The organism is Arthrobacter sp. DualSoilB13 (genome assembly GCF_055389195.1).
In genome coordinates this window covers 4219655-4274921 of sequence record NZ_AP035865.1, presented here as the reverse complement: position 1 = coordinate 4274921, position 55267 = coordinate 4219655, and the positions used below count along the sequence as shown (strand labels likewise).

The 55267-nt window shown below is 61.1% G+C and carries 57 protein-coding genes and 1 tRNA gene (2 of these 58 cut by a window edge); 32 read left to right on the top strand and 26 right to left on the bottom strand.

All coding sequences use genetic code 11. The annotated features are described in order from the left end of the window. From ACZ5J0_RS19775 to ACZ5J0_RS19745, 7 genes are all read left to right on the top strand, one after another. Positions 1–779 carry the 3' portion of an ABC transporter ATP-binding protein gene (locus tag ACZ5J0_RS19775; protein ID WP_142937331.1) on the top strand. It extends 166 nt beyond the left edge of the window, so the window shows 779 of its 945 coding nt (coding positions 167–945); the start codon falls outside the window, past its left edge; the stop codon is at positions 777–779. Positions 780–781: 2 nt separating this feature from the next. Continuing rightward, positions 782–1633, top strand: coding sequence for an ABC transporter permease (locus tag ACZ5J0_RS19770; RefSeq protein ID WP_142937332.1), 852 nt, complete (start codon positions 782–784; stop codon positions 1631–1633). A 26-nt stretch (positions 1634–1659) separates the two neighbouring features. Beyond that, positions 1660–2949, top strand: a complete 1290-nt coding sequence (locus tag ACZ5J0_RS19765) for a histidine kinase (RefSeq protein WP_464093868.1) — start codon at positions 1660–1662, stop codon at positions 2947–2949. Beyond that, a complete protein-coding gene (locus ACZ5J0_RS19760) occupies positions 2946–3638 on the top strand; it encodes a response regulator (RefSeq protein ID WP_142937334.1) in 693 nt (230 codons plus the stop codon). The genes ACZ5J0_RS19765 and ACZ5J0_RS19760 overlap by 4 nt, the downstream gene beginning before the upstream one ends. Before the next feature lie 180 nt (positions 3639–3818). Beyond that, entirely contained in the window at positions 3819–4706 is an 888-nt protein-coding gene (locus ACZ5J0_RS19755) for an intradiol ring-cleavage dioxygenase (protein WP_464093867.1), read from the top strand. A 38-nt stretch (positions 4707–4744) separates the two neighbouring features. After that, a complete protein-coding gene (locus ACZ5J0_RS19750) occupies positions 4745–6052 on the top strand; it encodes a M18 family aminopeptidase (protein ID WP_464093866.1) in 1308 nt (435 codons plus the stop codon). 222 nt (positions 6053–6274) lie between these two features. Next, a complete protein-coding gene (locus ACZ5J0_RS19745) occupies positions 6275–7681 on the top strand; it encodes an amino acid permease (protein WP_142937337.1) in 1407 nt (468 codons plus the stop codon). 86 nt (positions 7682–7767) lie between these two features. Here ACZ5J0_RS19745 and ACZ5J0_RS19740 read toward each other — a convergent pair whose 3' ends face one another. Both ACZ5J0_RS19740 and ACZ5J0_RS19735 read right to left on the bottom strand, forming a co-directional pair. Further along, on the bottom strand, positions 7768–8427 hold the full coding sequence (locus ACZ5J0_RS19740; protein ID WP_464093865.1) for a DUF1345 domain-containing protein: 660 nt from the start codon (positions 8425–8427) through the stop codon (positions 7768–7770). Positions 8428–8453: 26 nt separating this feature from the next. Further along, positions 8454–8624, bottom strand: a complete 171-nt coding sequence (locus tag ACZ5J0_RS19735) for a hypothetical protein (RefSeq protein ID WP_464093864.1) — start codon at positions 8622–8624, stop codon at positions 8454–8456. 130 nt (positions 8625–8754) lie between these two features. Between ACZ5J0_RS19735 and ACZ5J0_RS19730 the strand changes: the two genes are divergently transcribed. After that, positions 8755–8837, top strand: a tRNA-Leu gene (locus tag ACZ5J0_RS19730). 91 nt (positions 8838–8928) lie between these two features. Here ACZ5J0_RS19730 and ACZ5J0_RS19725 read toward each other — a convergent pair. Further along, on the bottom strand, positions 8929–9267 hold the full coding sequence (locus ACZ5J0_RS19725) for a YnfA family protein (protein ID WP_142937338.1): 339 nt from the start codon (positions 9265–9267) through the stop codon (positions 8929–8931). 232 nt (positions 9268–9499) lie between these two features. On the opposite strand from ACZ5J0_RS19725, the gene rpsF reads away from it, so the two are divergent. From rpsF to rplI, 4 genes are all read left to right on the top strand, one after another. Beyond that, a complete protein-coding gene (gene rpsF / locus ACZ5J0_RS19720) occupies positions 9500–9805 on the top strand; it encodes a 30S ribosomal protein S6 (RefSeq protein ID WP_011776755.1) in 306 nt (101 codons plus the stop codon). A gap of 49 nt (positions 9806–9854) precedes the next feature. Then, a complete protein-coding gene (locus tag ACZ5J0_RS19715) occupies positions 9855–10436 on the top strand; it encodes a single-stranded DNA-binding protein (protein WP_011776754.1) in 582 nt (193 codons plus the stop codon). 128 nt (positions 10437–10564) lie between these two features. Then, positions 10565–10804, top strand: a complete 240-nt coding sequence (gene rpsR, locus ACZ5J0_RS19710; protein ID WP_003800144.1) for a 30S ribosomal protein S18 — start codon at positions 10565–10567, stop codon at positions 10802–10804. Positions 10805–10821: 17 nt separating this feature from the next. Beyond that, positions 10822–11274 carry a 50S ribosomal protein L9 gene (gene rplI, locus ACZ5J0_RS19705; protein ID WP_142937339.1) on the top strand — a complete coding sequence of 151 codons (453 nt, stop codon included), beginning with the start codon at positions 10822–10824 and terminating at the stop codon, positions 11272–11274. A gap of 77 nt (positions 11275–11351) precedes the next feature. On the opposite strand, the gene ACZ5J0_RS19700 is transcribed toward rplI, so the two are convergent. Next, on the bottom strand, positions 11352–11774 hold the full coding sequence (locus ACZ5J0_RS19700; protein WP_464093863.1) for a DUF1801 domain-containing protein: 423 nt from the start codon (positions 11772–11774) through the stop codon (positions 11352–11354). A gap of 72 nt (positions 11775–11846) precedes the next feature. Between ACZ5J0_RS19700 and ACZ5J0_RS19695 the strand changes: the two genes are divergently transcribed. Beyond that, positions 11847–12698, top strand: coding sequence for a PhzF family phenazine biosynthesis protein (locus ACZ5J0_RS19695; RefSeq protein ID WP_464093862.1), 852 nt, complete (start codon positions 11847–11849; stop codon positions 12696–12698). 6 nt (positions 12699–12704) lie between these two features. Here ACZ5J0_RS19695 and ACZ5J0_RS19690 read toward each other — a convergent pair whose 3' ends face one another. The 3 genes from ACZ5J0_RS19690 to ACZ5J0_RS19680 form a co-directional block, all read right to left on the bottom strand. Beyond that, positions 12705–14237 (bottom strand): DUF6297 family protein, encoded by a 1533-nt coding sequence (locus ACZ5J0_RS19690; RefSeq protein WP_464093861.1) that lies wholly within the window; start codon positions 14235–14237, stop codon positions 12705–12707. Between the two features lies 1 nt (position 14238). Further along, a complete protein-coding gene (locus tag ACZ5J0_RS19685; RefSeq protein ID WP_464093860.1) occupies positions 14239–14916 on the bottom strand; it encodes an ABC transporter ATP-binding protein in 678 nt (225 codons plus the stop codon). 85 nt (positions 14917–15001) lie between these two features. Beyond that, positions 15002–15997 (bottom strand): acyltransferase family protein, encoded by a 996-nt coding sequence (locus ACZ5J0_RS19680; protein WP_464097210.1) that lies wholly within the window; start codon positions 15995–15997, stop codon positions 15002–15004. A gap of 412 nt (positions 15998–16409) precedes the next feature. On the opposite strand from ACZ5J0_RS19680, the gene ACZ5J0_RS19675 reads away from it, so the two are divergent. Continuing rightward, on the top strand, positions 16410–17309 hold the full coding sequence (locus ACZ5J0_RS19675) for a diacylglycerol/lipid kinase family protein (RefSeq protein WP_223941300.1): 900 nt from the start codon (positions 16410–16412) through the stop codon (positions 17307–17309). Between the two features lie 6 nt (positions 17310–17315). Here the strand turns inward: ACZ5J0_RS19675 and ACZ5J0_RS19670 are convergent, their stop codons facing one another. Next, the gene (locus ACZ5J0_RS19670) at positions 17316–18203 is read right to left on the bottom strand and encodes a hypothetical protein (protein ID WP_464093859.1); all 888 of its coding nucleotides are present in this window, start codon (positions 18201–18203) and stop codon (positions 17316–17318) included. 616 nt (positions 18204–18819) lie between these two features. On the opposite strand from ACZ5J0_RS19670, the gene ACZ5J0_RS19665 reads away from it, so the two are divergent. Beyond that, positions 18820–19113, top strand: coding sequence for a DUF4287 domain-containing protein (locus ACZ5J0_RS19665; protein ID WP_142937349.1), 294 nt, complete (start codon positions 18820–18822; stop codon positions 19111–19113). A gap of 76 nt (positions 19114–19189) precedes the next feature. Next, positions 19190–19633 (top strand): SRPBCC family protein, encoded by a 444-nt coding sequence (locus tag ACZ5J0_RS19660; RefSeq protein WP_142937350.1) that lies wholly within the window; start codon positions 19190–19192, stop codon positions 19631–19633. Between the two features lie 2 nt (positions 19634–19635). Here the strand turns inward: ACZ5J0_RS19660 and ACZ5J0_RS19655 are convergent, their stop codons facing one another. Together ACZ5J0_RS19655 and ACZ5J0_RS19650 are read right to left on the bottom strand one after the other, a co-directional pair. Further along, the gene (locus ACZ5J0_RS19655; RefSeq protein WP_166841969.1) at positions 19636–20598 is read right to left on the bottom strand and encodes a beta/alpha barrel domain-containing protein; all 963 of its coding nucleotides are present in this window, start codon (positions 20596–20598) and stop codon (positions 19636–19638) included. Further along, the gene (locus ACZ5J0_RS19650) at positions 20595–21842 is read right to left on the bottom strand and encodes a CaiB/BaiF CoA transferase family protein (protein WP_464093858.1); all 1248 of its coding nucleotides are present in this window, start codon (positions 21840–21842) and stop codon (positions 20595–20597) included. The genes ACZ5J0_RS19655 and ACZ5J0_RS19650 overlap by 4 nt, the downstream gene beginning before the upstream one ends. Before the next feature lie 243 nt (positions 21843–22085). On the opposite strand from ACZ5J0_RS19650, the gene ACZ5J0_RS19645 reads away from it, so the two are divergent. The 4 genes from ACZ5J0_RS19645 (at position 22086) to ACZ5J0_RS19630 (ending at position 25305) form a co-directional block, all read left to right on the top strand. Next, positions 22086–23162 carry an alpha/beta hydrolase gene (locus tag ACZ5J0_RS19645; RefSeq protein ID WP_223941296.1) on the top strand — a complete coding sequence of 359 codons (1077 nt, stop codon included), beginning with the start codon at positions 22086–22088 and terminating at the stop codon, positions 23160–23162. Between the two features lie 58 nt (positions 23163–23220). After that, on the top strand, positions 23221–24177 hold the full coding sequence (locus tag ACZ5J0_RS19640; protein ID WP_223941295.1) for an alpha/beta hydrolase: 957 nt from the start codon (positions 23221–23223) through the stop codon (positions 24175–24177). A gap of 95 nt (positions 24178–24272) precedes the next feature. Next, positions 24273–24899, top strand: a complete 627-nt coding sequence (locus ACZ5J0_RS19635; RefSeq protein ID WP_166842003.1) for an FMN reductase — start codon at positions 24273–24275, stop codon at positions 24897–24899. A gap of 49 nt (positions 24900–24948) precedes the next feature. Beyond that, the gene (locus ACZ5J0_RS19630; protein ID WP_250820893.1) at positions 24949–25305 is read left to right on the top strand and encodes a TFIIB-type zinc ribbon-containing protein; all 357 of its coding nucleotides are present in this window, start codon (positions 24949–24951) and stop codon (positions 25303–25305) included. Between the two features lie 3 nt (positions 25306–25308). On the opposite strand, the gene ACZ5J0_RS19625 is transcribed toward ACZ5J0_RS19630, so the two are convergent. Both ACZ5J0_RS19625 and ACZ5J0_RS19620 read right to left on the bottom strand, forming a co-directional pair. After that, positions 25309–25884 carry a hypothetical protein gene (locus ACZ5J0_RS19625; RefSeq protein WP_166841964.1) on the bottom strand — a complete coding sequence of 192 codons (576 nt, stop codon included), beginning with the start codon at positions 25882–25884 and terminating at the stop codon, positions 25309–25311. A gap of 7 nt (positions 25885–25891) precedes the next feature. Continuing rightward, positions 25892–26365 carry a hypothetical protein gene (locus ACZ5J0_RS19620; RefSeq protein WP_142937382.1) on the bottom strand — a complete coding sequence of 158 codons (474 nt, stop codon included), beginning with the start codon at positions 26363–26365 and terminating at the stop codon, positions 25892–25894. 591 nt (positions 26366–26956) lie between these two features. Here ACZ5J0_RS19620 and dnaB point away from each other — a divergent pair. After that, positions 26957–28345: a replicative DNA helicase gene (gene dnaB, locus ACZ5J0_RS19615; protein WP_017197290.1), complete on the top strand. Its 1389-nt coding sequence runs from the start codon at positions 26957–26959 to the stop codon at positions 28343–28345. Positions 28346–28374: 29 nt separating this feature from the next. Here the strand turns inward: dnaB and ACZ5J0_RS19610 are convergent, their stop codons facing one another. From ACZ5J0_RS19610 to ACZ5J0_RS19595, 4 genes are read right to left on the bottom strand one after another with little or no spacing between them, the layout of a single operon-like run. Continuing rightward, positions 28375–28833 (bottom strand): ribose-5-phosphate isomerase, encoded by a 459-nt coding sequence (locus ACZ5J0_RS19610; RefSeq protein WP_166841963.1) that lies wholly within the window; start codon positions 28831–28833, stop codon positions 28375–28377. A gap of 9 nt (positions 28834–28842) precedes the next feature. Then, on the bottom strand, positions 28843–30579 hold the full coding sequence (locus tag ACZ5J0_RS19605) for a dihydroxyacetone kinase family protein (protein WP_464093857.1): 1737 nt from the start codon (positions 30577–30579) through the stop codon (positions 28843–28845). Positions 30580–30618: 39 nt separating this feature from the next. After that, entirely contained in the window at positions 30619–31392 is a 774-nt protein-coding gene (locus tag ACZ5J0_RS19600; protein ID WP_250820891.1) for an SDR family NAD(P)-dependent oxidoreductase, read from the bottom strand. A 22-nt stretch (positions 31393–31414) separates the two neighbouring features. Further along, the gene (locus tag ACZ5J0_RS19595; protein WP_166842002.1) at positions 31415–32257 is read right to left on the bottom strand and encodes a sugar phosphate isomerase/epimerase family protein; all 843 of its coding nucleotides are present in this window, start codon (positions 32255–32257) and stop codon (positions 31415–31417) included. Between the two features lie 206 nt (positions 32258–32463). On the opposite strand from ACZ5J0_RS19595, the gene ACZ5J0_RS19590 reads away from it, so the two are divergent. From ACZ5J0_RS19590 to ACZ5J0_RS19565, 6 genes are all read left to right on the top strand, one after another. Continuing rightward, positions 32464–33801 carry an MFS transporter gene (locus tag ACZ5J0_RS19590; protein ID WP_166841960.1) on the top strand — a complete coding sequence of 446 codons (1338 nt, stop codon included), beginning with the start codon at positions 32464–32466 and terminating at the stop codon, positions 33799–33801. A 62-nt stretch (positions 33802–33863) separates the two neighbouring features. Beyond that, positions 33864–34757 (top strand): transketolase, encoded by an 894-nt coding sequence (locus tag ACZ5J0_RS19585; protein ID WP_464093856.1) that lies wholly within the window; start codon positions 33864–33866, stop codon positions 34755–34757. After that, positions 34754–35773: a transketolase family protein gene (locus tag ACZ5J0_RS19580; RefSeq protein ID WP_464093855.1), complete on the top strand. Its 1020-nt coding sequence runs from the start codon at positions 34754–34756 to the stop codon at positions 35771–35773. Before ACZ5J0_RS19585 ends, ACZ5J0_RS19580 begins: the two co-directional genes overlap by 4 nt. 125 nt (positions 35774–35898) lie before the next feature. Continuing rightward, positions 35899–36555: a GntR family transcriptional regulator gene (locus ACZ5J0_RS19575; protein ID WP_223941290.1), complete on the top strand. Its 657-nt coding sequence runs from the start codon at positions 35899–35901 to the stop codon at positions 36553–36555. 646 nt (positions 36556–37201) lie between these two features. Beyond that, entirely contained in the window at positions 37202–38155 is a 954-nt protein-coding gene (locus tag ACZ5J0_RS19570) for a hypothetical protein (protein ID WP_223941289.1), read from the top strand. A gap of 149 nt (positions 38156–38304) precedes the next feature. After that, positions 38305–38856: a transcriptional initiation protein Tat gene (locus tag ACZ5J0_RS19565; protein WP_142937358.1), complete on the top strand. Its 552-nt coding sequence runs from the start codon at positions 38305–38307 to the stop codon at positions 38854–38856. A gap of 370 nt (positions 38857–39226) precedes the next feature. Here ACZ5J0_RS19565 and ACZ5J0_RS19560 read toward each other — a convergent pair whose 3' ends face one another. Then, on the bottom strand, positions 39227–39817 hold the full coding sequence (locus tag ACZ5J0_RS19560; protein WP_464093854.1) for a helix-turn-helix transcriptional regulator: 591 nt from the start codon (positions 39815–39817) through the stop codon (positions 39227–39229). Between the two features lie 496 nt (positions 39818–40313). Between ACZ5J0_RS19560 and ACZ5J0_RS19555 the strand changes: the two genes are divergently transcribed. Next, complete coding sequence (locus ACZ5J0_RS19555) at positions 40314–41771, top strand: sugar transferase (protein WP_464093853.1); 1458 nt, start codon at positions 40314–40316, stop codon at positions 41769–41771. A 425-nt stretch (positions 41772–42196) separates the two neighbouring features. Here the strand turns inward: ACZ5J0_RS19555 and ACZ5J0_RS19550 are convergent, their stop codons facing one another. The 9 genes from ACZ5J0_RS19550 to ACZ5J0_RS19510 form a co-directional block, all read right to left on the bottom strand. Beyond that, positions 42197–43771 carry a tyrosine-protein kinase domain-containing protein gene (locus ACZ5J0_RS19550; protein ID WP_464093852.1) on the bottom strand — a complete coding sequence of 525 codons (1575 nt, stop codon included), beginning with the start codon at positions 43769–43771 and terminating at the stop codon, positions 42197–42199. 131 nt (positions 43772–43902) lie between these two features. After that, the gene (locus ACZ5J0_RS19545) at positions 43903–44901 is read right to left on the bottom strand and encodes a PqqD family peptide modification chaperone (protein WP_142937361.1); all 999 of its coding nucleotides are present in this window, start codon (positions 44899–44901) and stop codon (positions 43903–43905) included. After that, positions 44901–45479, bottom strand: coding sequence for a glycosyltransferase (locus tag ACZ5J0_RS19540; protein WP_166841954.1), 579 nt, complete (start codon positions 45477–45479; stop codon positions 44901–44903). Before ACZ5J0_RS19540 ends, ACZ5J0_RS19545 begins: the two co-directional genes overlap by 1 nt. Beyond that, complete coding sequence (locus ACZ5J0_RS19535; RefSeq protein WP_464093851.1) at positions 45476–46567, bottom strand: glycosyltransferase family 4 protein; 1092 nt, start codon at positions 46565–46567, stop codon at positions 45476–45478. The genes ACZ5J0_RS19540 and ACZ5J0_RS19535 overlap by 4 nt, the downstream gene beginning before the upstream one ends. Continuing rightward, a complete protein-coding gene (locus ACZ5J0_RS19530; RefSeq protein WP_464093850.1) occupies positions 46557–47840 on the bottom strand; it encodes a glycosyltransferase family 4 protein in 1284 nt (427 codons plus the stop codon). Before ACZ5J0_RS19530 ends, ACZ5J0_RS19535 begins: the two co-directional genes overlap by 11 nt. Then, complete coding sequence (locus ACZ5J0_RS19525) at positions 47837–48736, bottom strand: hypothetical protein (RefSeq protein WP_464093849.1); 900 nt, start codon at positions 48734–48736, stop codon at positions 47837–47839. The genes ACZ5J0_RS19530 and ACZ5J0_RS19525 overlap by 4 nt, the downstream gene beginning before the upstream one ends. After that, a complete protein-coding gene (locus tag ACZ5J0_RS19520; protein ID WP_166841952.1) occupies positions 48720–49979 on the bottom strand; it encodes a lipopolysaccharide biosynthesis protein in 1260 nt (419 codons plus the stop codon). The genes ACZ5J0_RS19525 and ACZ5J0_RS19520 overlap by 17 nt, the downstream gene beginning before the upstream one ends. 104 nt (positions 49980–50083) lie before the next feature. Continuing rightward, a complete protein-coding gene (locus tag ACZ5J0_RS19515) occupies positions 50084–51409 on the bottom strand; it encodes a hypothetical protein (RefSeq protein ID WP_464093848.1) in 1326 nt (441 codons plus the stop codon). Continuing rightward, the gene (locus ACZ5J0_RS19510) at positions 51406–51963 is read right to left on the bottom strand and encodes a DapH/DapD/GlmU-related protein (protein ID WP_464093847.1); all 558 of its coding nucleotides are present in this window, start codon (positions 51961–51963) and stop codon (positions 51406–51408) included. The genes ACZ5J0_RS19515 and ACZ5J0_RS19510 overlap by 4 nt, the downstream gene beginning before the upstream one ends. Positions 51964–52592: 629 nt before the next feature. On the opposite strand from ACZ5J0_RS19510, the gene ACZ5J0_RS19505 reads away from it, so the two are divergent. The 4 genes from ACZ5J0_RS19505 to ACZ5J0_RS19490 form a co-directional block, all read left to right on the top strand. Further along, on the top strand, positions 52593–52763 hold the full coding sequence (locus tag ACZ5J0_RS19505; protein ID WP_160147622.1) for a hypothetical protein: 171 nt from the start codon (positions 52593–52595) through the stop codon (positions 52761–52763). A gap of 67 nt (positions 52764–52830) precedes the next feature. After that, positions 52831–54057: a glycosyltransferase family 4 protein gene (locus ACZ5J0_RS19500; protein WP_464093846.1), complete on the top strand. Its 1227-nt coding sequence runs from the start codon at positions 52831–52833 to the stop codon at positions 54055–54057. Positions 54058–54101: 44 nt separating this feature from the next. Further along, positions 54102–55139, top strand: coding sequence for a GDP-mannose 4,6-dehydratase (gene gmd, locus ACZ5J0_RS19495; protein WP_142937370.1), 1038 nt, complete (start codon positions 54102–54104; stop codon positions 55137–55139). Further along, a protein-coding gene (locus ACZ5J0_RS19490) for a GDP-L-fucose synthase family protein (RefSeq protein ID WP_464093845.1) crosses the window boundary here: on the top strand, positions 55136–55267 show its 5' portion. Its footprint extends 834 nt past the window's final position; 132 of the gene's 966 nt are visible here — the first part of the coding sequence; its start codon is at positions 55136–55138; its stop codon lies off the right edge, out of view. Before gmd ends, ACZ5J0_RS19490 begins: the two co-directional genes overlap by 4 nt.

Below are 55267 nucleotides of genomic sequence, written 5' to 3'. Positions count from 1 at the left end.
GCTCTGTAACCGTCAACGGTGAGCCCTTCGCGCAACACAAGGCGCCGCTGCGGGAGATCGGTGCCCTGTTGGACGCCAAGGCTGTTCACACGAGCCGCACCGCATACAACCACCTGCTTGCCATGGCAGCAACGCACAGCATCCCCAAGAGCCGTGTCCGGGAAGTCATCGAGATGACCGGACTGGGAGACGTCGCCAAGAAGAAGGTCAAGGGATTCTCACTCGGAATGGGTCAGCGCCTTGGCATCGCCGCAGCGCTGCTGGGTGACCCGCAGACCATCATCCTCGATGAGCCGGTGAACGGTCTTGATCCTGAAGGCGTGGTGTGGGTTCGCAACCTCGTCAAGTACCTGGCTTCTGAAGGCCGCACGGTGTTCTTGTCCAGCCACCTCATGAGCGAAATGGCGCTGACTGCAGACCACCTGATCGTGATCGGCCGCGGCAGGATCATCGCCGACGCACCCATCGCCGAAATTATCACCGGCAAGGGCCATGCACGGACCCGCGTCCGCACGGACCAGCCTGAACGCCTCATGCAGCTCCTGGCCGGCACCGGCGTATCCGTGGAGGTCCACGAACGCGAACTGCTGGAAGTTTCAGGGCTTGATCCCCGCGGCATCGCCCGTACGGCCTTGGACAACCAAGTGATGGTCTACGAGCTCACACCGCTCCAGGCAAGCCTGGAAGAGGCTTACATGGAACTGACCAAGGACGAGGTCGAATACCACTCACACATCACCACCGGGGCCTCGGTTCCCGCCCAGGCCGGAGGGAAATAGACATGAGCACCACCACTGTGGACCGCAAGTCCATCCGTAACTCCGTCGGTCCCGGACCGGCATTCCACCGCGTACTCAACTCCGAGTTCATTAAGTTCCGCACGCTAATGTCCACGCTGATCCTCCTGGCTTCCACTGCCTTGGTGATGGTGGGTTTCGCCGCCCTCTCAGCATGGGGAACAGGACAGTTTGCAGAGCAGGTGGCCAACGACCCTGAGGCCGCTGCCGCCATGGCAGCGCAGGGTGGGGACCTCGCGGTGAGCATACCCACCTCGGGAATCTCGTTTGCCCAGCTCATCCTCGGGTCCTTGGGCGTCCTGCTCATGAGCTCCGAGTTCACCACCGGAATGGCACGCTCCACCTTTGCCGCCGTTCCCAAAAGGCTTTCGCCCTTCCTGGCAAAGCTGATTGTGGTGATGGTCAGCTCCTTCCTCCTGACCGCCGTGTCCATCTACATCGCCGGGCTGGTGTCGCTCCCTATCGTGGATAACTACGACCTCAAGCTGGATCTGGGCAGCTCACAGTCGGTCAAGCTCCTGGTGGTCAACAGCATCTACGTGGCAGCTGTAGCGGCCATTGGCATGGCCCTTGGAACGATCGTGCGGAACTCTGCCGGCGGCATCATGAGCTTGGTTGGACTGCTGTTTGTGGCACCCATCGCTTTCCAGCTCATCCCCGGTGATTTCTTCAAGGAAGCCAACAAGTACCTGCCCACCAGCACCATTAGTCCGTTGACCGCCGTCGAGCATGTTCCTGAAACGCTGGAAGCCTGGCAGGCAGGCTTGGTCCTGGGAGCTTGGGTAATTGTCCCGGTTGCGCTGGCCATGATTTTGCTCAAGAAGCGGGACGTCTAGGACGGAGTGCCGTCTAGGCTCGATTCATGACTGAAGCTCCACAGATGAAGGACGTATCGGCCACCACGGCCGATGCGTCCTTCGCTGAAATTGCCCAGCGACGCAGGGGCCGTATCCGGCGCTACTTCTTCAAGCGTCCCCGCGCCATGGATGCCGTGGTGATCCTCTGCTATGTTCTCCTGGCGCTGCCCACCATCATTCCGTCGGCCGTCGACGGTAAATGGCTCGTGGTGGTAATTCTGCTGTTGATCGCCTCGGCGTTGTTCTTCAGGCGACGGTTCCCGCTGCAGGTGGTTCTGGCAGTCGCGCTTCTTGAAATAGCGGCCACCATCCTGAACCCATGGGGCTCGAACGTTTCCGCTGGCCTGTGGTTCGCACTGTACGCGGTGGCGGCGCTCCGGAGGCGTGCGCTGACCCTGGTGGTGTTCGCCGCGGCCAGCCTCCCGTTGAGCCTTTTGTACTTGTTCATGTGGACCAGCCCCAGCCAGATGGACAATTTGCAGGACGTCCCGGAGAACTTCCACCTCATCAACAACATCGCCACCGCCGTGACCATCATGCTCTCCAACCTCCTCGCCACGGGCATCGGCATCTCGGTACGCCAGCGCAGGGAGCATGAGGCGGAGATCGCGGCCTGGGCTGCGCGGACAACGCAGCTGGGCAAGGTCACCGAACGGAACAGGATCGCCCGCGAAATGCACGACGTCGTTGCGCACTCGCTGACGGTAATGATCAGTCTCTCGGACGGTGCCGCCGTGGTGGTCAAGAAGGATCCGCAGCGGGCCGGCGACGTCCTCGGCGAACTGTCGCGCACGGGAAGGGCCGCCTTGGCAGATATGCGCCGGGTGCTCGGTGTCCTGCGCGACGATTCCGGGCGGCCAGCACCGCTGACACCCCTTGAATCCGGGCAGAACCTGGCGAAGCTCTTGGACGGTTTCCGAACTGCCGGACTGCCGCTGCACTATGCCCATACGGGACCTGGCCTCCCGGCTGACCCAGCTTTCGAACTGACGGTCTACAGGATTGTGCAGGAGTCGCTGACCAACGTTTTGAGGTACGGGCGCTCGCTCAGCCGGGTTGATGTCCAAGTGGCTCGCGACGGCGATTTGGTCACCATTGACGTGCTCGACGACGGCCGGGGAACCCGCGAAGGTGGCAGCGAGTCCGTGGGCAGCCTGGGGACGGGACAAGGCATTGCCGGAATGAATGAACGCGCCGGAATCTATGCTGGAATCGTTACTGCCGGTCCGGGAAAAAGGGGAGGCTGGACGGTCCACGCCGAGCTCCGCTGGAACGGCGAAAAGGGGGAATCATGACCGAAGACATCATCAACGTGCTGCTGGTGGACGATCAGCCACTGCTGCGGATGGGCTTCCGGCTCATTCTTGAGGGCGAAGAGGACTTCCACGTTGTGGGCGAGGCGTCGGATGGGATTGAGGCCGTACGCCAGGTAGAGGCCCTGCAGCCGGACGTGGTCCTGATGGACGTGCGTATGCCAGGCATGGACGGCATCGAAGCAACACGACGGATCTCGGATTCAGGCTCCGATGCGCGGGTCATCATCCTGACCACTTTCGACCTTGATGAGTACGCTTTCAGCGGCTTGCAGGCCGGTGCTTCCGCGTTCCTACTAAAGGACGTTGCGCCATCTGAACTGGTTCATGCTGTGCGCCTGGTAGCCAGTGGCGATGCGGTGGTGGCGCCGCGAGTCACTCAACGCCTGCTGGAAACCTATGTTCGAGGCGGCGTGGTGCCCGGACATTCTCCGAGCCCGCACCGCGATCCCCTTTTGGACGAACTCACCCCGCGGGAAACCGAAATCCTCACCACTATCGCCGAGGGCCTTTCCAATGCTGAGATCGCCCATAAGTTCTTCCTCTCCGAGGCCACTGTAAAGACTCACGTGCGCCGGATCTTGAGCAAGCTCCAGTTGCGGGACAGGGTGCAGGTTGTGGTGTATGCCTATGAAACCGGACTCGTGGTGCCCAGCAACCCGGATTACTAGTCTTGTCTGTGGCTTCCTGACCTCCTTTAATGAGAAAAAGTCGAAATGACAACCTGTCTGGGTTGCTGTTGACGTACTTGTGCCTCAAAGGGGGTCAGGAAGCAACTCGACGATCGGGTGCACAGTCGCGGCACAGCTCTCCCATATACAACCCCTAGGCGCGGCGCGTTTCATGGATGCATGACTACTCCTCACCCCGACCACGACCGCGGCCTCGAGTTCGACCTCTCCACACTCCTGAGCCGGCGACGCGGCCTAGGGATGCTCTTCGGCGCAGGCGCGGCAGCAGCCCTGGCGGCCTGCACGCCAAGTGCGGGCGGTGGCAGCGCATCGCCGTCGAGCACTGCCAGCGCTACTGCCGCCCCCACGGCAAGCACGACGGCGGCCGCGTCGCCTTCCGCATCGGCCACGAGCACGGTGACCCGTGCCTTCGCTGAATGTGGAGTGGAGATCCCGGAGGAGACGTTGGGGCCCTATCCGGGCGACGGTTCCAACGGCCCCAACGCGCTGGAGGCCTCCGGGGTGGTTCGTCGCGACATCAGGTCCAGTTTTGGCGGATCCACCACCAAAGCCGAAGGCGTACCCTTGACAGTTACACTCACGCTTTTGGACAATTCCAACGGTTGCGCCCCCTTGGCCGGAGCCGCCGTCTACGCCTGGCATTGCGATCAGGATGGCAAATACTCGCTCTACGACTCAGGCCTTGAGAACGAGAACTACCTCCGCGGCGTTCAGGAAGCCGACGCCAATGGGCAACTTACTTTCAGCACCATCTACCCGGGTGCGTACAGCGGTCGCTGGCCTCATATTCACTTTGAGGTATTTGAATCCATGAGCAACGCGACGGCGGCCGGGCAGGTCCTCGCGGTCTCCCAAATCGCGCTTACCGAGTCTGCCTGCAAGGAGGTTTATGCGACCTCCGGCTATGAAGCCAGTGCCCGGAACTTCCCGAATACCACTTTGACCTCGGACAACGTCTTTGGGGACGATGGAGGAATATACCAACTGGCGACTATGTCCGGCTCGGTCTCCGGCGGATACACAGCCGCGCTGAACGTCACTGTATAGCCCGGTAAGCACGAGGAGCGGGGGCTAGACTCGGTGGCATGCCTTCGAATGCCTCCGCCGCAATTGACCACATCAAGGACCTCGGTGCGTACGTGTCGGCGTCCCCGTCCAGTTTCCACGCGGTGCACGAAGCCGCACGTCGACTGGATGCTGCAGGCTTCACCGGATTGGATGAACTGAAGCCGTGGAATGGTGGAGCGGGTAAGTTCTACGTAATCCGCGACGGTGCACTCATCGCTTGGGTCACACCCGAAAGCGCCGGACCAACCACTGGTTTCAATATCCTTGGTGCACACACGGATTCGCCGTCGTTCAAGCTGAAGCCGAAGCCCACCACCGGCAAATTCGGATGGCTGCAGGCGGGCGTCGAGGTCTACGGTGGACCGTTGCTCAATTCCTGGCTGGACCGGGAATTGCAGTTGGCCGGCCGATTGGTACTGCGTGACGGTACTGAGCACCTGACGGCGACAGGTCCGCTTCTTCGCTTCCCGCAGCTTGCCATTCACTTGGATCGCGGCGTCAATGACAACGGGCTCCACCTTTCCAAGCAGCAGCACATGAACCCCATCTTCGGTCAGGGCGATGCTGCCAGCGAGGACCTTCTGGGATTGCTCGCCGATCGTGTGGAAGGCGCCACTGTTGATGCCGCGGACATCGGCGGTTACGACGTCGTTGTGGCGGACACGCAGGCACCTGCGGTTTTCGGGGCCAAGGGTGAGTTCTTCGCCTCCGGCCGGCTGGATAACCTTTCCTCCACGCACGCGGGGCTTCTGGCGCTGATAGCCCACGCCTCCGCAGCGCCTGCGTCAGGCCCGATCGCCGTCCTCGCAGCGTTCGATCATGAGGAGATCGGTTCCAATTCCCGATCCGGCGCCTGCGGACCCATCCTTGAGGACATCCTGGTGCGCATCTCCGACGGCCTTGGCGCTTCGGTGAGTGAAAGGCGGCAGGCCATAGCGGCGTCGTTCTGTGTTTCTGCGGACGCCGGCCACGCAGTCCACCCGAACTACGCGGAAAAGCACGATCCCGCCAACAGGCCGGTGCTCAATGGTGGTCCACTACTGAAAATCAATGCCAACCAGCGCTACGCCACGGACGCTGCGGGAGCTGCTTTTTGGGCCAGGCTTTGCGCCGAGTCCGGCGTTCCTTATCAGGAGTACGTCTCCAACAACGATCTCCCGTGCGGTTCCACCATTGGGCCTCTCACTGCTACCCGCCTCGGGATCCGGACGGTGGACGTGGGTATCCCGCTGCTGTCCATGCACTCCGCGCGGGAACTGTGCGGAGTGGAGGATCCCAGGAGCCTGGCCACTGTGGTGGAACTCTTTTTCGCCACTTCGGTCTAGGCTGAAGCGTCAAGCACTCATTTCAGGGGTATTACAAAAGTTTCCTATAGGAAACTTTGGATGCTTTGAGGTTTACATTTTGTGCACGGTTCCTGTTTGGGCGTCTTCAAAATGTTTGGTTGCACAGTATTCAGCGCGGTGTAGCAGGTTAGCGTGATGTAGTCATGTGGCCCGTGGCACACCACTGTGGCCAACCCCAAACCCAAAGGACGGCGCAGAACCATGCACGCTGACCAACAGCTTTCCAAGTCCCTGAAGCCCCGACACCTCTCCATGATCGCTATTGCCGGCGTCATCGGAGCCGGACTGTTCGTTGGTTCCGGAGCCGCTATCCAGCAGGCCGGTCCGGGTATTCTTGTTGCCTACCTTGCTGCCGGACTGGTGGTCATCCTCGTCATGCGCATGCTGGGTGAGATGGCTGCGGCCAACCCTGAGACGGGCTCGTTCTCCACCTATGCGGATAAAGCACTCGGCCGTTGGGCCGGCTTCAGCATCGGCTGGCTGTACGCCTGGTTCTGGATCATCGTCCTTGGCATTGAAGCCACGGCCGGTGCGGCCATCATGCATCGCTGGGTTCCCGGAGTGGATCAGTGGATCTGGGCACTCATTCTGATGGTGCTCCTCACGCTGACGAACCTGGGATCCGTGAAGTCCTACGGCGAGTTCGAATTCTGGTTCGCGTCCATCAAGGTTGCGGCAATTGTCATCTTCCTGCTCGCTGGCATCGTTGCAATCCTCGGTCTCATGCCGGGTGTTTCCGCCCCCGGCGTCGCCAACCTCCTGGATCAGGGTGGCTTCATGCCAAACGGTCCGGGCGCAGTCCTGGCCGGCATCCTCGTAGTGGTCTTCTCGTTCTTCGGCGCCGAAATCGCCACCATCGCCGCCGGCGAGTCCGAAAACCCGGTGGACGCCGTCAAGAAGGCAGTGAAGTCCACCGTGTGGCGCATCCTGATCTTCTACATCGGCTCCATTGCCATCGTGGTGACCTTGCTGCCGTGGAACGATGCTTCCGTGGCCAAGAGCCCATACGTAGCCGTCATTGAGCTTTACGGAATTCCGGGTGCAGGCACCATCATGGACATCGTTGTCCTCACCTCGGTGCTCTCCTGCCTGAACTCTGGGCTGTACACGGCCAGCCGTATGCTCTTCTCCCTCTCGCAGCGTGGCGATGCTCCCCGGTCTTGGATGAAGATCTCCAAGCGTGGCGTTCCGGCTGCGGCAGTGCTCGCTTCCACCGTGGTGGGATTCCTCACCGTTGGTGCCAACTACATCGCGCCGGACTCCGTGTTCCTGTTCCTGGTGAATACCTCTGGTGCAATTGCGCTCTTCGTATGGTTGGTGATCGCAACTTCGCAGCTCATCCTGCGCAAACGAATGGGTGCAGCCGCCAAGGATCTCGACCTCAAGATGTGGTTCTTCCCGTATCTTACGTGGATCGCCATTGCGGCCATCGTGGCGCTGATCATCGGTATGGTCATCATTGAATCCACCCGCGAATCGTTGTTCCTTTCGCTGGCGCTGGCCGCGATCGTGGTGGGCATCGGTGTGCTTCGCTACCGCCGGAAGGGTGCCACACCTTCCAACCCGGTGCCCGCCGGGGAAGCTGAGGACGCCAAGATCGGTTCCTGACCGGGTTGGTTTTTTCATAGCGGGACAGCCGCCGTCAATACCCGACGGCGGCTGTCCTGTTTCGTTTTAAGGGCACCGGTGCGCGGCTACTGGGCCAAGCCGATGACCAGGTTGATGGTGACGGCCAGAATGACAGTGCCGAACATGTAGGACAGCAGGCTATGTTTGAGTGCCTCGGCGCGGATCGCGTGATTGCCGAGATTAGTGTCCGACACCTGATACGTCATGCCCAGGCTGGTGGCCAGGTAGGCAAAGTCCGTGTACTGCGGAGGGCGCTCTTGGTTGAAGCTGATGCCGCCCACTTCACCTCCGGCCCGTCCATCCTGGCTGTAATACAACTCGGCGTAGCGCAGCGTGAAGAGGGTTTGGACCAGCATCCAGGACAATCCCACGCATGCCAAGGCGAGTGCCGCAGAGGAAAGACGCGTGCCGGTTCCTTGCGTATGCGAATCGACGATGACAGCGGCGACGGCTGCAAGGCTGGCCAGGTTGGCAATCAGAATCAGCACGTCCGTGAGGCCGCGAGATGGGTCCTCGGAGGTCGCGTGCTGCTCGGTCTCTTCCGGATCCAGCCGTGCAATCACCAACCACACCCACGCCACATAGACCAGGGCGGCCACGGCCCAGCCAATTGCCGGAGCTTCCACCCAGCTGCCCAGGGCGCCGGCGACGGCAAAGGCCGAGGCGCCGGCCAGAACCATGACGACAAAGCGCAGCCGGCTCCGCTTCACCCTGACGTTGTGCATGTGCTCACCCTAACCAGCGGGAGAGCTCAAAAGTCCGTTTGCCGTGACGGGTCGCTGGCATCTTGCTCATTGCGCTTTTCGTCGGCCTGCAGGATGCCGTCCCTTACGCCGGCGCGGATCACGAAGTACAAGAAGTAGAGGGCGATCGCGGAGAAGACGACCGTCAGAACCAGGGCGTTCAGTGGTGTGGCATCCATGGCCCCAACCCTAGTGGCAGGCTGTCACGGCAGGCCAAGCCGGTAGGAATCCACGAATTTCCGTTCTTCGTGCTAATGTCTTTGACGCTGTCAAGGAGAAAAACGAAACACTGTTTCTCCTGATCACCTTGCGCGGGTGGCGGAATGGCAGACGCGCTAGCTTGAGGTGCTAGTCCTCGAAAGGGGGTGGGGGTTCAAGTCCCCCTCCGCGCACAAAGAAACCCCCGGAAGGTGATCTTCCGGGGGTTTTGTCGTTTCTGGGCGCTAGGCCCGGCCTCGGACGCCCGGCCTTGCACGTCCGGCCTCAGCCGCCCGGCCGGGGTGCGAACATGATGACGCCTACACCCACCATGCAGATGGCGGCGCCGATCACGTCCCAGCGATCCGGCCGGAAGCCGTCCATCAGCATTCCCCACGCAAGGGAACCGGCAATGAACACGCCGCCATAGGCCGCCAGGACCCGGCCGAAGTGAGCCTCGGGTTGGAAGGCCGCGAAGAAACCGTAAATTCCCAGCGCCACGACGCCAAGCCCTGCCCACCACCACGCTTTGCCTTCGCGCACGGACTGCCAGATGAGCCAAGCTCCGCCGATCTCTGCGACGGCTGCCAAAACGAAGAGAATGGTGGACTTCAGAATGGTCATAGCCCCAGTATTCCTTGCTGCCCCGCCGGGTTATCCACATACGCAACTTGGCCGGTTTCGGCCGGAGATTCCGCCGAATAGCTTTGAGTGCAGGAGATGCACTAAGATATTGAAGTCTGTGTTACGCCCTCTTGCCGTGTTTTAGGTCGGGGAGCGCCAATGCAGCATCGCAAATGAACCTCCTGTTACGGAAATACCGTAACCGCTTAGCCCAAAGGAGGTGGGTTCACATATGCGTCCTTACGAATTGATGGTAATCATCGACCCCGAGGTCGAAGAGCGTACCGTAGAGTCGTCGCTTCAGAAGTTCCTCAATGTCATCACCACCGATGGTGGAACCATCGAAAAGGTTGACATCTGGGGCCGTCGCCGTCTGGCGTACGACATCAAGAAGAAGTCCGAAGGTATCTACGCCGTGGTGAACTTCACCGCAGCGCCGGCTACCGCCAAGGAACTTGATCGCCAGCTGTCTCTCAACGAGACGATCATGCGCACCAAGATCATCCGCCCTGAAGACCAGAAGGTCGTTGCTGAGTAATCAGCCCCTTCCAATCTTTAACCCGCAGGAACGAACAAGGAGGCAGTAGATGGCAGGCGAAACCACTATTACGGTCATCGGTAATCTCACCAATGACCCCGAGCTGCGGTTCACCCCGTCTGGCTCAGCAGTAGCGAACTTCACCATCGCTTCTACTCCCCGGACCTTTGACCGCCAGTCCAATGAGTGGAAGGACGGGGAAACCCTGTTCCTCCGCGCATCGGTATGGCGCGAAGCAGCCGAGAACGTGGCCGAGTCCCTTACCAAGGGCATGCGCGTCATCGTTTCCGGCCGTTTGAAGAGCCGTTCTTACGAGACAAAAGAAGGCGAGAAGCGCACCGTAATCGAGCTTGAGGTCGATGAAATCGGCCCGAGCCTGCGTTACGCAAACGCCAAGGTCAACCGTACCCAGCGCTCCGGCGGTGGCCAGGGTGGCTTCGGTGGCGGTAACGCCGGTAATTCCGGTGGCTTCGGAGGAGGCGCTCCTGGTGGAAACCAGGGCGGCGGCAACTCCGGTGGAACCTGGGGCGGCAACCAGCCCGCACAACAGCAGGATGATCCTTGGGCGACGCCCGGTGTCAGCAATGCTGGCGGCTGGGGCAATGGCCCGGATTCCGAACCTCCCTTCTAAACACCAAATAAACGTCCGACGCCGGACACTCACCGTAAGTGCCGGAAGGCACCATGGTGACAACCGCCGTCGAACACCACCATCCCGTGGATCAATATCCACGGGCTCCATAGAAAAGGAGCTCCACGATGGCTAAGGCTGAACTCCGTAAGCCCAAACCAAAGTCCAACCCCTTGAAGGCCGCTGACATCACTGTCATCGACTACAAGGACGTAGCACTGCTGCGCAAGTTCATCTCCGACCGCGGAAAGATCCGCGCTCGTCGCGTCACTGGCGTTACCGTTCAGGAACAGCGCAAGATCGCCCAGGCAATCAAGAACGCCCGCGAAGTTGCTCTGCTGCCTTACTCCGGCGCTGGCCGCGGCTAAGGAAGGGATTAACTAACATGGCAAAGCTCATTCTGACCCACGAAGTAACCGGCCTCGGTGCTGCTGGCGATGTTGTGGAGGTCAAGGACGGTTACGCACGTAACTTCCTGCTCCCCCGCGGCTTCGCTCTGACCTGGACCAAGGGTGGCGAGAAGCAGGTTGAGACCATCAAGGCTGCCCGCGCCGCTCGTGCGCACGCTTCTGTTGAAGCTGCACAGGCACAGGCTCAGGCTCTGTCCTCCAAGAAGGTCAAGCTCGAGGTGAAGGCCGGCGAGTCCGGTCGTCTCTTCGGCACCGTCAAGCCTGCTGATGTCGCTGCTGCTGTTGAGGCCGCTGGCCTCGGCGCCATCGACAAGCGCAACGTTGAACTGCCGAACCACATCAAGTCTGTCGGTTCGTACACGGCCAACGTTCGCCTGCACGAGGATGTTTCTGCTGTCATCGACCTCGAGGTCGTTGCTAGCAAGTAGTCTCTGACTGCAAGGAAGGCCCCCGCTACCGAATTCCGGTGGTGGGGGTCTTTTGCTTCCCCCCAACTGGCGGGGGATTACGGTGTGTTGATCTCCTCCATGACGTGCTTGTAGCCGGTTCGGATCATCTCTGCGAGCACACCCCGGTCCACGTCATCGAGCTTGTTGACGTAGAGGCAGGCGGCGCCGGTCTTGTGCTTGCCGAGTTCGGGTAGCAAACGGTCTGCATCGGGACCGTAAGTGAGTCCGTACAGCGCCAGGTTGGTCTTGCGCGGAGAGAACCCGACGGCGGCTGAGTCACCCTCGCGGCCGCTCTCGTACTTGTAGTGATAGCTACCGAAGCCGACGATTGACGGGCCCCACATGACGGCTTCCTGGCCGGTGATGTCGCGCATCATTTCCAGCAATTCAAAGCCGTCCTCGCGCCGCTTGGGGTGTTCCACCGCGGCCAGGAATTCTTCCACGGAGACGTCCGTGGGTTGGGTCTTGTTCTCTGCCATAGGGGTAGTGTGGCAGACGCGCCACGGGTGCGTCAGCATATCGGGTCAGCACCCCGGTGATAGCCTTCAGCGGTGACTTCAGAAGCCCTGCGTATTCGCCCGTTCCACCAAGTAGACGTCTTCTCTGAGGTCCCGTACCTTGGCAATCCGCTCGCGGTGGTGGTGGATGCCCTAGGCCTCAGCACGGAAGTGATGCAACACTTCGCCAACTGGACCAACCTCTCCGAGACGACGTTCCTGTTCCCTCCCACCCACCCCGAAGCGGACTATAAGGTGCGGATCTTCACGGGCAGCGAGGAGTTCCCTTTCGCTGGCCACCCTACGTTGGGCTCGGCGCACACGTGGCTGCAGGCCGGGGGAGTGCCCAAGACTGGCGGCGTTGTGGTTCAGGAGTGCGGCGCGGGTTTGGTGCGAGTAAAGCACGACGCCGGTCGCTTGGCTTTCGCTGCGCCACCGCTGACCCGCTTCGGTCCGGTGGATGAGAATACGCGGGCGCAGCTCGCTGCCGGCCTGCAGCTGCCCGAGGATGCCCTGCTGGATGCGTCGTGGCTGGTCAACGGACCCACGTGGATCGGCGTGCTCCTCGGTTCGGCTGAGCAGGTCCTGGCCGTGGAGCCGGATCTCGCTGCCATGGGTGACCTGAAGGTCGGGATCATTGGCCCCCACAAGCCCGGGGCCGGCATCGACTTCGAGGTGCGTACGTTCATTTCCGGCGACGCCATGGTGGAGGACCCGGTCACGGGAAGTTTCAATGCCGGTGCGGCCCAGTGGCTGATCGGCAGCGGCCGGGCTCCCCACGAGTATGTTGCCGCCCAAGGTACTGTCCTGGGCAGGGCTGGCCGTATTCACGTCAGGGCGGAGGATGGCGAAATCTGGGTGGGCGGTGCCTCAGTCACGTGCATCGAAGGCACGGTGCTGCTCTAAGCGCTGCTAGGAGCGCTTGGGGCGTGTCAGGACAACCAGCAGGAAGATGCCGGCACTGAAGGCCGCCTGGACAGCAACAACGGACGTCGGTACGTAGCCAAGGTACAGGGCCAGCAGCATCGGAACCATGGCCAGGACGGTCACGTCCAGCCCGCGCATCAGGGAGCCGAGTTGGGCCCGCGGTACCGGCCCGAAGGGGGTCTCCACCGGCGGGGCGGTCCAGTCGGGTGGGGTCCTGGTGGCTGCGCGGAGTGTCCCGGCACCCATCCCGACCCCGGCCAGGGCACCAACGCCTATCAAGGCAGGGTTCGCAGCCCCGAGCAGCACCAACAGACTGCAGAGCACAGCCATCCACACGGACATCGCCACGCACGGCATCAGTGTCCGGCTTGTTCGCACAAGTGCCGGATGCAGCGGAAGCATTGCGTCGAGTTCAGGGACTAATGCCGTTTTGCGGGCCACACCGCCCAGTCCGGAAGCCGTGGCACACCCTGCGATCACGATCACCGTCAACTGTGCGAACTCGGGTAGGCCACCCTTCACCAGCAGTATGGCGATGCAGGCGGTGAGCCACAGGACCGGCGGCGTCACCGGGGGATTGAGCCTGAGGAAGGCCACCGCGTCAGCACGGATCAGCGCCCTCAGTGGGCCCCGCGTGGGGCGGGCGTAGAAGCGGGCTGCCCTGCCGCCGTCGATCCTTTTACGATTGCCGCCCAGAGCTCTGAGCACCTCGTTGGAGTCCATCATGAACAGCGACGCACCGGCGTGCCCGGCAACGGCGCCGCCGCGTACCAGTTCGTCTCCCCGCACCTGGCCGGCGCGCGGCACCACCACGGCAAGGAGCCCGACGGCGGCAACGGTCGCCAGTGCTGTGGGCCACGGAGAGGATGAGAAGGCCGGAAGGACAGAGCACGCAAGAACTCCCCCCGTCGCAATTGTCTTGCCAAGCCGCGGACCCATGAGGGCAAGCTGCTGAAGGGCGGCCAGAGTCACCGCGATGGAACCCGCAGCTCCGAAGGTGAGTGCGGCAAGAACGTGTTCGCCAGGAGCGCGGTCAACAGCGGTCACCATGCTGAAGGGCAGGTAGATGATGGCTGATCCGGCTGCGGTAAGGGCCACCCTGCGAATGAAAGGCGGCAGAACCATGGGCCGGCGGTCGACCGGGAGCGTGAGCCACCAAGTGCTCTCTGCTCCATTCACTGACATCGGTCCAAGCTTCCGGGCAAGGTTGCTGATGACCAGGAGGGCCGCGAGTGTGATGGACGTCCACAGCAAGGACTCCGGCAGCACCACCCATTGGGCCCGGATGATGCTGTTCTGCGGTGATGTCCTCTCCGCGATTTCGTTGCGCAGCGCCAGCACGAACGAGGCCGCAATGGTCAGGGAAACACCTATGCCGAGTCCCCAACTGTAGGCGTCAACGAAGCGGGTTCCCCACGAGATCCGGCTGCGTTTGTAGCGCCGGGCGGATCGGCGGGTGAAACGGACAATGTCCGATGCCAGCTCCCGGCATTGCGGGGAACGTTCAAGGGCAAGCACGTCAGGATCCGGCAATGATCGAGGCCCCCTGCTCGGGGTGGAACTCCTGGACTTCCTCGTCAATGACCAAACACGTGGTGGCCGTGGCGAGCAGCAGTTGCGGATCGTGGGTCACCAGGACCACGGCACCACCGTCTTGGGCATGCGCGGCGATTCGATCACCCAGGGCGTCGCGCATTGTGGGATCCAGCCGCTGTTCCGGCTCATCCAGGATAAGGAGCGACGACGGGCGGATGAGCCCGGCGGCAAGCAGTAACCTGCGGCGCTGGCCGGAGGACAACGCATCCGGGATGGCGTGGGCCCTGCCCAGGAGCCCAAAGAAGTCCAGTTCTTCTTCAACGCGAGCTTCGGGGTCATCCAGGGAGTGCCCACGGGCAATGAGGAGCAAATGCTCGCGGACTGTGAGGGACGGGAAGAAGAGATCGTCGTCGAAAACTGCGGAGACTTGCCGACGGAACGGTACCGCGTCCGGATCGATGAGGAGGCCGTGGACCTTGATGTCTCCGGCCAGGGCGCTCTGCCGTCCCGCAATGGTCCGGGCCACCGTGGACTTTCCGGCGCCGTTGACGCCTACCATTCCCAGGACTTCACCAGCGTCCACCGTCGCGGTCACTTCGCCGCAAACCGGAGACCCGGCATAGCCAACCAGCAGCCTTTCGGCCTCCAATACCTTCCCCATGGTGCAACCCTACCGGCGGGATTGCGTCACCCTCTGATAGCCAAAGTTGCTGCCCACTTCGCGGCGGAGAAGAAGAGATGCCTGTTTAGGCCTTGTTGGCGGGTACTGAGGACGGGGCAGTCGTGCGCCTCGAGGTGGATGTCAACCGCTTCCCTAACAGAATCAGCGGCTGTTCGACGGTACGGGCCAGTACCTCTGCAACACCGAATGACATGGCGGCGGCCAGGACCAGCCTGACAATAGCGAGCCCAAAATTTCGTTGGTCAGCAGGGATAGCCATGCTCACCACGTCGATGCAGAAAGGGTGGAAAAGGTAGATCGCATACGTCCTGGTCCCCAGGAAAGCGACAGGCTTCCAGCTCAGCAACCTTGTGAGGGGCGAGGTAGCAAGGATGAATGAAGGGAAAAGAAGCGCAACGGTGAAGGAGAACAGGACGTGCGCATTGCCGCTCTCGGCGCCGCCGGGGAGGACCGGGTCAAGAATGTAGGCGGTGATAGCTACAGGTATGAGCGCGGCAGCCACTCCGGGGTGCGCGAGCTTTGACACCATCTTGAATCCCCGGTGGGTGTGCATGGTGAGGCCAAGGACGCAACCGGCAAGAATGGCGGTGTAAATCCCGAAGTATCGCGCACCTTCACAGTAACTGGCCGCGGAGGCGAGGACGAGCAAAACGCTGGCCGTGGCCAGTCGATGCCTTCTTATCAGCCGTATGGCGAACATGAGGAACGGCCACACGATGTAGAACTTTTCCTCGATGCCAAGCGACCAACTGTGGACAAAGCTGCCACCGCTGGCGAGATCCCCATTGAACGTTGCCAGGAGCGGTAACCGCTCCGCAAATTTGACCGGACCCTCACCCAGGCCGAACATGAAGACGCCCACTGCGGCCGTTGAAAGCGCAATGTAATAAAGCGGCAGGATGCGAAAGGCCCTTCTTACATAGAACTGAAAGATCGACACCCGGCCACGTCGGCGTTCCTCGCGGATCAGGAGCGATGTGATCAGGAAACCGCTGATCACAAAGAAAAGAGTCACTCCCATTGACCCGTTGAGAAATCCCCAGATGTGGGGGTCGCTCATGTGAGAGACGAGGACTATTGCGATGCTGACGGTTCGGAGCCCGTCTAGCTGCGGCCAGTACCGGGCGGACAAGAAGGACGACTCAAGCTTTTCCACAGATCCCTTTTCAGGCTTCACTGCCTGCCTTGAGACATCACGGCAGGTTCACGCCAATCGTCTAAATAGTGTGACCGGGCCAGGGGGTTTGGTCCGTTCACACCATCTATTTGGTCTACGCAGCGCGTTGTTGTGGACCTGCGTAAAGGCGTGTGGTTAGTGCCCGACTTCTCCGTGGCCGCCTATCGTGGCAAACTCAAAGAGCTGGACGGGCACATGAGGGCTGGCCGCCCCTACCTCACTCACTCCACCGGCACCTGATTGACGCCCAGCGCATTGGGTAGAAGTTAAGCGGGCGCATCTAGGAGGAGCACATATGGATACTGCACGGACCTTTGAGTCGATTGTCATCATCTTCAACCCCAACAGCACCGGGGACGCACCTGAGCTCGCGCAGCAGCTGCACGACAAGCTCGAGCAGCTGCTCACGTACCAGTCCGAAATTACACTTCAGCCCACTGAGCATGCCGGGCATGCTGTGGACCTGGCGCGTGAGGCGGCCTCAAAGGGCGGCGACGTCCTGGTGGTCTCCGTCAGCGGCGATGGGGGGTACAACGAGGTTGTCAACGGCGTCATGCAGGCGGAGAATCCGCGAGCCGTTTCCGCGGTTTTGGCTGCAGGCAACGCCAACGACCATAGCCGGATCATTGGCACCAAGCCGTTGGAAGAGGCCATTGTGGAGGGCCGTGTCCACAACATCGATCTTCTTCGGATTCACACGGGTCAGAATGATGATGCGCCCTATGAATACGCGCATTCCTACATCGGATTCGGCCTGACCCCGGTGGTGGCCACTGAACTGGAAAAGGGCAGTAAGGGCGCTCTCAAGGAAATGGTCACCGTGATCCAGACCTTTTCCAAGTTCGAGCCTTTCGGCATCCGCCTGGCGGATGGAAAGCGCCGGAAGTTCGACAGCCTGGTGTTCGCCAACATCAATGAAATGGCCAAGTACGCCACTTTGAGTGAGGCAGAGGATCACCCGTCCGACGGAAAGTTTGAAGTCATCACTTTTCCGCACATGCCCAAGTGGCGTGTTCTGCTGACCGCGCTAAAGGCCACCACCCAGGGCCTTGGTGATCAGCCGAGCGTGAGCAGCTATGAATTCACCACGCTCAAGCCGCTGCCGTATCAAATGGACGGCGAGGTCAAGTCCGTGGAGGCTAACGTCAAGGTCAGGGTGGAGTGTGCTCCCGGGGCGTTGGCTACCCTCGGCTAGGCACCTCTAGCCTGCCGGGGCACAGGCGGCCGTAACGAAGTCATAAATCCGGCCGCGCAGTTCATTCGAGGCCGCAATCTTCAGCACGCCCCTCCGGTCACCAACGGTCACCCTCAGCGGCAGGAGGGTGCCCACCTTGTCTTCAGCAACAGCGTGGGGATCGCAGCGGGCGGGCCGGATAGTAAGAGGTAGTTCCTGTTTGCGCGCGCCCACGGCGAGATGTGCCGGCCAGGGGTCTGCCGGAGATTTCGCCAGCAAGGTGGTCTCCTCAAATGACTCGATAGTGAGGCTTCCCGGGTCAGTCCCCGGCGTGGCCGGCGTGATGAGAAGGCGTACGACGGCGGTGCGGCCGTCAGCGGCAACCTCCAGCGCGGGGTCCAGGACCATGACAGCGACGGCGGCGGCCTCCGATGCCAGGCACAGCTCGCCGGCGTTTCTGGAAAGGACGCCGAAGGGATCGGAAGCGTTGGTGCTGGCCTCCACGGGCTCCTTGCCCGGTTCTGCGTAGGTGATCCTGGCGTTAAGTGCTGTTGTTGTGCCTTCTGATACTTCGCAGGAGGCCGCGGGCAGTATTGCGGGCAGGCTCTTCGGCTGACGCGGCGGCAGTTCGAGGCCGCCAGCAGAAGGCTTCCAGGCGATGTCACCTTGGAACAGCGGGGATTGCAGCTGCGCCACAGTCACAGTTATTGGCGAATCCGTGGTGTTGGTGAGCTGCAGCAGGATGGCCTGTTTTCCGTATTGGTCCCGGGACTGGTTAATCTCCACAGCTACGGGCTGGGTACTCCCGCTGCCGGAGGGAGAGCCGGTACTGCCGGAGCTGCAGGCGGCCAGAAATGGCATGGTCATGGCCAGAGCCAGACCCGCCGCAAGGAAAAGCCACCGCCGGCACGTCATGCGATCAGTGTAGGGGCGCGGACGAGTAGGAGGCTCCGGGCCAACCAGTTGGAGCCCTTCCGCGGTCCGCTCTTGCCCGGTATCCGCTTCGCGGCTAGTACTCTGAAATAAGAGGCGAATATGACAAGGAGATCCATAGCTTCCCCGCACTGCTATGGGCGATTCCGGTGCAGGTTTTTCTCAGAGTCCACAAGTTTGCTGCCCCGCAACGGCGCGAAGCCAGGCCCATTTCGGCTGCCAGGGATTCGGCAGTATGCGGTGCTTCGACCTCTACTGCCATTTCCCGCCAACAACCACCCGATCCACATTCAGTGGAAACAGCCCTTGGTTGACTGGGGCCGGGAATCGAGGGAAATGCTGAATCCGGTGGAACGGCGCCCTCGTCTATTCCTGTCCAGAGGATGGAGCACACCCATGCAAACAAGACCACTCCAATAAGGAGCACGGCAAAGCATCCTAAGCGCGGACGTGTTTGAGTTTTGCCCGGTTCAGCCACTGATTCCCCCATTTTGCCGATCCCAGCCTACATGGGCATGATCTGTTGCCTTGAGCTGGGTAAGATGACCGCACGCACGCAGAATTCTGCTCGTTGATTTCCGGACGAAAGGCCACCCTGATGTCATTCCAGGCTTACCTTGACGCTATTGAAGACAAGACCGGACTCACTCCGCGTCAGTTGGTTGAAATAGCAGACACCAAGGGCTTCAAAGACCCTTCGGTGAAGGCCGGGGCGATTCTTGAATGGCTCAAAGCGGACTACGATCTTGGACGCGGTCACGGAATGGCGTTGGTGCATGTCATCAAGAAGGGGCCGCGGATTGACAGCAAGCATGTGGGATCGGACGGCACGCACCGCGACGAATCGTACACTCTCTGGTTGGATGGCAAGGCGAGCAAGCCCACTCCTTAATGCCCCTGTGACATGCTGACGCTAAGCATGCTTAGGTTAATCAAGCCATCCTGGTGAGCACGCAGAGAGGACCACCATGTCCATAGTGACCCAGTTGTTCAAAAGCCCCGCCGCGGACGTATGGAAAGTGATCGAGGATGGCTGGCTCTATACAGGCTGGGTGGTGGGTGCCTCCCGAATCCGCTCCGTGGACGCGGCATGGCCCCAGCCAGGTGCCAAGCTGCATCATTCCGTGGGCTCTTGGCCCTTCCTCATCGATGACAGCACCAGTGTCACCGCCGTGGAGACCGGCCGTAAGCTGGAGCTGCTTGCCCGGGGATGGCCCATGGGTGAAGCGAAAATAGTGATCACCCTTGAAGATTTGGGTGGCCATCAGTGCCGTGTTTCCATTGCCGAAGACGCCGTGCGTGGGCCGGGAAAAGTGGTTCCCAAGGTCCTGCGGGATCCTGTCATCGGGGTCCGGAACCGGGAGACCTTGAAGCGCCTCGAACTGATGGCCGCTGGTGGGGCAGGCAGGTAGGACTAGGTGGTGTAGCGCGACGGCTTAACCCAGTCAAAGGCCGCTGCCTTGGACCTCGCGCCTTCGGCTGCCTTGGAGCGGTTCGGTTCGCCCAGTTCGGCAAGCAGCTTCTCGGACAGGACTACGAGCTCCCCGAAAACATCCGGGGTGAGCCACTCGGGCCGGGTTGCGAAGAGGATGTCCTCGCTGGAGGTGTTGCCGCTGGCGCCGGGTGCGAACGGGCAGCCGCCCAGTCCGCCGAGGGCCCCGTCCACCATTGCGGCACCGGCTTGGATGGCGGCAAGTGTGTTGGCCACGCCCAGGCCCCAGGTGTCGTGGCCGTGATAGACGATTCGCCGGGCGGGGGACTCGTCCCGGACCCGGGTGATCAGGCGGGCTACCTGCGCTGGAATGGCTTGCCCCAGGGTGTCGCAGATGACGATGTCCGTGGTGCCCTCGGCCCGGGGGTCGTTGGCGATCGAAAGAATGCGCTCCTCCGGAACGTAACCTTCGAACGGGCAGGTGAAGGACGTTGCGATGCACAGCTGGATCTGGCCGTTCACTGCGCGAGTGTACGCAACAGCTTCGGGCAGGGCGGCCAGGCTCTCATCAGTGGTCCGCCCGATGTTCGCCTTGTTGTGGGAGTCGGAGGCTGACAGGCAGTACTGGAAGTTCCGCGCACCAGCTGCTGATGCTTTGGCTACGTGGCCTGGTGTGGCTACCCAGATCCAGCATTTCTCCAGTTCTTCTGGGGTGAGGGCCCGGACTACTTCGAGTGTGTTGGCCATGGTGGGGACAAGGTCGGCGCGGGCCATGGAGCCGAGCTCGATGGCGGGAACGCCCAGCCGCAGCAGTTCCCGCACGGTTTCGATCTTCTGGTCCGTGGGCAGGAGTTTGCCGGTGAGTTGGAGTCCGTCGCGCAGGGTGACGTCCCTGAGGATGACGTTGCCCAGCGTGGATGCCAGGGGGCTTTCGAAGCGGTTCATGGTCGGGCCTCCTCGCGGCCGGAAGCCGCATTGATCTGCGCTGCATCCATGGTGAGGAGTCCGCCAAGGATTTCCTGCGTGTTTTCGCCCAGGTCGGGGCCGAGGTTTCGGATGGGCAGGGACTGGTCTCCGATCACGGGAACAATGCCGGGGAATCCGACGCCGGGGAGGATTTCCTCGCCGGTGGAAACGTCGAACTTCTGGATCATGTTGCGGGCGGCGTACTGGCTGTCCGTGCTGATGTCCGCCGCGGTGTAGATGGGACCGGCGGGAACACCGGCGGCTTCGAGGGCTTCGAGGGCCTCGGCGCCTGACAGCGTGGCTGCCCACTCGCCGATGGCCTGGTCCAACTCTTCACGCTTGGCCCAGCGCCCGGCGTTTGTCTGCAGGGAAGGGTCTTCTGCGAGGTCAGGGCGACCAATGGTCTGCATGTACCGCTGGTAGATCGAATCCCCGTTACCGGCCACCACAATGCTCGCGCCGTCCTTGCACACGTAGGCGTTGGACGGAGCGATGCCCTCCATGCGGCCACCGACGCGCTGCCGGTCCACGCCGTATGCCTGGTAGTCAGGGATCAGTGACTCCATCATGGAGAACATGGCCTCGTTCAACGCGACGTCGATGATGCGCTCGGTGAGCGGAACAGCGCCAGCCGAGTCCCGGCGTCGTGCTTCACGCTGGTACAGGCTCATCATGGAACCGAAGGCGGCGTACAGGCCCGCGATTGAGTCTCCGATGGAGACGCCCACCCGCACCGGCGCGCGGTCCGGGTCGCCTACCAGGTTGCGGAACCCTCCGTAGGCTTCGGCGACGGCGGCGAAACCAGGCCGTTGCGACAGCGGTCCCGTCTGCCCGAAGGCGGAAATGCGGGTGACGATGAGGTCCGGGTTCGCGTCGTTGAGAACCTCGGGCCCCAAACCCCACCTTTCCAGGGTGCCGGGACGGAAGTTCTCCAGAAGGATGTCGCATTTGGCCACGAGCTCCAGCACTGCCTGCTTGCCCGCATCCGTGCGGAGATCCAGGACCACTGACTTTTTGTTGCGGTTCAGGGTGCGGTACAGCATGGACGTGTTGCCCTTGTGCAGGCGCCAGTTGCGTAGTTCGTCGCCGGTTCCGGGCCGCTCCACCTTGATGACTTCAGCTCCGAAGTCGGCCAGCAGCCTGCCTGCCGTGGGCGCGGCGATGTAGTTGCCGAGCTCCAGAACCCGGACGCCGTCCAGAGGGGCGATTGTTTGGTGTGTCATGGTCTTCTTTCGTGCGGGGCGGATAGGCGGTGGGCGCGCCGATGTGAGTGCACCCCTACACTCTGGCTCAAAAGTGACTGCAGGCGCTAGAAGGCGTCGTGGGTTACACGCGGTGGATGGTCGTTATGACGTTCGACGGCGGCGAGGGGTTCCGCTGGCGGCGGCGCGGCCGCTGTCCTGACCCTCGGGGACGACCCTCCGCCTTAGCATGGTCCAGAGGTACGCCGACCGGGGGAGTGTGTGATGGGGCCGTTGGAATCGAACCAAGCCAGTACGAGGCAGGATGAGCAGGCACGTACGGGCCTACGTTCCAGCACCAAGCGAAAGCGCTCCGCGCGGCGACGGAAGCTTGAGTTGGCGATCCTGCTGGTGTTGGTAGTCGCGCTGGCACTTTCGGCTACTCCGTGGCCCTCGGCGCTGCTGATCCGTGCTGTTTTTGAGCGCGGAGCACAGGCAACCATTGACGAAATGACTCCATACGTTCCGGATACGCCGCTGCAAACCCAAGAAGGGGTGGTCTACAAGCCCGGATCCACCTTTGATGTCTTTAGTCCTCAAGGCACCACGGCGGCACTTCCCACTGTGGTGTGGATTCACGGTGGCGCGTGGATTTCAGGAGCGCAGCGCGACGTGAATCCGTACCTGAAGATCATCGCCGCCGAGGGCTACACCACCATCGGCATGAGTTACCCCATTGCACCGGAGGCCACCTACCCCACGGCGGTGCGGGACATCAACGAAGCTCTCGCCTATATCAAGGCCAATGCCGCCGAGCTGAACGTGGACGCCAGCCGCATAGTTCTGGCCGGTGACTCCGCCGGCGCCCAGCTCGCCAGCCAGATGACCACGCTCACCGTAAACCCCGGGTATGCCAATCTGATGGGAATTGAGCCCGCGCTCCAGAAATCGGATCTGGCTGCCACCATCCTGCATTGCGGCGTGTACGACCTCAGGGCCATGGCGGATCTCAACGGGATTGTGGCCTGGGGATTCAAGACGTCACTGTGGGCCTACACGGGCACCAAGGACTGGTCCGCTACCTACGCCGGGGCCACCATGTCCACCATCGATTTCGTGACCGACGACTTCCCTCCCACGTTCATCAGCGGCGGCAATGGTGACGGGCTCACGTGGCTCCAGTCGGTTCCCTACAGCAACCGGCTGAAGGATGCGGGAGTTCCGGTGACCGAGCTGTTCTGGCCGGCCACTCACCAGCCCGAGCTACCTCATGAGTATCAGTTCCATTTGAACTTTGCCGAGGCCCGTGAGGCGCGGGACAAGACGTTCGACTTCCTGTCCGAGCACGCGCTGAGGCGTTGAGCACGGCAGAACCCTAGCGGACTTCAATTTATCTCCATGATGGAACTATTCTTGAGGAATGACTTCCTCTTTGCAGGTCACCGCAGACAAGCGCCTACCGGTTTTGTTCTGGGTTTCCGCCGTGTGCGTGGCCGCGTTGGTCCTAGTTCCGGGGTGGATGCTGCTGGGAAATCCGGCCGTACTGCGTGGTCATCCGCTCCTGCCGTCGCTCCTGGTGACGGCCGCCGTCGTCGGAGTTCTCTGGGGTATTTTGCTGTGGCGTCGACGCCGTAGCTCCTCGAAGCGGTCCTTGGCCAGGGCTGTGGGTGCGTGGGCCGCGCGCGTCGGCGTGCTGGCACTTGTGGCCATGCTGGCGTGGCTGAATCCCTTCGCATACCAGGCCTCCGAAGCGGCTGAAGCGGGATCGGTGGCCGGATCCATGGTGGAATCGCCCACAGCCATCACCATGAAGCCGGCCGGGGCAGCTGTCACCAAGGGGCTCGTTTTCTATCCGGGCGCTCGCGTTGAAGCGCGGGCGTATGCGGACATCCTCAAGCCAGCGGTGGACGCCGGGGTCCTCGTGGTGATTCTCAAGACGCCCCTGAATCTCAGCCTGCTGGACGGAAGCCAGGCACGTGGGGCCATGGCTGACCATCCTGAGATCTCCACATGGACGGTGGGTGGCCACTCGCTGGGAGGGGTGAGCGCGAGCTCTTTTGCTCTGGGAAACAAGGATGTGGATGGTCTGCTGCTTTACGCCTCCTACCCTTTGGACTCCTTGCGTGACCGGTCGGGACTGCAGGTTCTGTCCATTTCCGGCACCGAAGATGGCCTCAGCACGCCGGCGAAGATCGACGCCTCCCGTGAGTTGCTGCCCGCCGATGCCACCTTCGTTGAAATCCGAGGCGGGAATCACGCGTTCTTCGGAAGCTACGGTGCGCAGCCCGGCGACGGCGAACCCTCTGTGGATCGGGGCGTTGCCCAAGAGCAGATTTCCGCGGCAACCGTGGCGTTTCTGATGCAGCTCAAGGAGTAGCCAAGACGCCGCGGGAATACTTCTGACTCATCACCCGTTCAGTGATTTAGATGCAAATGCATGTAAGCTGGATGAACGAGCAACAGGAGAATGCCATGGAAACCCGCCGCATCACCGTACTTTCCGCCGGACTCGGCGTCCCGTCGTCGAGCCGCTTGCTGGCCGACCAGCTGGCCGCCTCCACCGAGCGGCAACTGCGCGCGGCCGGGTACGACGCGAAGATTGACGTCGTTGAACTGCGCGACCTCGCAGTGGACATCGCCAACAACTTCGTCACCGGCTATGCCGCACCGCGCCTGGCGGACGTGATTGCCGGCGTCGAGGATTCTGACGCCATCATCGCCGTCAGCCCCGTCTTCAGCGCCTCTTACAGCGGCCTGTTCAAGTCGTTCATCGACGTCCTGGACCCGAAGTCGTTGGACGGCAAAGCCGTGCTGCTGGGCGCCACAGGCGGCACCGACCGCCACCAGATGGTCCTCGACTACGCAATGCGTCCCCTGTTCAGCTACCTGCGCACCAGGATTGCGGCCACCGGCGTCTTCGCGGGGCCGCAGGACTGGGGAAACACCGACGACGGCGCCTCGCCCCTGTCGGTGCGCGTAGACCGAGCGGCCGGTGAACTCGTGCAACTATTGAGCGGTTCCCAGCCGCACCGGAAGAACGATGCACTTGAGTCGCTGCCGTTTGAACAGTTGCTTGCCGGAATCTCAGCAGGCAGATAGGACGAACTAATTGCCAGGGCCGATCGTTGGGGCAAACATGAAATGTCCTGTGGATTCCATTGACCTGGTGATGAGCGAACGAAGCGGCGTGGAGATCGACTACTGCCCGCAGTGCAGGGGCGTGTGGCTGGATCGCGGGGAGCTGGACAAGATCATTGACCGGGTCGCTGCGGAGACCATTCCAGCCCCTGCCCGGCCTGCCGCCGCACCGTCCCAGCCGCCGATCGCGCCCCCGCCCATCTACAACCCCTTCGAGTCCCGGCCACAGCAGCCGCGGTACGACGATAGGGATAGGCGCGACTACGACCGGAGGGATGACGACCGACGCGACGGCTATGGTCGCGACCAGTACGGCCGCAAGCGCAAGAAGAAGGAAGGTTTCCTGGGGGACTTGTTCGACTTCTAGCTTTTAGTCGTCCAACAGCTCAATGAACTCGCGGGCCTGCTTGATGTTGATGTCTGAGTGGCGCGTCAAAGCAAGTGCCGCGCCCTCAACATCGCCGCTCTTTGCCAGCGTGCGGATACGACCGTAAATCTCGTCGTTGAGCATGTTGCTGCTCACTTCCCGGGTGACATCGCCCTTACTGACGATTGCCCTGTACCTGTAGGGGAAACGTTCAGGCTCGTCGTCGTCGTCGGCAATCAAATCTTTGGGTGTGGCTTCCGGAGTGAACGGCTGGGGGTGCGCCGCCAGTGCGCCGACGGCGTCACGCGAGGCCCGCAGGCCCTCTCCAGTCGCCTGCAGGTAAAGCTTGATGGCCGCCATGCCCTGTCCCTGGGCAATGAGCGAGTAGAGCTGCCTGTGCTGCTCTTGATTCAGCTTCGCTGCAGACTCTCTGGCCAACTCAACCGCGTCCTTGGGTGCATTCGCCGCTGCGAAGTCGGCCTTGCTTTCGACGGAGCGCTTGGTGAAAGAGCGAATAAGCAGGAGCACTCCCGCAATGACCGCAACGAGGATCAGGAGCGGGATGAGGATGGAATCCATGGCGTCGTCATAGCCGATCTACGTAGTTCTTGGCAGTAAGCAAATCTGAATGGGTGGCCTGGCGGAGGACTTTGATGGCCTCGATCTTTTTACCGCTGCGGACCAGGTTTTGTAACTCGAAGGCCAGTTGAGGGTTCAGTTGACCGTTGGGGAGCACTGCTGGTTGGTGTCCCGTTTGTCCGGCAGCGTGAGACCGCGCAGCCTGTGCCTGAATGGCCGTCCTGCTGTTCTCCACCTGCTCGCGATGGCTGGCCTCGTTCTGGCTCGGCTTGGTAGTGGCATCTATGCGGGCGCGAAGGGCCAGTGCCTCCCGCACTTGGGACGCTTGGTGGGCAGCGGAACGTGCCGCCAGTTCGCGTTGATACCTCTCGGCGTCGGAAAGGCCGGTATCGCGCGGCTTGAAGGCTGCCGTGAGCGCCCACAGCAGGCCCACGAGGACAAGAAGCGGAAGGACAATCGTCAGTACGTCACCAAAGTTCATCCCCATGCCTAGAGCTTATGCCAGAACTTGGTTATCCACAGCACATTCCACTTCCGGCATAGGCTTCTGAGAGATCTCTGTCAAATTAAAGACGGTTTTGTAAGATGCATCACATTTCGAGTATGTATCACCGGATTTTCCGTCCTTGGATGACCCCCGGAGCTGTAGTGTCTGTGGATTAATTGCTGGCAAAACTTTCTCGCGTCCACAGCGTGTGGGGAGTGTTTCCGCAGGTCAGAGCGTTATTTCCCGTGAAAGAAATTCTCTATCCACAGGGTAACGCACAGTCTGTGCACAACCTCTGGCTGGTATTCCACAGGTTATCCACAGGGGGTGTGAAGCACCTGCTGTAACGTGTCTGGAGTGTCCATTTTGGGCACGAATATCCCGCGAAAGTGTTTCCTGGGCTTCCAAAAAGTCACCACTTGAGAAGAGCCCATGGAAGCCACTGTGGATAACCTGTGGACGCGGCTATTCTGTCGGGCCTGCGTGACATCGTGAGATGCACCAGGCGGACACTTGGCCACGCACTGCGCTTTACGGGCCGCCAGGGAGTTCAGCTCTACAGCGGCACACAAATGGAGGACGGCTTTGTCAGTAACGCACTTGGACTCAATCGAGGGCTCACGCGCTTCGGACTCGAGCCGGAAACCTCCCCAGGACATCCCCGCTGAACAGTCGGTGCTCGGTGGAATGATGCTGTCCAAGGACGCAATTGCCGACGTCGTGGAGATCGTTCGCGGACACGACTTCTACCGTCCCGCCCACGAGACCATCTATGAGTCCATCATTGACCTCTACGGCCGCGGTGAACCCGCTGACGCCGTCACCGTCTCGGATGAACTGACCAAGCGTGGTGAGATCAACCGTATCGGCGGCCCCGCCTACCTCCACGAGCTCATTCAGACCGTGCCAACGGCGGCCAACGCAGGCTACTACGCTGAGATCGTTGCAGAGCGTGCGGTGCTACGGCGCCTTGTTAACGCCGGCACCAAAATCGTCCAGATGGGCTACGGCCAGGACGGCGAGGTGGAAGACCTCGTCAACCAGGCGCAGGCCGAGGTGTACGCGGTGGCGGAAAAGCGTACTGCCGAGGATTACGTGGCGTTGAAGGACGTCATGGAGTCCACCGTGGACGAGATCGAAGCTTCGGGTCACCGCGGCGAGGGCATGACCGGCGTTCCCACCGGCTTCTACGAACTGGACGAACTGACGCACGGACTCCACCCGGGCCAGATGATCGTTATCGCCGCCCGTCCTGCCGTGGGTAAGTCCACGTTCGCGCTGGACTTTGCCCGCTCCGCTGCCATCAAGAACAACCTGGCCACGGTCATGTTCTCCTTGGAAATGGGCCGGAACGAAATTGCGATGCGTCTTCTCTCAGCAGAAGCGACCATTGGCCTGCAGGATCTCCGCAAGGGCACCATCAAGGACGAGCAATGGTCCAAGATCGCCACCACCATGGGTCGCATGAACGATGCTCCGCTGTTTATTGATGACAGCCCCAACATGTCCCTCATGGAAATCCGCGCCAAGTGCCGCCGCCTCAAGCAACAGCACGACCTCAAGCTCGTGATCCTCGACTACCTCCAGCTCATGAGCTCCGGCAAAAAGGTGGAATCGCGCCAGCAGGAAGTTTCCGAGTTCTCGCGTGCGCTCAAGCTGCTCGCCAAGGAGCTTCAGGTTCCCGTCATTGCCCTGTCGCAGCTGAACCGTGGTTCCGAGCAGCGCCAGGACAAGCGCCCCATGGTGTCCGACCTCCGTGAATCCGGCTCCATCGAGCAGGACGCCGATATGGTGATCCTGCTCCACCGTGAGGACGTCTACGACAAAGAGTCACCGCGCGCAGGCGAAGCTGACATCCTCATCGCCAAGCACCGTAACGGTCCCACCAAGGACATCGTGGTGGCATTCCAGGGCCATTACTCCCGCTTTGCCAACATGGCCGGCGAAACCGGGGCGGGTGGCGGCGGCTTCTAGCCCCTACTGCCCGGCCTGGGAAGAGCTGTTCAGCAGCCCTCGAAGTCCATGAGTACCTTCACCTTGGCGGCCGACCCGGATTCGGGATCGAACGCGTAGCCGATCCATTCCTTGGCCAAGCGACGGGCCAGTTCCACGCCCACAACGCGTTGGCCCATGGTGAGGACCTGGCAGTCGTTGGACAGGATGGACCTCTCCACGGAGAACGAATCATGGGCAGCCGTGGCACGGATACCCGGGACCTTGTTGGCTGCGATCGCCACACCAATGCCTGTGCCGCAGAAAAGGATGGCCCTGTCAGCCTTGCCGTCCCGGATCATTTCACCGGCGGCGATGCCCACGTAGGGGTAGGGCCTGGTGAAGTCCTCGTCCGCGCGGTTCACTCCGATGTCGATCACTTCGGTGATCCTGGAGTCGGCCTCAAGATCGGCCATGATTCGGTCTTTGTAATCAACGCCGGCTTCGTCGGCGCCCACAATGATGCGCATGAAATTCTCCTAGTGGGTTGCTGCAACGGGAACGGCTGTGAAATGGGGCCCGACGGCGGCGAACACCATGGCGAGCGACGTCGCCCCGGGATCCGGCGTGCCGATGCTCTTTTCGGCCAGTGGCCGGGCCCGACCCTTGAGGGGGCGAAGTTCCGCGGTGGACGCAGCAGCCGCTGTAGCGTCGGCTGCGGCAGCTGCCCAAGCGTCCTCCGCAACAGCGCCGGAGGAGATGCGGTCCTCCAGTGAGGACGCGAACGGAAGCAGGGCATCCATCATGGTCTTGTCGCCGATGTCGGCTTTCCCGAGGCTCGCGATGCGGTCCGCGAAAGCTCGAACAGACTGGGCTAGGACGTCCGGCGTCGGGGTTTCTGCGTCCCCCAACCGTTCGCCTAAGGCGCGCAGTCCGGCACCCCAGAGGACGCCCGACGTGCCGCCGGCCTTATCTGCCCACGCGTCGCCGGCAGCGGCCAGTAGCGAGCCGGCACCTGCGCCACGCTCAAGGGCCACGGTTGCTGCTTCCAGGGCGGCTGCTGATCCGCGAACCATGCCACGGCCGTGATCGCCGTCGCCGGCGATTGCGTCCATGTCCCCGAGGATTGATTCGGAATCGCGGAGCAGCGTGGCCGTCGTGTCCAAGGCTCGAAGGCACTGGGCAGCGTATGCGCGGGACTCGGCTGTGGAGGAGTAGTCCGCAGCGGCAACGTTGTCCGTCTCAGCTTCCGCGGTGTCAGAGGAAGCGGCAGCGAACCCCACCGCACCGCGACGGTATGCAGGTGTTAGCGCTGGTGCGGTCCAGTACTCCTCCAGTTCGTCATCCAGCCACGTCAGCGTCAACGAGGCACCGGCCATGTCCAGGCTCGTCACCAGCTCGCCCACCTCCGGCATGACCAGCGTGTAACCGGCCTCGCGCAGCAAGGGAGCCACGGTCCGCCAGAGGACAAAGAGTTCTTCGTGCTTGGTGGAGCCCAGGCCGTTGAGGAGCACGGCCAGGCGGGTGGAAGCGCCCACAGGCGTCTCGGCCAGCACGCGTCGCACCAGTTCCCGGCCAAGCTCGACGGCGGATGGCAGCTCGGTATCGAACAGCCCAGGTTCGCCGTGGATACCAAGACCCAAGCCCATCTGTCCCTCGGGAAGGCGGAACAGAGGCTGCTCGGCGCCGGGGAAGGTGCAGCCGCTGAATGCCGTGCCAATGGTTCGGGTGAACTCATTCGCCTTGCGCCCCAAGCGAACCACGGAGTGGAGGTCCAGCCCGGCTTCGGCAGCAGCTCCCATGACTTTGAAGACCACTAAGTCCCCGGCTATGCCGCGGCGCTTCTCGATCTCGTCGGGGGAGGCGCTGGCGATGTCGTCCGTGACCAGCACGTTCTCCGTCGGGATGCCCTCAGCATTCAGGCGCTCGGTCGCCATGCCGAAATTCATCACGTCGCCGGCGTAGTTCCCGTAAGTGAACACCACTCCCGCTCCGGAATTGGCTGCCTTCGCCACCGAGTAAGCCTGCTGGGCGGAAGGCGAGGTGAAGATGTTGCCCACCACGGCGCCGTCGGCGAATCCCGGACCGATGATGCCGGCAAAGGCAGGGTAGTGCCCGGAGCCGCCACCGGTGATGACGGCAACCTTGGGCGCTGAGGGGCGGCTGCGGCGCACTGCGCCACCTTCCACCTGGCGGACGAGGTCCGAGTGGGCATCGCAGAAGCCAGCGAGGGCTTCGTCGGCGAAGTCGGCGGGATCGTTGAAGATTCTGGTCATGGTGGGTCCTGGTTCTGGATTTCGGACTGGGGGAGGGGCTTAGTGGATGTGGCTGCCGCCGTTGATGTCGATGGTGGTTCCGGTAAGGTACGCGGAGTCTTCCGAGGAGAGGAACGTGATGACGGCGGCTACTTCCTCCGTGGTGGCGTTGCGGCCCAGCGGGATGCCGGCGTTGATGGCGGCTTCCTGCTCATCGGTGCTGCCGACGCGGATGTTCGTGTCCACTGCACCGGGGGTGATGGCGTTGACGGTCACGCCGGTCTCCCCGATTTCGCGGGCGAGTGCCTTGGTGAAGCCCAGGATGGCGGCCTTGGCTGCGGAGTAGGGAACCTTGCCGAACACGCCGCCGCCGCGCTGGGCGGAGACCGAGGACATGTTCACGATCCGGCCCCAGCCGTTGGCAATCATGTCCGGCAGGAAGGCCTTGGTAACCAGGTAGGTTCCCGTGGCGTTGACGTCCATGACTTTGTGCCACAGCTCAAGTGTGGTTTCCAGGAAGGGAACGGGAGAGGTGATGCCGGCAATGTTGGCCAGTGCGCCCACGGGCGGGAGGTTCCCGGCGGCAACCTCTGCGGCAACGGCGGCCTGGGCAGCGATGACGGACGCCTCATTGGCGACGTCGATTTCATAGCCGAAGGCGGGGACGTTGAATTCGTTGGCGACCTCCGCAGCAACCTTGGCGGACTTCTCGCCGTCGAGGTCCAGGATGACTACGCCCCAGCCCTGGTTGGCGTAGCGGCGGGCGGTGGTCAGGCCGATGCCGCGATCGGAGGTAGCTCCGGTGAGGACGGCGGTGCGCTGGATGGTGGTCATGGTGCTCCTTGGGTGGTGGTTGTTAGATGAGGTCTGTGATGAAGCTGGCTGCCTTGGCGGCAGCGGCCGGGCGCTCGCCGTGGGTGACGTCCCGGGTTTCGAGTTCCAGCGAGAAGTGGCCGGAGTAACCGGCGCCTCTCAATGCCGCCAACCCTGCGGCAAAGTTGGCCGCTCCGTTACCGATGCTGAGGTTGATGTTTCCCGGCTGGTCCCCGGAGGCAGGCTTGGCATCCCGGAGGTGGACGTGTTTGACCCGTGATGCGAAGCGGTCAACGAAGTCCACGGGGTCCCCTCCGGAGGCCACGATGTGGCTGAAGTCCATCACCAGGCCAACCTCCGAGCCAGTCAGCCGGTCGGCCAGGAGTTGGGCGCGTTCGGCGTTCCAGCACAGCCGGTAGAAGTGTAGGGATTCAGTCCACAGCTCGATGCCGAACTCTTTAGCGCGAACAGAGGCATGAATCAGCTGTTCAGCTACAACGTCGATGTCTTCTTCCAAGCTCCGCAGCGGCTCGTGATCGATCGCCCCACACGGCAGGACCAAGGCTTTCGCGCCAGTCTTGGCTGCCAAGGCGAGCAGCATCTCGAGGTGCCTCTCGCGCGCCGCTTGGGCGCCGGCGTCGAGCGTTGCGTTCAGGTCGCCGACGTCGCCGTTCACCGAGCGGACGCGCAGGTCCGATTCACGCACGACGGCGGCAACCGCCTTCACTGCCTCGGCGTCAAGCACGTACGGCACATGATCGCAGACGCCCGGAAGCGCGCCCAGATCGATCTCCTCGAAGCCGAGCCCCTGCATGGTGTGGAGTGCCGCACCCAGTTCCTGGTGGCGGAAGCTGATGGACGAGCAGCCCAGTCGTTGATGAAACATCGTCATTGATCCTCTACGTCGAAGCCTCATCGGTGAGGACTCCTTAGTGATGCAAGCCACTTTAGTTGCGTTAACTGTCAACAGTCAACCTTCAGGGTTGACTGTTGACATTGCTGGTGCGCTGCGTCACAGTTGTCGTATTATGTTGACTGTCGACAGTGAGGTCGCCGAAGAAGCGCCGCACTCTTCGAAAGGGAAAAAGACAGATGAGCAATGAAGCTCTGACCATGCGTGGTCCGGTTCATGGAACCAAGGATGCAAAGCGTGTCGCCGTCGGCTCCGGCGTTGGCGCAGTGATCGAAACTTACGACTTCATCGGCTTCGGCACGGCCGCCGCGCTGTACTTCGGCACGGCGTTCTTCCCGGGCGCTGACCCGGTAACAGGCACCTTGGCCTCCTTCGCGACCCTCGGCGTCGGCTTCGCTGCCCGTCCCCTGGGTGGCATCATTGGCGGCCACCTCGGCGACAAGCTCGGACGTAAGCCCGTCCTGGTGGCCTCGCTGATCCTCATGGGCCTGGCCACCTTCGCAATCGGCCTGCTCCCCACCTACCAGCAAGTGGGTCTTTTGGCCCCAGCGCTGTTGGTACTGGTCCGCGTGATCCAAGGCCTCGCCTTCGGCGCCGAATGGGGTGGCGCCATCCTGATGAGCTACGAGCACGCACCATGGCGCAAGAAGGGTCAGTTCACCGGAATCGTGCAGGCCGGCTTCCCAGTGGGGCTGCTCCTGGCCAACCTGGTGTTCCTGAGCAGCGTGGGCCTGGGCTCCGAATGGGCCTGGCGCGTACCGTTCCTGGCCAGTATTGTCCTGGTGGCCGTAGGCCTGATCATCCGTTCCAAGGTTCCGGAATCCCCGGTATTCGAGGACGTCAAATCCAAGGGCGACATCGTCAAATCCCCCATCGTGGAGGTCATCAAGACGGACTGGCGCAACATTGTCCGCGGCATAGGCCTGCGCATCGCTGAAACAGCAGGCTACGCAGTGTCCGTCACGTACATGATCTCCTACCTCCACACCAACAATCTGGCGGACAAAACCGAGACCCTGGTGGCGCTCTGTGTCGCCGCCGGCATTGGCATCTTTGCCACCTACTTCTGGGGCAAGCTGACGGATAAGGTGGGCCGTCGCCCCGTCTACATCTGGTCCACAGCGTTCGCCGTGCTCTTCGGAATCCCCATGTTCATGCTGGTCAACACCGGTTTGTTCTTCCTGATCATTGCCACGATCGTGATCGCCTACGCCGTTTGCCAGAACTCCCTGGCCGGTGCGCAGGGCGCCTGGTTCCCGGAACTCTTCCAAGCCAAGACCCGCTCCTCCGGAGCCTCGCTGGCCTACCAGATCTCGGCCATGGTCTCCGGCTTCACCCCATTCATCACCACCCTGCTGTTTGTCAGCATGGGTTGGATGGGACCGGCCCTGTTGTTCAGCGTCTACGCAGCGATCGGCCTGTGGGCGGCTCTCATCACCAAAGAAACCTGGGGCAAGCGTGAGCGTCAGCTTGCCGAAGAAGCCGCCAGCAAAACTCCCCAGACCATAAACGCCTAAGCACCCCTCGACGTCGGGCGCGTTCTCCCCATCGGTGCGCGCCCGACTCCGGAAGGAAACCTGTGACTCTCTCATCAATTGAAGCGGCGCCCGTAGCCGCTCCCACGGCCGAGCGCGTTGACCGTATCCGCGCCGCCGCCTACCGCATGCGCCACCACGCCTTGAACATGGGCGAGGTCCAGGGCCAGGGCTATGTTGGCCAGGCGCTCGGCGCCGCCGACATGCTGGCCGCCGTCTACGCCGATCAGCTCAGCTACCGTGCCGAAGACCCGCACTGGGAGGGCCGCGACAGGTTCCTTCTCTCCACGGGGCACTACGCGATCGGGCACTACGCAGCGTTGGCCGAAGCCGGAATCGTTCCGCTGGCCGAGCTGGAAACGTACGGTTCCGACGATTCCCGCCTGCCGATGTCCGGCATGTCCACGTACACCCCGGGCATGGAAATCTCCGGAGGCTCATTGGGCCACGGACTCACCATCGCCGTGGGAATGGCCTTGGGCCTGCGCTTGCAGGGTTCCGCATCCCGCGTGATCAACTTCCTTTCCGACGGCGAGCTTGACGAAGGTTCCACGTGGGAGGCTGCCATGGGTGCGCACCACCACCAATTGGGCAACCTGATAGCCATGGTGGACATCAATGCCCTCCAGGCTGACGGTGCCACCAACACCGTTCTGCGGACCGAGCCGGTCACTGAAAAGTGGGAATCGTTCGGTTGGTACACCCAGCGGGTGGACGGGAACGACGTCGGTGCGCTGCTGGCAGCGTTCGACAACATCGCCACGCGCTCGGCTGCTTCGGACCAGCCGTCGGTGATTCTCTGCGACACCAAGGTGGGGCGGGGTGTACCGCTGCTGGAAGACCGTGAAAAAGCACACTTCATGCGGATCGAAGAAAACGAGTGGCAGATCTGCCGTGAGCAGCTGACTGCAGGATACGAAGGGACGGCTGCCCGATGAGCGCCACCACCGAAGCCCCCGGTATGACGGCTGCCGTGAAACCGAAACTCAAGACCTCGGCAATGATTGCGTCCTTTGCCGATCCTGGCCAGAAGACAGCCTCTGCACCCTTCGGCCATGCGCTGGTCAAAGCCGCCGAAGCCGATTCCCGCATTGTTGGCCTCACCGCCGATCTTGGCAAATACACGGATATGCACATCTTTGCCAAGGCCTTCCCGGACCGGTTCTTCCAGATGGGCATGGCCGAGCAGCTCCTTTTCGGTGCAGCAGCGGGCATGGCCGAGACCGGGCTGATTCCCTTCGCATCCACGTATTCTGTGTTCGCCGCTCGCCGCGCCTACGACTTCCTGTGCCTGGACATCGCAGAGCCAAACCTCAACGTCAACGTCATTGGCGGACTCCCCGGCCTCACCACCGGGTACGGTCCCAGCCACCAGGCCACCGAAGATATGGCGATTTTCCGCGGCATGCCCAACCTGACAATCGTGGATCCCTGCGATTCCGTGGACATAGAGCAGGCAGTGCCGCAGCTTGCAGCCTCCGACGGTCCCACGTACCTGCGCCTGCTCCGGGGCAACGTTCCCACGGTCCTGGATGAATACGGCTACACCTTCGAGCTCGGCAAAGCCAAGGTCCTTCGCGGCGGCAACGATGTTGTCTTCGTATCCTCGGGCCTCATGACCATGCGGGCACTCCAGGCGGCGGACGCCCTGGCCAAACACAACGTGGACGTTGCCGTGGTGCACACCCCCACCATCAAGCCGTTCGATTCGGAGACCGTCCTCGCTGAACTGAACACGGATCGGCTGGCCGTCACATTGGAGAACCACACCGTTGTTGGCGGCCTGTTCGAAACTGTTGCCTCCGCCGTCGTTACCGCCGGCCTGGGCAAGCGCGTGGTTCCCATCGGACTGCCGGACCAGTTCCTCGACGCCGGTGCGCTGCCAACGCTGCACGAACGCTACGGACTGTCCGTCGACAGGATTGTGGCCAAGGTCCTGGCCGAACTCGGCTAGGCTTCCGCGAGTTTTTGTACAGCTAATGCCCTTAAAACCCGCTCTAAAGGGCGTTAGCTGTACAAAAACCCACGCGCCCGTAGTATCGACTGTTAACAGTCGCCCATTGACACCGAGGAATCACTATGGCCCTAAGCGCCTCCCTGCTGGGACTGGAAAAGAAAAGCCTGCGCGAACAGGCGCTGGCCGCCCTGCGCACTGCCATCACCAGCGGCGAGCTGGAACCAGGCAAGCATCTTGTGGAGACCGAACTGTCCGAGATGCTCCAGATCAGCCGTGGGACACTGCGCGAAGCCCTGCGCCAACTGGAGCAGGAAGGCCTGATCTCCGCCGGAGCGCGTGGCCGGATGTCCGTGCGTCACCTGGACGTGAAGGAAATCCGGGACATTTTTGCCGTCCGGGGCGTACTGGAGTCCCTGGCTGCCAGGACCCTGAGCGCCATGGCCAATAAGGAAGCCGCGCTCGCCGAGCTGCGTGCCGCCGTCGATGCCATGGACAAAGCTGCGAAGTCGTCGTTGGAAGAGCGGATTGAGGCGGACCTGGAATTCCATCGGACTCTCTGCCGCCTGTCCGGCAACGAGACGTTGCTGCACTCGTGGGAGTCGTTGGAAGGTTCCATCCGCATGTCCATCATGTTTGCCGGCCTGGAACGTGCCACGCGCAATATGAGTGTGGGGCGTCATCACGACATTGTGGCCGCTATTGAAACCGGCAATGCAGCGAAAGCGCGCGAAACCATCATTGAGCACATGAATGGTGCTGCCGAAAACCTGGTGGGCTAGATTTACTCCAGAGTTCATTCAAATTTACAACCGCGAATCTCTGCGATCTCCCTAGAGTACTTTCCGGCCTGCGGCAAATAAGCTTGAAATAGCTTTCTGCGCGGTTGAACCCCAGAGCCTGACTATATATTCTCCATGCGGACCATCAGTGGTCGGATCCTTTCGCCCCTACGTGGTGCCAGTTATTGCCATTGATGAGTTATTCCCAGCAGTTGGCATCATTTAGTGATATTGATTGCAAGCAATCAAGGACGCCGTTGTGTCGTTTGGCAACGCCGGCCCCGCGCAATAGATGGGCTCTCAGGCTGAAATTCGGCCAGGAGCCACTTTCAGGAGGAGGAGCATCACCATGAACACAGGGTCGGCGGCCAGCATCCACGGAAGTACAAGTGGGGTTGATTTGTCGGAAGAACCAGCAAACTTCGCGGGGTCGTACCGACTTAAACTCCGTGTTCTGGGAGCTTCTGTCTCAGTGGTGCTGCAGGCGGGAGTAACTCCGTATCTCTACGCGGAACTGCGGCGAGCATGGGAGCGCTGCCTCGATCTGTCTGACGAGCCGTCTTCCGGAAATAGCGCCGGGGCAGAACCGGTTCACGCAGCGGGACGGCCCTTTCGGGCCACAGTCTCATCGCGTGTTGGAACTTCCGTGGTCACCGGCCGCACATTCAGGCAATTCGCCGCGGATCTGACAAGCGCCATAACCTTGGCGGGCATCACCGCGGGCCGGGGAGAATTGGTGATGCTGCATGCCGCAGCATTGGCGGATACGGGAACCGGCCGGACAGTTGCCCTTGTAGGGCGTTCGGGCATGGGAAAGACCACCGCAACCAGACGTCTGGGGGCTACCCTGGGCTACGTCACTGATGAAACCGTTGCCGTTGATGGCGCAGGAATGATCGTTCCATATGCGAAGCCACTATCGCTGATAGTCGAAGAACTCCCCGCACCCAAGCACCAGATCGGCCCTGACGACCTCGGACTGCTGGTGGCACCTGCCTCGCCGACGCTGGCGTTGGTTGTCCTACTGGACCGAAAGCCCAATGCGTCCACACCTAAGGTCACTCCGCTTTCTCACGCGGAGGCGATCATCGAGCTCGCACCCCACACCTCGTCCCTGGGTGAAGTCCGCCAGCCAGTGAGTCGCCTCTGTGGGATCCTCGACGCGACCGGTGGCGCGGTCCGTGTGACTTACCGCGAGGCCGGAGACTTGGCGGTGGTTTTGCCCGCCCTCCTTGAACAGCCAGCCATACGTAAAACGTGGAGGTCAGTCCTGCATAGGGGCACAGAACCGTTGTCGGAAGAACATTCGCACCTCCATGGCGCCCACTCCAGGGTCCTCAAGAGGGCTGATCTCCTCGACGCCGTTGAGATTCCCTCACCAAACGGCCAGGACCCTGAACTGATCGTGATGACCGGCCAGGGCGTAGTTCGACTTTCAGGCATTGGGCCCGCCATCTGGCACGCACTGGCTACCCCTTGCGATCTAGTCGGAATCTCCGAGCGCATCGCTCCTCATATTGGACTTCCAGGTGGATATGAATCCCATTTGCTGGAGAGTGTTGAGAAGCTTCGGTCTCACGGAATTCTGCTGGATGCATGATCAGTGAGGCCTTTGAAACTTGCATAGTACATCCCAAGCAGCAAAAAATTTGGGATAAGAGCACAATGATAAGTTCCGTTTGCACCGAAATTTCCACGACAGATTTACTTCAGTCAGCTAGCGCGCTGACTGGCTTGAAGGAGCAAACGATGACCTTGGATAAAGGTAAAGCAAAAAGTTCGACTATTGACCGGCGTAAAGTGGTTATCGGGACGGCGTGGAGCATTCCTGCAATTGCTATAGCTGCGGCAACTCCGGCAGTGGCTGCGTCACTCCCTCCGGTGGTTGTGACGCCCGGAACCGGAACCGTCATCAGCAACTGGAAGGGCGACCACCACTACGGGAGCTTCGAAGAGGATCTGGATCAACGAGCCTACGATTTCCCCGTCACGGTAAAGGACGCCAACGGCAACCCTGTTGTAGGCGCTACGGTCACCGTCACCGTATCCGGCCAAAATGGCGACGGCGACGTCCTGGGTATCTACGCGTACCCGGCGCCGGATAACGGCGGACCAGAGTCGGATCAGAGCCGCAGTGTCACCGTCGTCACGGGTGCAGATGGTGTTGCTCTCTTTGCTGTGAGTACTCAAAACCTGGCATCCAGCGAGAGGCCTTCCACCGCAACCATGACTGTGACCGTGACCTACAACGGCACCACCACTGTGTCCGTCATCAGCGTTGTCTTGACCGAATCTGACTAGTAGCCGAAACGTTGGCTGCCCTGCCTTTGATGGGGAGGGCTTTTGCAGTTCCGCTCGTCCCGGGTGGTGGGTGTGTCCGCCCAGCCCGGGAAGGCGCACCTACGGGTTCGACGCTATCCGTCGGGCCCGTAGGTTGCGTTTCAGGGTCTTTTAGAGAGTCTTCACTTACGTACCTGGACTCTTCCTAGTTGCCCACTGCAACCCCGCGCTACTCCCGTTGTATCGGGGCCAGGATCACTTCGCTGTTGGCGTTGCTGCGGGCAAGGCTCGCTGCTGTCTGGTTTGGCACTTTCAGTGGCTCATGCCCGATGCCCCAATCTCAGTGGTGGAGCATGGAATCCCTCAGTGGCATAGGCCGCCTAAGGCCTGTTCACCATCGCCCGGAGGCATGCCACTGAGCGTCAGTGTGGCTGTATCCAATCTCCTGGAGTGCATTCGCCAGCTCCCCGCGTGTGGCGCATTTGAGGCCTGCAGCAGCAAGTTTCCGGCGGCCGCGGAAGAGATGGCCCCGGACGGTGGTGGTACGGAGTCCGAGCGCTGAGGCCAGCGACGAAGCTGTCAGGGCCCGGCGTTGCGCGAAGAGTTCCAAGACTTGGATTTCACGATCGGTGAGCCTGGTGCCGACTCCCGGCTTTGCCGGAAGCGTGGGGGCAGAACCAACCACCACCTCTTCAATCCGCCGTGGAATTTCCGCAGGTGTTGAGTCATCATCCAGGATGGCAACGGCACCCTCTGCGCCTAGCGCAGAGCGTTGAGCTGAGCTCACCCTTCCCAACACAATGCAGCGTCGGCCGGTCGCAGCAATAGTGCGGACCTTCAGCGGAAGAGGGACTTCGTCATCAAAAAAGGCGTCCAGCGCTATCCAGTGGGCAGCTCTGGGATGATCCCGCGAGAAGGAAGCCCAGGAACTGTAGACCTTCCCCAGCGTTGTGGCTTTTGCACTGCTTTCCCACTCAGACATGACTGCACTGTTGAGAACTGGATTCCTGTGGATGAAGTCGACGTCAAAGGTGTATGCAACAGCTCCCATTTTGCCCCCTGATCGATGGCTAGGCCCGCGCTTGCAACGCGCCAGCTATGTGTAGATGTCGATCTGACACATGAGTAAGTTAGCCCGCTCTTTTCGCCCTATCAGTGGCCTTTCCTGTGTTGGCTAAGTGTTGTGGGGCGAAGCTCGGCGAGCGTTGTGACCTGCGCGGCACCGGGCCTACACCCCTAGTACTTTGGGAGTAGTCAGAGCACCTCAGGTCACCAGCGCTTCCATAATCAGACAGGCGGAGCAACTCCGCTTTCAGTCGGGAGTGAGTAGATGACCGAACAAGAGAGGCCACGATGCCAACCTTCCTTGCCTGTTCCGGTCATTCATGCGGGATCTCTTGCCTCACTCCTTCCGGAACCATCAGCTAGCCACATGGGATTTTTTGGTGTTGACATTGATGAATAAACCCACCCAAAGTGTGAGCAGTTCACGCCAGGTAAATGACAAGCTGGACATGCTTGAGCATGACGGCCGGGTAAGAGTCCTGCTGGTTGATTTCCTGTGCATTACGTGGGCTGTCGCGATTGCCGAGCTCCTCCGCTTCGGCCTGGAGCGACCCTCATTGGGCATAGGGTCCGTTCAGACGCCGTACCCGCTGGTTAGCGTGGTCCTCGACGTCCTGTGGTTGATTACCTTGGGGGCCCTAGGAACCCGTGGGCACCGAATCCAAGGCTTCGGCACTGAGGAGTACAGGCGGGTGACCACGGCTTCCCTGTGGCTGTTCGGAGGCATAGCCATCTTCTCGTACGTGTTCCAGCTCGACACTGCCAGAGGCTATGTGGCGGTGGCCCTGCCATTGGGCACCATCAGCCTGCTCATCGGCCGGTGGGCACTGCGGAAAGACTTGATCCTCCGACGGAAGTCCGGCCAGCATCTGCGCCGGGTTCTTGTTGTTGGAGGGGCCCCGAGTGCTGCCCACCTTATTCAGCAACTCCGGGCCCATCCGGCTGCCGGCTACCAGCCTGTGGCCGCATACTTAACCACTCCAGATGCTTTCGACCCTTGGCCGGAAGGGCTCGACCTGCCTGTCATGGGCAAGGGCAAGGACCTGGAAGGAATATTGGCAGCGGTGGAAGCCTCCGCGGCGGACTCCGTGGCCATATCCGGCGCAGTCGTTGACCCGCCCACATTGCGGCAACTTGGCTGGGCGCTAACCGCTCGCGACATCGGCATGTTCATGGCTCCTGCGCTGACCGATGTGGCAGGTCCGCGAATTCACATGCAGCCTTTGGCCGGGTTGCCCCTGATCCATGTCACCACGCCTAAGTTGGAGGGCCTGAAAGCTGTAGCCAAACGCGGGCTGGATGTCTCTGCGTCGTTGGTCATACTCACTATCCTTGCCGTCCCCATGTGCGTCGTTGCCCTTTTGGTCAAACTCGACAGCTCTGGCCCGGCAATGTTTCGGCAGACGCGTATCGGTCGGTCCGGTGAAGTCTTCAGTATGCTGAAGTTTCGATCCATGGTGACCGACGCCGAGCAACAACTGTCCCGGCTCGCCGATCTCAACGAGGGCAACGGAGTCCTTTTCAAGTTGAAAGACGATCCTCGCGTCACAAGGGTCGGCCGATTCATCCGTCGGTATTCCATTGACGAGTTGCCCCAACTCTTCAATGTCCTCATGGGCGACATGAGTTTGGTGGGTCCGCGTCCGCCGCTTCCGGTGGAAGTAGAAACCTACGACGACTTTGCCCACCGCCGGCTCTTGGTCAAACCCGGCCTTACGGGTCCATGGCAGGTTAGCGGGCGCAGCGATCTGTCCTGGGATGACTCGATTCGCCTTGACCTCTACTACGTAGAGAACTGGTCCATGTTTCAAGACATGATCTATCTCCTGCGAACCGTGAGAGCCGTCTTTGCCAAAGACGGCGCCTACTAGAAGGTTCCTCGTCGGGGGCTCGCTGCTGCGGGAGAGCATCCAGGACCGATCCCCGAGTCCGGCTCAAAAGCGATCCATTGTGTCTGTAGTGGGGATGTCACGTGGCACCTAGCGCAGTGCGTCGCTCAACGGTTTGCCATTGGCAAGAATCCAGGTGCTGGAAATCGCACCCTGGGGTGTTGTGGCTGGCATAGTCGCCTTCGGGAAGATACCGAAATCCGATGCATAGTAAACCCGTCTGGCGCTCTTCGTCACAGCGATTGCAGCTGCCTCTGGCACCGTCTCGGCGAAAGCTGCCCCGGCCGCCAGGGCAAACCCTCCGGTGGCGATCAATGCTCGCCGGCGAAAGCTGAGGGCATTCGTTCATGCCGGAGAAATCGCAAGTTTGGTCCTCACGGTTCAACCGACCCCTCGAGGCAGTACATCTAGCCCGGAGGGGCCGAACGCCGGCCTCTGGAGCCATCCTGAGATGCACGCCATCGGCTGAGGGGATCCGACGCGGTTTGTCCCTCCTGGCTTCCAGGCAAAGAATTCACCGGGTGAGCCTCAAGAGCCCTGCCGGGAGCAGACGGTGGATTGTTTTCGGGCGTCAGTGGATTGTGGCCCTGCAAGTCTTCGGCGCTTCCGTATGCTCCGTAGTAGCCATAATTGAGATCTCCGGGACCCTTGGTGGATACGCAGTTAAGAATGACGCCCAGGACGCGCCCGCGCACACGAGTAAGGTTGCCGAGGGCGCGGTACAGGGTGTCACGGGTTGTCTTACGTGCCCTTGCTACCACAAGCGTGCCGTCTGCGACTCGGGCAAGTACAGCGGCGTCAGTGACGGGGAGCAGCGGCGGCGCATCGATGAGGACCATAGCTCTCAGCGACAGTTCCCTGAGCAGATGTTCCATGGCCCGTGAGCCAAGGAGTTCGGAGGGATTCGGGGGGATGCGACCAGCTGTGAGGATCCGGAGGTGGGAATTCGGACCCCATTCCTGAAGTACGTCATCGATGGCCGCCCGGCCCGAGAGGATGTCCGTCACACCAACGTCCGGCAAGACACCAAAAACCTGATGAACTGTGGGACGGCGAAGATCCGCGTCCACAACAATGACGTCCCTGCCGGCAGCGGCTATGGTCGCCGCCAGGTTGCTGGTGACTGTGCTCTTGCCTTCGGAGGGCAAGGAACTGGTAGTCAGCAGGATTCGGGGAGGGTTGTCTACATCAATGAAGTCCAGATTTGTGCGTAGTTCCCTCAAGGCTTCAGCCATGGCATGGCCGCCGGGAACCCGATGAGTTCCCGCAGTATTTTCAAGTACGCTCGACTTTTCGCTGAGCCGTTTGTCCAGAGGCAAAGTACCCACGACGGCCAGGCCAAATAGTCGCTCAATCTCGCTGGCTCCGCGAATCCTCCGGTCCAGGTGGTTTCGTGCCAGCGCGTAGCCAAGACCAATGAGCAATCCCGCGGCCAGTCCAATGCCCAGCGTTGCCGTCAAGAGCGGTGAAACGGGGGCCGATGGAAGGCTCGCCTTCGCCAAAGGGACGATCTTGGTGACGGGTTCTGTCCCGGGGCTGGCATTTCCTTTGTCCAAGTCGTAGACCTGCGCGGCCAAGGCGGTCACCCACGCATCAGCTACGTTCTGGGCTGTCTGGGGGTCGGATGACCGTGCAGTGATCCGGATTTCCACCGAATCGAGGGGGACACTCACGCTGATCGATCTAGTGATGTCCGGGGCCGATTCCTTCAAGCCCAATGACTTGATGACGCTTTCAGCTACCAGGATGGACTCGCCCACCGACTGATAGCCCTTGGCTTTGGACTTGGCGAGGCTGTCTCCCGCCAGGGACATGCCAAGGTTTTCGGCCCCCGCTGCCACCACTATTCCGCTTGACTCCGCTGAGTAGATCTTGGGCTGAAGCGCATACCACCCCAGGGATCCTCCCACCATCAACACTGTGATGAGCAGGATCCCGAGCCAATGTGAGCGGACTACGGAAAGGAGGTCATTGCCCGACATCCCTTGAGGTTTATCGTCCTGCAGCAATTGTGTGGTCCTCTCCATGCATGCCGGGTGCGTACTATTCCAAGACTTGTAGTGTCAGTCTCGGTACTGCCGTGGAGCACTGAGTACCGGATAAGCCGCGCGCCTCAGTACCTTGATCCGCCGTCGTTACCGGGGGTGTCGCAACTCGCGGCGAGGCCATGGAAAGCCAGCCCGGCCAGAAAGTTCCTGACTTGCTGGGCCACGGAAGGTTCATCTGCTCCCGAGTAGGCGCTTGCCAGCTCCATGAGAATGTCGGTTTCAGTACGTGTTCCGTCAATGAGTTCCCAAATCGCGGCCGCCGACCCCTGAAGGACGAGGGGGAAACCGAGTTCCACATTCAGCACCACCACGCGCTCTTCACCCAAGGCCGGAACTTCAGCCACGGCTTCTGCCCTGTGCCAGAACTGATTTACGTCATGGCATCCGTGGTGCTGCTGGGATTGTTCTCCGTATTCACCCCCCAATTTGTCCGTAGTTGGTGAGGGCCCCCCGCGGCCTTTGAGCATTTGCTGTACGGGCGAAGGCGCCTGACCTGCGGTAGAGCTGGCCAAGCTCTGGTAAACGTCTTCAAGCTGACTGGTGACCGCGTACATGGAGAATCGTTCCCTGGCCAGTCCGACGGCGGCTGCGGCCGCCGATGCTCTTAGCCCCGGCTCTTCGACAAAGCGGCGCATGGCTGCGGAGAGTGCCTCGACGCTTGAGTCCGAGACGATCCCCGCCCCTGACTCAGCAATGAACGGGGCGAGCCCGCAGCTGTCTGTCACGATGACGGGGACACCCACGGACATGGCTTCAAGGACGCTCATGGGAAACGGCTCGTTGACGGAGGGCAGCACATACACGGATGCTTTCCGCATACGGTCAAGCGTGCTGCCGGGCTGCAGCGGCCCTTCAATCCGGATCCAGTCTGAGGTCCCGGTATCCAGAATTTGTTGCCGCACTTTGGACTCTTCGCCTTCGTCCGGCCCCACTAAAGCCACTTCTATTTGCTTGTCAATGGTCTTGGCCAGCATGGCGGCCGCATCGACCAGCACCGTGGGCCGTTTTCGACTATGCAGCCGGGCCAGGTAGAGAAATTGAAAGGAACTATTCGCTGTATTCACTACGACCCACCGTTCATCGCGACGTCGGCCTGAGGCACTCCGTTGACGAGCCGTTCGAGGGTTTGGTGACCGTCACCTAGAAGTTCTCCCAAGGATTTCTGTTCCTCGGGCGTCAGCCAAAAGCACCGTTGGCTGGCGCGCAGCACACGAAGGGTAAGCAGCCGGTCCAGGATCTTCGCCAGCTTCTTGTCGGATTCGTCGATCATGCCGTGTGTTTGGACCACGAAGGGTGTTCGCCGGATCAGGCAGAGGAGGGCAGCCGGAAGCATCACCAAGTCACGTGCCAGGTGAAGATGGACAACATCTGCACCTTTGAGTGCCCACCATAGGGACGGCAGCATTGTCGGTGCGCAGAGCCCGGCGAACCCGGTGCGGGGGACAATCTGGAGGGCCTTGAAAAGTCGGGTCCTTACGCCTGGACCAAAGTACGAAGGGTCCACATGCCCGCGTGCACCAGCGAATACCTGCACCTGATGACCCCGTTTGGAAAGCTCTGCCGACTGGTTTTGAGCCACCCGAACGGGCCCGCCGTATGCTCCGTCCGGACTGACCAGCGTTACTACCTGCACAATTTTCATGGGGTGTGACTCCTGCCCCTACCGGACACCAACAACGTTCGCTTGATCGCCGCGAAGTACCGGTCAACCATGACGCTCTCCCGATGTCGGTCCGCATGGGATATGGCGTCTCGCCGCCGCGCGGCAACGTCCTCCGGATTGCTGAGCAGTGCCCTCAGGTGACCGCTTAACGACGTCGGGTCCAAGGGCGTGAAGCCTATGGCTTGCTGACCGGCGGCATCAGGCAGTCCGCCATGATCCGCATAAACCACCACGCACCCGGCGGCGGCCGCCTCCAGAGCCACGGTTCCGAAAGGCTCGGGCATCCGACTCGGTATAACGACGATGGAATTCTGGTTCAGAATCCGGTTGGCCTCCTCCGGACCCTTGGAGCCAAGGAACTTTACTGCCTTGCCCAAACCGCTCTCTTCGGCGAGGGTCTCCAGTCGTTCACGTTCGGTACCATCACCCACGATTGTCAGTGTGAAGCCGTCGTTCTCGCCTACCAGATCAGCTGCTGCCTGGATGAGGAGGTCCACGCCTTTGTCTTGGCTGAGCCGGCCTAAATACACAATGCCCAACGGAGCGCGCACTTCGCCGTCGAGGACGTTGAAGAACTCATCCCGGTAGCTGTTAGGGATCACTTCAACATCACCTTTGATGTGATCCGCCAAAACCTTACTGTTTGCCACAAGGACATCGGCCCGCTCAATAATTTTGTACTTAGCTGAATACTTCAGCCGCTGAAGGCGGGACAGTTCCTGCCCCGGCATGGTCACCCACATCCTGAGGGTGACCATCCAGGGCTTGCGGATGAGTACCAGAGGCCACCACAGCGATATTGCCGGGTTGTTATGGAATACGACGTCGGCCCTGTTCACCAGCGCTAACAGTCGCCATGGTTTTGGCTTCCGGATGACTTCGTAAGGGAATGTCTTCGTCGGGTGCGCTTCTGGTGTGTTGGTGATGACTGTTACGTCGGCACCATGACGCATGAATCCACGGGCCAGAATGTCGGAAGTAATTTCAACTCCGCCGACACTCGGGTGGAACACGTGGGCCACCACTGCGATTTTCAGTGCTCGTTCGGTCTTGAGCTTAGTGACCACGAACACCACTTCCAATCTGTTGAAAGAATTGCGCTGTCCCGTCGCGAAAAGGCCCCCATCCGGAGGCTCTGGCTATCTCCAGGGCTTTGGCACTCCGCGCTTCAACCAGCCCGGGATCGTCCAGAAAACGGTGAAGTTCAGTAGCAATCTGTTCAGGTGCGAAGCGATCCACTATGGCGCCCGCTCCTAGGGCCACGAGGTCGTCAACACCGCTGCCGGCCGTGACCACCGCGGGCAGACCCTGACTGAGTCCTTCCAAAGCGGCAAGCGAACGACCCTCAACAAGACTCGGTAGCAACAGCACGTGGTGCTTGCGCATTTCCAGGAGAATTTCGCTCCTTGGCATCGTCCCGCGGTAATCCACCGTGCGGAGCATGTCTTCAAGGGCTGGAAAAGTCTCGCCGGGAAGTTGGCCAATGGCCGTGACGTGGACGGCGGAAGAGAGGGCCTTGGCCGCTGACACAACGTCAGCGATCCCTTTCATGCCTACGATGCGGCCCACAAACAAGACCTTTAGCGGACCGCGCCCGTCCCACCTCAAGGGCTTTTGCCCGGGATGGACATCAGGACAGCCATAGGGAATCTCAGTGATGTGGCTGTCAATGCCGGCCGCGCGAAGGCTCTCAGTGACCTGTGCCGACGGTGAGATCAGCCGGGTTGCCAACGCTAGCTCAAGGTCTTCCATGGCATGGACCTTGCTTCTGGATAAGTCCTGACGCGCCGTAACGGCCCATCCCGGTGCGCGGCTTTGAAGCTGACCTGCCCAGCTTCTGGTGGTAGCCCAGTGAACGTGAGGAACTTCCAGAATCGTTTCCATGCCGCGTTCCCTGGCCGCCCCGAACACTCTTGAAGCGAAGGTCGAGTATCCGTAGACGGCCGCAGGCTGATTCAGCCGGCTGAGGGCCTTGATCGCCTTGTTCTCCACCTGCCGTGCGACCCAGTGCGCGGAGAGCGGACCTGATCCTGAGCCAAGCCGTCTCAACGCCGCGGGCTGTGCGCGCAGGAGAAGGTTGCGAACAAGTTCACTGGCCGGTGTGACGTGCAGCTGCTGGCTTCCGATCATGGGAAAAAGCCGGCGTTCAACCAATGACTTTGCGGGCCGGAGCCATGACAAGGCCTCCGACTCTGTCCAGCCGATGGAGGTGATGAAGGCAGATAGTTGACGGTGCTCGCTGAGCGCGGTCAGGGTTTGACGGACATTCTCGTTACCGAAGGGGTGCACAAGGACCGTTTCCACATCGGTGGCGGAAGCGTGCTGCGTGGACTCACTCATGGCGCGTTGACGATGTCGGCGGCGATGGTGGCTATGTCATGGGGCCTGAAGACAGCAGCAATTTGCAGGTCGTTGCGGCCGCCTTCTACGTTCTCGCTGTGCAAGGCCTCTCTTTGCGAACGAGGATACATGGTGAGGTGTTGCCCCGCGGCGGCCACCACCCGCCGTCGATATCCATTGCGGATGGCCAGGGCGTTGAGCCAGATATCGTCGGCACGTGGAGCCACTTCCCGGAAAGCAGTCCCAGCCTCACGTATGGCTGACTGAAGCCTGGGAGGCAAGAGCGCGCCGGCCCCGCCCGTCAGGAAATTGGCGTGGCTGGTTGACCCGGTGGGTGCCGGGGCCCATGAGTTGTAGTCCTCCAGGGCGCATTGCGCCGCATCAGTCCTCATGCGGTGCGCACGATAGGCAGGAATTTCATGGGCATGCCCGGCGGCTCCAAGGAGGCCCTCAAGCCAACGCCGTGGGTACATTAGGTCATCGTCGGCTAAGACGAGGTCCATGCGGTCAGTGGTGAAATCACGACAATAGGGAAAGTACTTCTTGTGAGGTCCGAGGTCCTCGCAGGGAAGAATTTCCAACCCGCGGCGCTGAAGACTCCTGAGCATGGGGTACGTGGCTACCTCGAAATCCGGCTTGTCGACCCACAGAATCATCCGTGCCGGACGTACTGAACCCGCTGCGATGGACTCCAGGGCATGGGCAACGATCCCCAACCGGCGGCCATAGGAGGTCATGCTCACCACAACGTCCGCTGAACCCGTTATCTTGTGCCGGCTGAAACGGTTGCGAAGCCTGAGCATACTGATGAGCCCGGCCTTGTACGCAAGCCGGGGAACTCTCGGCAGGAGACTGTCCAAGGCAAGCTGTGGCCCTGGATTATGAGGAGACGGCATGTACGTTCTTCTTTCCTGTCAGGTGTTTGATCGTGGTGCGGACCAGTTGGAAATCCATCCGCCTGAGTCCGTAGAAGCCCCGCATTGCCATGCCGAAATGCGTCCGTAGCCAGACGATGTTCATGGTGCCGGCGACGACACTGCCGGCCAAAGTGGCCAACGCAGCTCCCATCGCACCGAGGGCGGGTACTGCCGCCAAGAGAGTGGCGGTGTTGAGCAGCGCCCCAATGACCATTCCGAAGCTGCGCAGCCCGGGCCGGCCACGAGCGCTCAGACCGGCGCCCGCGACGGAACCGGTGGTGCCCAAGGACACTGCCGCAAGAATTACCCAACACACCGGTACGGCGTCATTGAAAGCCGTACCGAAAAACGTGGGGATGGCCCAAGGAAGGACCAGGCCGATTGCGACGGCCGCCAACCCAGTGGCTGCCGCCGTCAAGCGTGAAGTCTGTTGCAGACGCTCTCCGTCGTCGCGCTGGTGGGAGTCCTCCGCGTCGGAGGAAAAGACGACGTTTCGCACCGCTCCGGAGAGCAGGGCGGGGATCTCACCCAAACTGACCGCCACCGAGTAAAGTCCGAGCTGTGCAGCGTTCCCGAACGGAACCATCAGAAGCTGGTCGAGGCGCAAAAGAACCACACCTGCCAGGGAGCCCACCCACAGACGACTTCCATAGTTGAACAGCCGCACCCTTGCAGCGGTGGCATTTCTCCACCCGCGCCGATACATGATGAGGAACGGCAGAGTCACCAGGCCCTTCAATAGGGGGAAGCCCAGCATCACTATCGTCGCTGCCTGCGGGGTCAAAAGATGTGCTGCTGCCAGGGCGGACAGCGCAACAAGCCGGAGGACCGACAGGGCCAGATCAATCCTTGCCGATAGCCTCCATGCGTGGTTCCCGGCCAGGACACTGTTCGGTATTGAGGCCCAGAAGGTGGGAACGGTCAGGATCGCCGTAAGGAAGATGAGCTGCTCAATCTCCAGGTTTCCATCGGAGAGGAGAGATGCGCTTAGCGCCACAAGGGCCGCTGCTGCCAGCCCTAAGAGTGTGAGAATCCAAAAGGCCCGTCTAACTGCCCTTCGGGCGCCCCGCGCCTGCTTGGCAACATAGAAAGTGAGCGCCTCTGGAATGCCAAGTGCGCCGATTGCCACCGCGAACAGCATGGGAGCCATTCCGGCAGCTAGCTCTCCCCGGCCGGCAACACCGAGGGATTGGGCCAGAATTGGAGCCGTAGCCAGCGACATCAGTGGGGTAATTGCCGAGCCGGCTACCGCATGGAATATCCGGCTTCCATGGCTATCCGTTTGGGTAGCATCCACACTCGACAGAGGGCGTATTCGAATCCTCATCAAGCGGGTACCCGCGTTACTGGAAAACCCGATGATCCACCCGTTGGCCGCAACTCATGAGATGAAGCCCGATGGATGCCGTCCACTGCCGGCAAGGTGCGGGTGGAACGGTAGCTCGCCATGGCGAGCACGAACCAGAAAAGGTGAATGTCGATCGAGTTGCCACCGATTGAGCTGTAGCCGTTGATGGCCACGATGATCAAGGCTGCCGCCGCGGCGCCCGGCCAACTCCCACGGTCCTTGATGTCGATCTGAGCAAAAAGTAGGCAAATCATGAAAATGAAGAACGCTACTGCAGCAAGAGTTCCGAACATGAGAGCCATGATGAAGTAGCCGTTCTCAAGGCTGGAGCCCAGGGTGCCCACGCCCTTGAGGTCCCTAGCTCCCGGGTAACCGCCAGCAAAAAAGTCCGCCGTATGTTCCCAAAACCAGTCGAACGCGGCCACTCTTAGGGCGGCCGAGCCGTTGTCGTCCTCGAACTTTCGCAGGAGCTTCTCGCCGGCCACCCCCTGGACGCTGACCAGAAGGGCTATGAGGACCACAGCGGCGAAGAGAATGCTTCGGATGACTTTTCGTCCCCCGATGATCACCAGGAAGACGAATCCGGCCACCGTAAGAATGAGGCCCATGCGACCGTAGGCTAGCGGCACAGTCACGAGGAGGACCGCCGCCAACGCAAAGCGCAGCAGCATTGACTTGATCAAGGCAAGGAGCGGCATAGTGGCAGCAAAAAGGACACCAACCTGGATGCCGTGGCCAAAGGTTCCAATAGCGGCGCCAAGCTCGGAGGTCGTCCCGCTCAGCCAGATCCTGGAGAAGTCGCTTTCCCACACCACGGGCCTGCCTGTGGCCACTTGGGCCTGCGAGAGCACGGCTTCCGCCAGTGCCAGTAGCGCAAACGTCAGAAGAAAGGCCTTGCCTGCCCTTGGCGATGAGCGGATCGAATATCGCATAAACACGAAGACGTAATACGGTGCCACCACGATGCCAAGGACGAACATCGCTGTATCCAGCAATCCCGCGCTTCCGGGGTTTCCGACGTCGGTCATCATGACCGCCGCCATGCCACCGATGGTTGCTTGGGGCAAAACCCCTGCAGAACGGATCACCCGCCCAAAGACGCTTGGGGTGAATGCCAACTGGACGAGGATAAAGCAGAGGAAGAGGTACGTCGAAGGGTGCAACCCGGGCATGACTTCGTTTTGAACCACCCCCGGAACCAGGATTCTCGCCACGATCACGGCAACCAGCACGATGTGCATGCGACGCACAAAAACGACGCTGAAAACCAGACCGAAACCCAACCAGACGATCAGCGCAGTCAATGCGGCGCTCCGTCTGCCTTGGCTTTCACGGCGGGCCATGCAGTGCCCGTCGGTGCCAGCAGGCGTGTCCCGGGCTGTAGGTTCTTCACTACCAATGCGCCGGCTCCCACCAGGCACGAAGCGCCGATTTCCACGCCGCGCAGCACTGTTGCGCGGGCTCCTATCCAGCTGCCGTCACCAACCACAATCGGAGCGTTATCGAACTCAAAAGTTGGGGAGTCGTACGAATGGCTGCCGGTGCAAATGAAGACATTTTGCGAGATGCAGCAATCGGAACCAATGGTGACAGGCTCAAGATTGAGGATCCAGGCATCGACTCCGATCCACACGTTGTCACCGATTTTCAGCTTCCACGGCCAATGGATTTTGACTCCATGGCGGACTTTTACACCTCGCCCGACGGAGGCACCAAAAGCCCTGAGGATTCGAACCCGCAATGATGACGGGCACCACCAGGTGCTGAAGACAAGATTTTGAACGGCGAACCAGGCCGCTTGCCAGAGTAGTCCGCGGCCTTTGTGGTAGCCGGCCCCGGTGAACCCGGCCAGATCCATGCGGCTCATCCTTGGTGGAGTTCCAAGGCATAGGCGTGGCCTGCGGTTGATACTGAACATGCCAGCGGCCTCGTCGTGGTGTCCATTTGTCCTCGGCATTCTGTCATTCGGATACCCCTTGATTCTTGCCAGAACGCACACCCCCTAGAGCCGGATGGCCTCACTTTCTCAGTAGTGCGTCGTGCCGCTTATCCACGGTGCAGGGGCAACCAGTCACAGGATGCTGCGCTGTCACCATCCGGTTCCGCTCTCTTGCTTTCCGGGTCCTCCGTGGTGGTGTGTGGCTATTCCGTGTTGGCGCAAAGTCCATCTGCGTATCGGGCAAGGACAGGTCAAAGCGGAGCGAAAACCAGCGTCTTCTTCCTCTACACGCAGATGCTTTCCGCTGCCACACCTAATACGGGGAGGACCTCCACGGAGGGTTCGGGTTCTCTAGCTTTCTGCTATCCCCGCGGCAGGCCCCGCCACTGAGAATGGGCGCCCATTGGGGTCTAAGGGGCGCAAACCCCCTTCCACAATCGAGGGGTACCCGATTGAAAGAATGCTGAGGACAAATGGACACCACGACGAGGGCGCCGGCATGTTCACCATCGCTTATTAGCCACGTCCATGCCGTGCAACACCAACCGGTGACTCAAAGCCCGGTTATTCACACTGGCCTGGATATCCCGGCTGAGCCCCAACCCAAGGCCTACGGAAAGGGACGACGCATCGCTTTGATTGCGGGCATCGTCATGGGGCATCTTGTGACCATCTTCGGGCCGTTGCTGCTTGGCCGATGGCCCGTGGCACCCCTGTGACGCGCACATTTGCTCGGCAATGGACATCCGTTCCGGCAATGACTTTCTGCCCGAGCGGGGAGGGCTCATGAAAGCGCTGATTGTGGGTCTGAACTATGCCCCGGAACCCAGCGGAAACGCTCCGTACACCACCAAACTCTCCCAAGGGCTGGCGAGGAGAGGGGTGTCCGTCAAAGTGCTGACAGGTTACCCCCACTACCCCGAATGGAAGATCGCCGACGGCTATACCGGCCTCTCCATGGAAGAGAATTTGGCCGGCGTGCCTGTTAAGCGACTACGGTCCAGCGTCCCAAGACGACCCAACGGACTGAGCCGTCTCCTCATGGAGATTACGTTCGGAGTCCGCACCGTGTTTGAGCGTTGGGACCGCCCGGATGTGGTCCTCGTAGTCAGCCCTGCCCTTTTCTCCGCGGCTTTCGCTATTGTTCGGGCACGCATTTTTCGTGTCCCGGTTGGCATCTGGGTCCAGGACCTCTACAGCAAGGGCATGGAAGAAACGGGCGATTCGCGTTCCCCGCTGGCTTCCATCATGAAGCGCCTCGAAGCCGCGATCTTCAGCTCCGCGGACGGAGTCAGTGTGATTCACGAACGTTTCCGCGATCACGTCGTCAATGACCTGAGGGTGCCCGCCCACCGTGTCCGCGTCATTCGAAACTGGACGCACGTACAACACCACCATTCTTTTGACAGAACGGCCGCCCGCAAACGATTTGGCTGGGCGGCAACGGATTTCGTAGCACTCCACGCGGGCAATATGGGGGTCAAGCAGGGGTTGGAGAACGTCATTGATACCGCGCGCCTGGCTGGACGTAGCGGAAGCGATGTTCGTTTCGTCTTGCTGGGCAACGGTAACCAGCGGCGAACCCTCGAATCCAAAGGTGTGGGCATCGACAGGCTGCAGTTCCTGGAGCCGCTTCCGGACCGCGACTACTCCGAGGCGCTCCGATCCGCCGACGTCCTGCTGGTCAACGAGCGCCCGGGTGTCAAAGAGATGTCAGTGCCGAGCAAGCTGACGAGTTACTTCGTGACCGGTCTTCCGATTATTGCCGCCACTGAAGCAGGCAGCGCAACAGCCCACGAGTTATTGGCCGCAGGGGCCGGGATCCGGGCTGAGTGCGGATCACCCGGAGACCTGGTGGCAGCCATCGAGCGTCTCCGCAAGGACCCTGAAACCGCCAAAGACTTCGGTGCTGCAGGCCGGCAGTACAGCGACAGGGTTCTTACCGAAGAGGTGGCAGTGGAGAGCTACGTCGAGTGGTTGAGCGATCTGGCGTCGCGAAAGCGACTGCGCTGACACGGGATTTACCTCATTTATCTGTACGAAGAGAAGGAAAGACCTTGGCCAAGAAAGCGCTAATAACAGGAATTACGGGGCAGGACGGCTCTTATCTCGCCGAACTCCTGCTCTCTAAAGGCTATGAGGTGCACGGATTGATCCGCCGCTCTTCAACCTTTAATACGTCCCGGATCGACCACCTTTACGTGGATCCGCATAACAGCAAAGCACGCCTCTTCCTCCATTACGGTGACCTTTCCGATGGCGCCCGGCTGGTGACTTTACTGGCTGATATCCGTCCTGACGAGGTCTATAACCTGGGCGCCCAGTCCCATGTGCGGGTTTCTTTCGACGAACCGGAGCACACCGGCAACACCACTGGAATTGGTACAACCCGGCTTCTGGAGGCCGTGCGCATGGCCGGAATCGAAACCCGCTTCTACCAGGCATCCTCGTCCGAGATGTTCGGCGCTACCCCGCCGCCGCAGGACGAGGCCACTCCTTTTTATCCGCGTTCTCCTTATGGCGCGGCCAAGGTTTACAGCTACTGGATGACGAAGAACTACCGGGAAGCTTATGGGATGTTTGCCGTCAACGGCATCCTGTTCAACCATGAATCACCACGCCGTGGAGAGACATTCGTTACGCGCAAAATTACGCGTGCCGTGGCAGCCATCAAGGCAGGTAAACAGTCCGAGTTGTACATGGGCAACCTTCAAGCTGTTCGCGACTGGGGGTACGCCGCGGAGTACGTCGAGGGCATGTGGCGCATGCTTCAGGTAGACGAGCCCGATGACTATGTGCTGGCCACCAATGAGGGCTATACGGTCAAGGACTTTCTTGAGACCGCGTTTGAACATGCTGGTTTGAAATGGGAAGACTACGTTCGCTTTGATGAGCGTTACCTTCGTCCTACAGAGGTTGAAGCACTCATTGGCGACTACTCCAAAGCCAAGGAAAAGTTGGATTGGGAACCGACTGTCAGGACGCCGGAGCTGGCCCGCCTCATGGTGGACGCCGACATTGAAGCTTTGCAGCACGGAGGAAACCCGTGGATCGATGCCGTGGATCTGCAGTCCTGGAAGGCACTCGCCCGATGACGGCCTTTACCCCCGGACGGCTTGATCGATCCTCCCCTTTCTATGTTGCAGGGCATGGAGGCTTGGTGGGATCCGCCCTGTGGCGGAAACTTTCGGCTGAAGGCTTCACGAAGAGGATCGGGCGGACG

Excerpts from the sequence above, each read along its gene's own strand:
- ACZ5J0_RS19770 (WP_142937332.1), top strand. The coding sequence starts at position 782 with ATGAGCACCACCACTGTGGACCGCAAGTCCATCCGTAACTCCGTCGGT.
- ACZ5J0_RS19765 (WP_464093868.1), top strand. The coding sequence starts at position 1,660 with ATGACTGAAGCTCCACAGATGAAGGACGTATCGGCCACCACGGCCGAT.
- ACZ5J0_RS19760 (WP_142937334.1), top strand. The coding sequence starts at position 2,946 with ATGACCGAAGACATCATCAACGTGCTGCTGGTGGACGATCAGCCACTG.
- ACZ5J0_RS19755 (WP_464093867.1), top strand. The coding sequence starts at position 3,819 with ATGACTACTCCTCACCCCGACCACGACCGCGGCCTCGAGTTCGACCTC.
- ACZ5J0_RS19750 (WP_464093866.1), top strand. The coding sequence starts at position 4,745 with ATGCCTTCGAATGCCTCCGCCGCAATTGACCACATCAAGGACCTCGGT.
- ACZ5J0_RS19745 (WP_142937337.1), top strand. The coding sequence starts at position 6,275 with ATGCACGCTGACCAACAGCTTTCCAAGTCCCTGAAGCCCCGACACCTC.
- ACZ5J0_RS19740 (WP_464093865.1), bottom strand. The coding sequence starts at position 8,427 with ATGCACAACGTCAGGGTGAAGCGGAGCCGGCTGCGCTTTGTCGTCATG.
- ACZ5J0_RS19735 (WP_464093864.1), bottom strand. The coding sequence starts at position 8,624 with ATGGATGCCACACCACTGAACGCCCTGGTTCTGACGGTCGTCTTCTCC.
- ACZ5J0_RS19725 (WP_142937338.1), bottom strand. The coding sequence starts at position 9,267 with ATGACCATTCTGAAGTCCACCATTCTCTTCGTTTTGGCAGCCGTCGCA.
- rpsF (WP_011776755.1), top strand. The coding sequence starts at position 9,500 with ATGCGTCCTTACGAATTGATGGTAATCATCGACCCCGAGGTCGAAGAG.
- ACZ5J0_RS19715 (WP_011776754.1), top strand. The coding sequence starts at position 9,855 with ATGGCAGGCGAAACCACTATTACGGTCATCGGTAATCTCACCAATGAC.
- rpsR (WP_003800144.1), top strand. The coding sequence starts at position 10,565 with ATGGCTAAGGCTGAACTCCGTAAGCCCAAACCAAAGTCCAACCCCTTG.
- rplI (WP_142937339.1), top strand. The coding sequence starts at position 10,822 with ATGGCAAAGCTCATTCTGACCCACGAAGTAACCGGCCTCGGTGCTGCT.
- ACZ5J0_RS19700 (WP_464093863.1), bottom strand. The coding sequence starts at position 11,774 with ATGGCAGAGAACAAGACCCAACCCACGGACGTCTCCGTGGAAGAATTC.
- ACZ5J0_RS19685 (WP_464093860.1), bottom strand. The coding sequence starts at position 14,916 with ATGGGGAAGGTATTGGAGGCCGAAAGGCTGCTGGTTGGCTATGCCGGG.
- ACZ5J0_RS19680 (WP_464097210.1), bottom strand. The coding sequence starts at position 15,997 with ATGAGCGACCCCCACATCTGGGGATTTCTCAACGGGTCAATGGGAGTG.
- ACZ5J0_RS19675 (WP_223941300.1), top strand. The coding sequence starts at position 16,410 with ATGGATACTGCACGGACCTTTGAGTCGATTGTCATCATCTTCAACCCC.
- ACZ5J0_RS19670 (WP_464093859.1), bottom strand. The coding sequence starts at position 18,203 with ATGACGTGCCGGCGGTGGCTTTTCCTTGCGGCGGGTCTGGCTCTGGCC.
- ACZ5J0_RS19665 (WP_142937349.1), top strand. The coding sequence starts at position 18,820 with ATGTCATTCCAGGCTTACCTTGACGCTATTGAAGACAAGACCGGACTC.
- ACZ5J0_RS19660 (WP_142937350.1), top strand. The coding sequence starts at position 19,190 with ATGTCCATAGTGACCCAGTTGTTCAAAAGCCCCGCCGCGGACGTATGG.
- ACZ5J0_RS19655 (WP_166841969.1), bottom strand. The coding sequence starts at position 20,598 with ATGAACCGCTTCGAAAGCCCCCTGGCATCCACGCTGGGCAACGTCATC.
- ACZ5J0_RS19650 (WP_464093858.1), bottom strand. The coding sequence starts at position 21,842 with ATGACACACCAAACAATCGCCCCTCTGGACGGCGTCCGGGTTCTGGAG.
- ACZ5J0_RS19645 (WP_223941296.1), top strand. The coding sequence starts at position 22,086 with ATGGGGCCGTTGGAATCGAACCAAGCCAGTACGAGGCAGGATGAGCAG.
- ACZ5J0_RS19640 (WP_223941295.1), top strand. The coding sequence starts at position 23,221 with ATGACTTCCTCTTTGCAGGTCACCGCAGACAAGCGCCTACCGGTTTTG.
- ACZ5J0_RS19635 (WP_166842003.1), top strand. The coding sequence starts at position 24,273 with ATGGAAACCCGCCGCATCACCGTACTTTCCGCCGGACTCGGCGTCCCG.
- ACZ5J0_RS19625 (WP_166841964.1), bottom strand. The coding sequence starts at position 25,884 with ATGGATTCCATCCTCATCCCGCTCCTGATCCTCGTTGCGGTCATTGCG.
- ACZ5J0_RS19620 (WP_142937382.1), bottom strand. The coding sequence starts at position 26,365 with ATGAACTTTGGTGACGTACTGACGATTGTCCTTCCGCTTCTTGTCCTC.
- ACZ5J0_RS19610 (WP_166841963.1), bottom strand. The coding sequence starts at position 28,833 with ATGCGCATCATTGTGGGCGCCGACGAAGCCGGCGTTGATTACAAAGAC.
- ACZ5J0_RS19605 (WP_464093857.1), bottom strand. The coding sequence starts at position 30,579 with ATGACCAGAATCTTCAACGATCCCGCCGACTTCGCCGACGAAGCCCTC.
- ACZ5J0_RS19600 (WP_250820891.1), bottom strand. The coding sequence starts at position 31,392 with ATGACCACCATCCAGCGCACCGCCGTCCTCACCGGAGCTACCTCCGAT.
- ACZ5J0_RS19595 (WP_166842002.1), bottom strand. The coding sequence starts at position 32,257 with ATGTTTCATCAACGACTGGGCTGCTCGTCCATCAGCTTCCGCCACCAG.
- ACZ5J0_RS19590 (WP_166841960.1), top strand. The coding sequence starts at position 32,464 with ATGAGCAATGAAGCTCTGACCATGCGTGGTCCGGTTCATGGAACCAAG.
- ACZ5J0_RS19580 (WP_464093855.1), top strand. The coding sequence starts at position 34,754 with ATGAGCGCCACCACCGAAGCCCCCGGTATGACGGCTGCCGTGAAACCG.
- ACZ5J0_RS19575 (WP_223941290.1), top strand. The coding sequence starts at position 35,899 with ATGGCCCTAAGCGCCTCCCTGCTGGGACTGGAAAAGAAAAGCCTGCGC.
- ACZ5J0_RS19565 (WP_142937358.1), top strand. The coding sequence starts at position 38,305 with ATGACCTTGGATAAAGGTAAAGCAAAAAGTTCGACTATTGACCGGCGT.
- ACZ5J0_RS19560 (WP_464093854.1), bottom strand. The coding sequence starts at position 39,817 with ATGTCTGAGTGGGAAAGCAGTGCAAAAGCCACAACGCTGGGGAAGGTC.
- ACZ5J0_RS19550 (WP_464093852.1), bottom strand. The coding sequence starts at position 43,771 with ATGTCGGGCAATGACCTCCTTTCCGTAGTCCGCTCACATTGGCTCGGG.
- ACZ5J0_RS19540 (WP_166841954.1), bottom strand. The coding sequence starts at position 45,479 with ATGAAAATTGTGCAGGTAGTAACGCTGGTCAGTCCGGACGGAGCATAC.
- ACZ5J0_RS19530 (WP_464093850.1), bottom strand. The coding sequence starts at position 47,840 with ATGAGTGAGTCCACGCAGCACGCTTCCGCCACCGATGTGGAAACGGTC.
- ACZ5J0_RS19525 (WP_464093849.1), bottom strand. The coding sequence starts at position 48,736 with ATGCCGTCTCCTCATAATCCAGGGCCACAGCTTGCCTTGGACAGTCTC.
- ACZ5J0_RS19520 (WP_166841952.1), bottom strand. The coding sequence starts at position 49,979 with ATGTCGCTGGCTACGGCTCCAATTCTGGCCCAATCCCTCGGTGTTGCC.
- ACZ5J0_RS19510 (WP_464093847.1), bottom strand. The coding sequence starts at position 51,963 with ATGGATCTGGCCGGGTTCACCGGGGCCGGCTACCACAAAGGCCGCGGA.
- ACZ5J0_RS19500 (WP_464093846.1), top strand. The coding sequence starts at position 52,831 with ATGAAAGCGCTGATTGTGGGTCTGAACTATGCCCCGGAACCCAGCGGA.